We start from the raw sequence: 46,995 nt of genomic DNA, 5'->3' as shown, positions 1-46,995 counted from the left end.
GATGCTGCTTGGCCTTGTTATGAGCTGACCGCTACTTTGATTTGAATTCAAAATGTTTACCACCTAACCAGCAATGTACCCACTCAGGGTCAATTCGATACTCGAAACCCGCTGGTCTAAGTGAATCGTGTATTACCCACTCTGGACCAGGTGCCGAAATTACTTCGACTGACTGGAAGGTGCCACCCCTTACTCGGATTTGACTCGCTTTATTGCAAGATGGGCAAATAAAACCAAGAGCCTCCATTTGCGGATAAGAGTACTGGCAGCCCGATAGTATTTGCTCTGCCGTAAACTCACTATCACAATGATGGCACTTTAATTTTCCATCCATACTTCATTCTCTATTTGGCTCATAACGCCCGCATTTGGGGCCGAAGTGCAGCGTAGCGAAGGTCCCAGCCCCAACGGGGCGAACAACATGCGTTTGTTAGGCCCACCAGAGTTTTACTACGGCACATAAATTAAACCGACGGTAAACATTGCCTTACCGTTAATATTGACAACCTTGCCAGTTAGTACCAAATCGCTAATGCCATCTGTTGCGGTACACAAATCAATAATGATATCCCAATGCGTACCCATCCATTGAGCGCAGGAGCTGTTCCAGACTTCATTGCTCAAGCTTGCAAGCGGCTGCCCATAGCTAGTTACGTAATCTTTGTTATGCCTTGCTACGTCAGTTTCTACAGGCAATACGCCTGACACAGGGTTAGATAAATTGAAATCACCTTTTACAAAGCGCTCCACAACCTCTGCCAACATTGGACGCCAATCGGTCGCAATTGGATGTGAGGCATGTTCATCTTCCACTGCAACTATATTCTGGCTCATAGTCCGATCGCCTAACAGCTTTATAGTTTGGAACGTACACGCTTTCACGCTGTGTAAATTCCATTCTATCTTTTGTAAATGAATTCACACTAGCCAATAACATTAGGTAAATCAACAGATTTTTATTGAGCAGGATGTTTTTGCCTGGTGAAAGCATAGTTTAAGTTTGCGATATACTTAACAACAGTAAATTCACCTGCAACTGCTTATTTATCCATGCAATTTATTCAACTTACACGCTATACAACGCTTGCTGCAAAGCGTGAAACTCGTCTTTAAATGCCTGTTCTGCTTTGGCTGGAAAGGGGTAGCCGGCTGGGCCGACAAAAACGAAATCGGTTTGGGCGGTCAGGTTATTGTCATTGCGAATGCGGTTATAGGCTTCTATCCAGGCGTCGTAGTGTTCTATCAGGCTAACGGCGTGCAGCATAAGATGCGCTGGGATCAGGTGGCCTTTGGCCAGTAACAGATCACGAATGGCGATATTGCCCTTTTGAATAACCTCGGCTTCTAAATGCAGGTTTTTATTATCCCAACGCTGAAAGGCGCGTTTGGTGCGCTCTAGCTGCATTTGCATCGGGCCAAACAGCTCGGCCAGTGCTTGCTCTTTCCAGTTGCGGGTAGATTCAAACACCTTTAAACCCTGGCTAAACTGGGCTTCTATCTGGGTTTCAATAGTTTTATTGCGCCGTAAAAACAGCAAGCCCAGTAATGCAGTTACCACGCTGCTGCCAAGAAAACTGCCGATAATCACGTCCAGAAACTGTGCCATTTGCCAGCCTCCTGCTAGTTGTGGGTTTTAGCAGTAAAGATAGCAGGCCGCTGTACGCTGCAGCGCAAATTTTAAGCTTTATCTTTTTACGCTACACACTTATGACCACAAAATACTTAAGATAATTAAGCCGACAATCGCCGACATAAACAATATGTTATACAACGAGCTGGTAAGCCAGAACTTCAGCAGGGTTTTACCCCAGCTTTGCTGGTAGTAAAACTTTTGGCATAACAATAAGTAAGTTGGGATCCAAATCAGGGTGGCCGTGGCCAGCCATTCAATGGGCGGCACCAGCCAGGGCCAGCTAACGGCAGCAAGTGCCTGCAATGCCAGGTACAACACTGAGAACTGCAGAATAAAACTGTGGCTGTGCAGTGCCACAATTAAGTGCTCGGTATAATACCGCTCTGAGCGGATATACAGCAGCTTAAGCAGTAGCGCAAATAACGGCAGCAGCCCAAACATCATTTGCGGCGCCAGGCTGAAGAATTTATTTATCGCCAGTTTCGGGTTGGCAGTGATGGCATCCAGTTTGGTGTAAAAGATGTCTTTGTCGTCATCTGATAAAAACATCAGATCGTTATCAGTCGGCCCCTGCTTTTTTACGCCTTCATTAATACCGCTGAGCAGGCCGCTAATGCTTTCGGCCTGCTCTGCTGTGATGCCATCAGCAGCCAACTGAGCGTTATCTTTGGGTATATTTACAGTGCCCACTGATTCAGGCATTAATTGAGCAAACAGTAAAAAAGCAATAATTGAGGTAAATAAATACAGCCGCAATGGCGGCACATAAGGTACGCGGTGGCCCTGTACATAACGGCGGCTTAAAAAGCCGGGCCGGAACCATAGCGGTACCAGTGTGCGCCAGACGCGGGTGTCCCAGTTACTAAACTCACCGAAAAACTCTGTTACCACACCACTGACATTACGAATGTAACTTTTCTTCTCCTGGCCACACTGATGACAAAAATCACCTTGTAAGCTGGTGTGGCAGTTATCACACTGCCGGGCTGATAAATCCATTTTAGTCTCATGTTTTATTATTATCTGCAGCACCGATTCTACGTTAAGCAATTGTTTTGGCAACTGTTGTCCGCAACTTTGCCGCGGACACCACAACTGTCCGCGGACGGTGCTGAACACCACAACAAATGAAATAAATCATTATTATTCAACATGTTAAACTTTGGCACTAAAGCTGCTATATCACTACATTGCTAACGGATAAGAGCACAGTAACGATGATCCAGGGTACACAACAACAAGACAATATTATTCAGCGCCCGGCTAAAAACGCGCTGCGCCGGTTTCTCCCAGCCGTTGCCATCACCGGTACCACTTTGGTACTGGCGGTGGCGTTTTTTCAATCGGTTGGCGAAAGTGCCAGTTTAGTTTTACCACGCAGCCAAATGCAGTTTGCCAGTGTGCAGCGCGGTGATTTGGTACGCGATATTGCCGTGCAGGGCCGTATTGTGGCCGCCAATGCCCCTACCCTGTACAGCCAGGAAACCGGCCAGGTGCAGTTATTTAAACAGCCGGGCGAAGCGGTAACGCTGGGCGATTTACTGGCTACCATTACCAGCCCGGCACTGCAAAACGATTTACAGCAACAACAAGCCGTATTAGCCAGCATGCAAAGCGAGGCTGAACGCGCAGAGTTAGACGCGCGTGAGCAGCAGCTTGATATGGAGCAGGTAATGAATGCGGCTCAGGTAAATTTGCTGGCGGCCCGCCGCGAACTGCAAAGGGCCACCCAATCGATTGAGCTTGGTGTGATCCGCAAACTGGATTTTGATATCGCCACCGATAATCTCACTAAAGCGGAATTAGAGTTTGATCACGCCAAACGCAAAGTTGAGCTGGCAAAAGACAAACTCAGCTTTGAGCTCAGCTCACGGGCGCAGGATATTCACCGTCAGCAACTGGTGGTAAACGAGCTGGAGCGCAAAGTTACCGCATTAAATATTACTGCTCCGGTTACCGGCCAGCTGGGTAACTGGCTGGTTGAGCAACAAAGCCATGTGCTGCCAGGCCAGGCACTGCTAACCGTTATTGATTTAAGCCAGTACGAAGCCGAACTTGCCGTACCGGAAAGCTACGCCCGCGATTTACTACCCGGCCAGCAGGTAGAAGTCGATTTAGGCAACCAACAGTTAAGCGGTGCCATTAGCTATATTGCGCCAGAAGTACGCAGTAACCAGGTGAGTGCCCGGGTGCGCTTTAGCCAGGCCGACAGCCGGCAATTGCGGCAAAGCCAGCGCTTAACGGCACGGGTAATACTGGAGCACAAAGAAAATGTGCTGAAAATTGCCCGTGGTGACTTTATCAGCTCAGGTGGCGGCCGCCAGGCCTATCAGGTGCTGAATAACCAGGCCATACGCAAGCCGGTTGAATTAGGCGCCTTATCGGTACAGTGGGTAGAAATACTCAGCGGTGCCACTGAGGGCGAGCAATGGGTCATTTCCAATTTAGCCGACTTTAAAGACTTGAACCGGGTAAACCTGAATTAACCACGCAACGAATCAAATATAGGAATAACAAATGATAACGCTAACCAACTTAGGCAAAGTTTTTCGCACCGAATTAATTGAAACCCATGCCCTGCGCGACGTTAACCTGCAGGTAAATGAAGGCGAGTTTGCCGCCCTTACCGGCCCGTCGGGTTCGGGTAAATCTACGCTGCTAAATATTCTTGGCACGCTGGAAAGCTTCGATAGCGGTGACTACCAGCTTGATGGCAAATCCGTAAAAGGGCTGTCAGATGCGGCGCTGTCCAAACTGCGCAATGAAAAGATAGGCTTTATCTTTCAAAGCTTTAATTTAATTAAAGACTTCAGTATTTACGACAATATCGAATTACCCCTGCGCTACCGCGGTTTAAATGCGACAGTGCGCAAGCAGCGTATAGAGCGGGCACTGGAGCTGGTTGGCCTGCATGCGCGGCGCGATTACCTGCCTGGCCAGCTGTCCGGTGGCCAGCAGCAGCGGGTGGCCATCGCCCGCGCTATTGCCGGTGAACCGCGTATTTTACTGGCCGACGAACCCACCGGTAACCTCGACTCGTTAATGGCGCGCCAGGTAATGGAACTGCTGGAGCAAATTAACAGGCAAGGCTGCACCATTTTAATGGTAACGCATGACCCGGATCAGGCGCGGCGCGCCGGGCGCAATATCCAGATCATCGACGGCCAGTTACACGACTCTACTATGTACGACCCACTGGCGCAGCACACTGCTTAAGGACATTTTATGGAACAGCTATTTTACTACCTCAAAGTCAGCTGGTTTAGCATTAAACGCGCGCCACTGCCTTATATGTTGACAGTATTGATCTTAAGCCTGGGGCTGGGTGTGTTTTTCAGCAACGCCACCTTTTATTACCGGATGAACAGTGACCCGTTACCAGATAAAAGTGACAAGTTATTTTTTCCAATGATGATGTTGGTGCCTTATCAGTGCAGTGATTGCAAAGCGCCGCCAGTGCTAAGTTACAGTAATGTTGCCAAGCTGGCTGCCAGCGATATTCCGTCAGCCAGAGCTGCGATGTACAGCGCCGATGGGTATCTGCGTCAGCATGCAGCACAGCCACCAACGCCGGTAACTGTTCGCATTACTCAGCGTGACTTTTTCAGTATGTTTGATGTACCGCTGCTGCATGGCACTATCTGGCCAGACAATCAGGCACGCGACGAACTGCTGCTAAGTAAAGCTACGGCAGAAAAAATACTTGGCCGAACCGACGTAGTTGGGCAGCAGTTACTGCTGGACGACAGGCTGTTTACCATTATAGGCGTACTCGATGACTGGCAAATGCTGCCTAAACTATACGACGCTTATAATCGTCAATACCTGAACCCGGCCGAAGATATTTATCTGCCACTGGAAAGTGGCTACGACTACAACTATTTATCAAATAATAACTCATCTACTTATGACGATGCCGATTACCGCAAACTGGCCACAGATGGCCGTACCAAAGCCATACACCAATTGCAATACTGGGTTCAATTAGACACTCCCGCACAGCAGCAGGCATACCGCCAGTTTATGGCTAATTTGGTTACCGATGAAAAAGCCGCAGGCCGCCACCCGAGCCCGGAAGCTAATCAGTTAGTGATGTTGCGGGATATCGTGCGCTACTTTGGCGGTGAGTCTGCGGATATTAAAGCCTTTGCTATCGTTACGCTGCTGTTTTTACTGGTAAGTGTATTTAATGCCAGCCATTTATCGTTAAACCGTTATCTGAGTAACCAGTACGAATTTAGCCTGCGCCGTGCGCTTGGCGCCAACCGCAGCCAGTTACAAATGCAGTTGCTGGTGGATATGGGGCTGATGAGTACCTTTACCCTGGCTGGCGCCGCAGTTATTGCGTACGGCTGCACAAAACTGATGAACAGCCTGTGGCCTGCTAACCGGTTATTTGCCAGTTGGGACGTACAATTAATGCTGGCACTGGCCGTACTTACCTTATTTTGTAGCTACCTGGTAACGCTATATCCGTCATTACGCGCCTCTTTTGGCTCACTGAACAAGCAACTTAAGGAATAACGCTGATGCCACTACATTTACTGTTTAAATCTCTGCAACGGCGCAAAGTGGTCACCACCCTGCTACTGGTCCAGCTGGCTATGACGTTTGCTTTACTGCTTAACAGCATATTGCTGGCGCAACAAACGCGGCAACAACTGCAGCAACCTACCGGGCTGCCGTTGCAACAAACGCTGCAGGTACAGCTTAAACCGACGACAGTAGCCTTACGCCAATACCCGGCCCTTGGCGATTTACTTACGCGGCAATTAGAGGCTATTCGCACTGTGCCTGGCGTGGTTGCTGTGGCTTACAGTAATCAGGGTCCGCTGTTATATGGCGGCAATAATGGCAACGTGCATGACCCCGATCGCGAAGAGCTTAGTAAAGCCAATGGCGTGCCGTTATACACCGTATCAGCCGATTTTTTTAACGTGTTGCAACTACCACCCCTGGCCGGAGAATTACCACAAAATGAAATCGCAGTAGACGGCTTAGCAAAGTCGCCGGTGGTCATTACTCAAAGCCTGGCCAATAAGGTGTTTGACGATAAACCAGCAGTAGGCAGGCAGGTAAACCGTGGCCCGGTGGCTGCCGTAGTGGCAGACTTTTACGGCCAGCGCAGTGCCGGTACCGTCAACTATAACGCCATTCAAGTAGCACCGCTATACGGTGTAGACTGGGGTTACAGCATCCTGCTGCGCACAGAACATGGCAGTACTGATAAAGTCCGGCAGGCATTACCGCAGGTGCTGCAACAGGTAGATAGCAACATTGAGATCTTTTACATCCGCACACTGGCCGAGCAGCAACAACGCCTGTACAGCAATGAATTTGGCTTGGCCAGCCTGCTTAGCTTACTCAGCGCCTTGATGCTATTGGTAAGCATGATTTCCAGCTATAGTAATGCCTATTTTCATACGTTAAAGCACCAGCAGGAAATCGGTATTAAACGTGCGCTGGGAGCCAGCAAAAGCCGTATTTTTACTGAGCTGCTAAGCGAAAATTGGCTAACCACAGTACTCGGGGCTACTGCCGGCGTTGGTTGTGCGCTGGTGCTTAATCAGGTGTTAGCGCAAGTAATCAGTATTCCCTCTCTAAGCTGGTGGTTGCCGCTGCTAACCTACACCGTCTTACTACTTTGTGTCACTGTAGCCACATGGTATCCTGCAACTATTGCCACCCGGATATCACCGGCCACTGCCACTAAAGCCTTATAAACTATGCTGAAATTATTGGTTATTGATGACAATCAGCCAATCTGTCAGGCCCTGCAAACGCTGTTTGCGTTGCAGGGTTATCAGGTGTTTTGTGCCCATACCCCGGAGCAGGCCTGGCAATTGCTTAGCCAGCATAGTTTTGGCCAGCACAGTATCGATTTAATATTGCAGGATATGAACTTTAGCGCCGGTGAAATGCAGGGCGCTCAGGGCAAAGCCTTGTTTTATCAATTGCGACAGCAATACCCTGCAGTTCCTATTGTACTGATGACCGCCTGGACCCAGCTAGAAATGGTGGTAGAGCTGGTAAAAGCCGGTGCCACCGACTATATCGCCAAGCCGTGGGACGATCAGCGCTTGCTGCTTACCGTGGCAAATGCCCTCAAATTAAAGCAACTGACCGAGCAACAGCAGCGTGCTGAACGCGAACGTAATGCTGCCTTTGCCGGCAAAGACCTGTGCGGCCTGGTGTTTGCCAGCAGCCAAATGCAGCAACTGCTGCAAATGACACTGCAACTGGCACCTGCCAGTGCAGCTGTGCTGATCACCGGGCCTAATGGCGCCGGTAAAGAAGGCATAGCCAATGTACTGCATGCCAATTCTGCCCGTAAAGATAAGCCTTTTATTAAGGTGAATATGGGCGCCCTGCCCGCCGATTTAATGGAAGCTGAACTGTTTGGCGCTGAAGCCGGTGCCTATAGCGGCGCCAGTAAAACCCGTATTGGCCGGTTTGAAGCGGCTGATGGCGGCAGTTTGTTTCTGGATGAAATAGGCAACTTGTCGCTGGCCGGCCAGGCCAAGCTGCTGCGGGTGCTGCAAACCGGCGAGTTTGAACGCTTAGGCTCCAGCCAAACGCGTAAAGTAGATGTGCGGCTAATCAGCGCCACCAACAGCGATTTAACCGCCGCTATTGCTCAGGCCCAGTTCCGTCAGGATTTATATTACCGTGTTAATGTGGTGCAACTGGCGCTGCCAGCGTTAAATGAACGTCCAGACGATATACTGCCACTGGCGCGTTATTTTCTCGCCGGTAAAAAAACCTTAAGCGCTGCTGCCGAACAATTACTGCAGCATTACCCCTGGCCCGGCAATGTGCGCGAGCTGCAAAATGTTTGTCAGCGTGCCCTGCTGCTAAGCAGCACTAATGACATTCAAAGCAGCGATCTGGGTTTGCCGCAGCTTGCCCAGGCGGGCAAAAGAGCGCTGGATGATATCGATCAGGCGCAACTGCAACAGGCACTGCTGCAAGCCGGTGGCGTAGTGTCGCGCGCCGCTAAACAGCTTGGCATCAGCCGCCAGGCGTTGTACCGGCGGATGGAGTACTACGGTATTGATGCCCCCTAAGCCGCGTTTTTATCTGCCGCGTTTAACAAAGTTAAGTACCCATAGCCGGCTTAATGCGCTATGCGCGCTAATTGCCCTGCTATTGCTGGCGGTTCAGTATGCTTTTTTTGCTGCCAACCCCGCCGTTACGCTGGTTATATGCGTTGGCGTTGTGGCTTTGGCGCTGTTACTACGCCGGGCGTTAAAACCGCTAATGCTGGAAATTCAGGCGCTCAACCTGCATGCGCAAAACCTGCAGGATGGCAGTTTTAACACCAGCGCTAACCAGTTAAAAATTTATGAACTCAGCAGCCTGGCTAACAGCTTAAATACAATGTCGGCCCAGCTGCGTGCCGAACGCGCCACGTTATATCAGCGCGAGTTATTGCTTGATACCGTATTGCAAAGCAGCCCGACGGCACTATTGCTAACTGATGCCAGCGATACCGTATTAATGAGTAACCCGGCAGCACGGCTACTGCTTAACGGCGGTAAAGCCTTTGACGGCAGCAAGCTGTTTGCCGTTACCGGTATGCAGCCTGAGCTGGCTGTGGCGCTACAGAACCGCCAGCAAGGCCTGATCCGGCTGGAAAACACCGAGCAAACCGTATGGCATTTATCTGTCAGCCAGTTTCAGCTTAATCAAAAGCAGCACTGGCTGTATTTGCTCAAGCCGCTTACCCGTGAAATTCAACGCGAAGAGCTAAACGCCTGGAAAAAATTATTACGGGTAATCGGCCATGAATTAAATAACACCCTGGCGCCGCTCTCGTCGCTGGCGTTTTCCGGCGGCCAGCTGGCTCAGCAGCAACATAATGCTGCGCTGGGGCAATTGTTTGACACCATCAGTGAACGCTGCCAGCAGCTGAACCACTTTGTGCAGGCCTATATTCAGTTTGCCAAATTGCCGCCGCCGCAGTGCAGTAGCATTAACTGGCCCCGGCTGATAAACCAGCTACAGGATCAGTACGAATTTGAACTGCAAGGCGAGCTGCCAGACTCCAGCTGGCAGGCCGACCCGCAGCAGCTAACCCAGTTAATGCTGAACTTACTGAAAAATGCCCATGAAAGTGGCAGCAACCCGGAGCATATTTCCCTGCGGATAAAACAAACGCCAGACAAGTTACTGCTGATATTGCAGGATGGCGGTGGCGGTATGACAGAGGAAGTATTGCAACATGCGCTGGTACCGTTTTATACCAGCAAACCCCAGGGCTCTGGTATTGGCCTGACATTATGCCGTGATATTGCCGAGGCACATGGCGGCAGCATCAGTTTGCGTAATCAGCCACCGGGGCTTGAAGTAACAGTGCAATTGCCCAGGCAAACACCCATGGCGCTATAAGCTTTTTATTCCCACTGCACCGGGCACTGCTTTTTCTGGGCTTTTTGCAACATTTCCACTAACGGCAGCGCCCTTACATTCAGGCTGACATAAGCTTTGCCTGCCCCGCTTTGCCCATTGCCTGCCGCGTCTTCAGTTTGTGCCACTTTTTCCCGCTCTGTTTCAGCCATCGCAGCTAGGCCCTGCTGCAGTTGGGCTAATGCTGTTGCGACATCTTCGGTAAATAATGCCGATGGAATTTTTTCGTCACGCCCCATTAGTTTTAATAATTTAAGCGCCACCTCTTTAAAATAAATCAGATCGCCACTGGCTTTGGATTTAAAGGTTACTATCATGTTCACTTTACCCCTTTATAATAAGTCACCAGGCTAAGATAATTGCCCGGTTGAATAGTTGCAGCATAACGCTAAAACCGCTGCCTATGTTGAAATAGTTTTTTACTCTGACATAACACGCTAAATCAACTTATCAGGAGTAGTACTACATTGTTGCAAACCGCTATAACTGGTTTATTTAAAAAATAATTTTAATTAAGCAAAATTAAGCTTGCATAAAAAACGAGCGCTAATTAAAATGCGCTCGCTCGAAAGGCAAGTCTTCCGAAAGGAAGTACACGCAAAGCTTCAGGTCTAAGGGTTGTCAAGTAATGACATCTACGATAGCTGGGCTGCCGTCGCAAATGCGATGTTTATTCTGCTCTGTCAGAGTTACTCGACATGCTGCATGTCCTTTCGCGATAAGCACTTCAAATGACTGAAGCTGCTTAATTAAAGATTGTGAAATAACTCATTTTGGAGCACGACTATGAAAGCAAAATTAATTACCTTAGCTACTGTTATCGCCGCCACTTCATTTATCAGCACTCCAGTTGCAGCTAACGACCAGCTGGCACAATCAATCTGCTCTTACGTTGCAGCAGATAACAAAAACAACCTGCGTAAAACCTTAGCCGACAACCGTTTACGTTTACGTGCCGTATACGATGGTATCGTATGTGACGGTTTACCACTGGTTCGTCACGCTATCAAGCACAATGCTGCTGATACTGCAGGCTTTATTCTTAGCCAGTTACCAGGCAGCCTGGTTGCCGCATCAGGTGATGCTGAGTGGGCAGCAAGCAATGGTTTCGCTGCTTCACCAATTATCGCTACTATCAAAGAACGTAGCGCCAGCTAATAAGCTAATTCTTCTAACAAAGGCGCGTGTTTGGCGCCTTTGTTTTTGCTACAACACTTGGCTTACCCCCAAGCTTTGCTATAATCCGCTTTCCATTTAGCCTGACGGGACGACCCGCCAGCGCATCTGTAACGGGGACGACCCCACCTGTTTTTGGTATTACCACTATGTCATGGTTTTTACTTTCTCTGGCTGGCCTGTTTGAAATTGGCTGGGCGCTTGGGCTTAAATACAGTATGGGCTTTACTAAACTGTGGCCATCGGTGTTTACATTAATAGCTATGCTGATCAGTATCAGTTTATTAGGCCTGGCTATGCGCCAGCTACCGGTGGGCACAGCCTATGCTGTATGGACCGGCATCGGTGCTGTTGGTACTGTTATTGCCGGTATTATCTTATTTAATGATCCGGTTAACCTGCCGCGGGTATTGAGTATTATGCTGATTCTGGCCGGATTAATTGGCTTAAAGCTCAGCAGTTAAATCTGCTGATACTGCCAGGGACGGCAGCTTAATGCGGATCATCAATATCCTGCCGCCGTGCAGACTGCACATCATCTTTACGCCGGCTAAATAAGCTGCCATTGGTGCGGGTAAGCCATTCATTGTAAGTGCGGTGGACACCGCGGCGCATAGCAGAAGACGAGTTTTCCAGAATATCTATCCCTACCAGCACCATTACCACCAGCACCGATAACTTAATCGCCACCAAATCCTGGCCGATACCAATACAAACACCAATGGCCGCTAACACCCAGATAGTGGCAGCAGATGTAACGCCCAGTACCATACCGTCGCGGGCCAGCATCACACCGGCACCTAAAAAGCCTACCCCGGTAATAACCTGACCGATAATGCGCGAAGGGTCAGTCATGCTACTGTTAACCGACATTGAAGCGGCAATAAACACATAAGTGCCCATTACAATTAAGATAGAGGTACGAATACCGGCCGGTTTACCACGCAGTTGCCGCTCCAGGCCGATAATAAAGCCACACAGTAACGCCGTACCTAATTCGGTCCAGGCAAAGGGCCTGATATCAAAAATTAATTGCCAGTCCAGCATACTCCATCCTTAAGCTGTGCGCGCTTGCTGCTTTGCAGCCTGCCACTCGGCCTGCGTTATTGCTGTGGTTTCGCCCTCCGGTAGAGGGTGTAGCGCAGCATCCCGTTTTCGTATTGCAACCTTTTGTAATATAGCGGCATTTTGCTCGTTTGTACGCTTGTTCCAGTCAACTATTTCAGTTATATGACGGTAACAGCCCACACAGACCTTGTCGGTATTTAAACGGCATGCGGCCACACAGGGTGATTCAACCATGCAATACTCTGCAGTTAACTATGATTAGGCATAACATTAAACGGCAGGTGCCTGAATTACCGGCGCAGCAACAGCCTGATGCAGTAACACTGTCGTTACCCGCTCACCGACCATTTCAGCCACCTCAAACCGGTATTGGCCAAACATAAATTGCTGCCGTTCCGCTAAGTTGTCTGCCAACTGATTTTTACACAGTTGTTCAAGCGAAATATCACTGTGTAACGCCGTCAGGTTAAGGGCAAAGCACCAGTCAATGTCGCTTAATGTGCTGGTGCCTTTTAACCGCAACTCCGCTGCGGCTTTGGCAGGTTCAAAACCCTTGTCAGCAAACACCTGTTCAACGATAGTTTTGTAATCATTTTTCATGACAACAAATAAATGATCCTGAGCTTGCAATACCGTGGAGCCGCGCGGCGGGATCACTTTCTCACCACGGGTAATCATCGCCACCACTGCGCCTTCCGGCAATGCCATCCGTGCTAAACGACGACTTACCGCACGCGAATTGTCCGATAAGGTGTATTCGACAATTTCAGCGTCCACTTCACCAAGAGAAGTGATTTCCAGCGTTGCCGGCGCTTTCGGGGGCAGTTTCGCTATCAAATCAAGCTTACGTGCCACCCAGGCCAGAGTTGAGCCTTGCAGCGTAGCGGAGATCAGTACCACGAAGAACACCACATTAAAAATCAGTTCAGCGCTGGCCAGGCCAAACATCAGCGGGAATATCGCCAGAATAATAGGCACCGAGCCGCGTAGGCCCACCCAGGATACCAGTGCCATTTCACGGCTGTTAAAGCCAAAACATTTGAGTACCGGCAACACAGCCACCGGCCGAGCAACAAACACCAACACGGCTGCAATTAACAGGCCCTGCCACCATACTTCCAGTAATGAACTGGGCGTGATCAGCAATCCCAACATTACAAACATCGTAATTTGACTGAGCCAGGCCAGGCCGTCATGAAACAAAAAGGTCGTACGCTGAAACACAAAGCGGGCATTGCCCACCATAACACCGCAAATAAACACCGCTAAAAAGCCACTACCGCCAAGGTTAGCTGCTACGCCAAAGGCTAATAAACCTGAAGCCGTTACCATAACCGGATAAAGGCCATTGGCCTGCAAATGGATGCGGTTGATAATATTAACAATGCCATAACCAACAGCCAGGCCAACAACGGCCCCCAGGCCCATCTGCAGCACGAACAACTGCAACAAACCAATGCCGGGTTTTAAGCCATTCAGCAGAATTTCCAACAGACCTACGGTAAGAAAAATAGCCATAGGGTCGTTCGAGGCGCTTTCTATCTCCAGCGTCGATTTAAGCCGACTGTTCAGGTTAATACCGGCATTTCGTAGCAAAGAGAATACTGCCGCAGCGTCAGTGGAGCCGACAATGGCGCCCAGTAACAAGCCTTCCAGCAAAGAAATTTGCAAAATATAGCTGGCAGCAACGCCGGTAACTAACGCAGTAGTTAACACGCCAAGCGTAGCAAGCAAGGAAGCGGGTTTCCAGACCTGTTTAATAGACTGTACCGGGGTTTGTAAGCCGCCATCAAACAAGATCAATGCCAGTGCCAGGGTACCCAGCGCATGCGCCGCCTGCGGACTGTCAAAAGCGATACGGCCCAGGCCATCTTCACCGGCTAACATACCTACCAGTAAAAACAGCACCAGCATAGGCAAACCAAGCCGGGCCGACAGCTTACTGGATAAGATCCCCAGTAAAATCAATATCGCGGCCAGCATAATTAATTGATCAACAACAAACATGGGGGTATTTGCTCAAATAAATAGGTAAAGGTGCCGGTCAGCAACCGGATATAACCAGCCACTGGTGTGTTATTTCAATAACTCAGTATGCAATAATATCAACAGCAACAAGCCACTTACCAGATTAAACTGCACAAATACTGTAACTCAATGCCAAGGTTGGCTAACGCCTAGGCTTGCTCCGGGGGAATATCTTTAGCCAACTTGCGGATATGCTCGGTCAGACCCATGGCTTTTTCCACATCCAGCATAATGGCAATACCGGTATCCAACTTCTCATCCAGACCACCTGCCTGCACTAACGTTTCCAGCACATGGTCAGCACGACGCTGTTCTACCAGAACCAGTATAACGTCTCTCGGATTTAATAATTCCAGGCCGAAAATTCCTATTGCTTTGTTTAAGCCCTGCCCTCTGGCACTGGAAATGATAGTGGCTCCGGTAGCGCCAGCCTGCCTGGCGGCATCAAGCAGCTTATCGGTTTTATCAATATCAGTAAAAACCATAATAAGTTTAAAGTTCATACACAGCTCCGTGGTGGCTTAGTTGCAATCAATGTGAACTATTGTCCTCTATTTTACCAGCCCAATGGCTCAACAACATGATCTGGCACAGTTAGCTCGCCAGTACCATAGCACTAAATTGTTGCGGCATATAAATCAGCACATTTTGTCTCTGTAATGCCGGCTTTTAGCGCAGTGCTGGCAACGGGAACTTAACTCGGGCGTCAGTTTATGTCACTCTGTAGATGCAGCATACAAACGACAATAACAATAGCAAAAACAACTGACAGGAACCTGTATATGAGAACTTTTACCCCTACCTTACTGGCGTTGGCTGTCAGCAGTTTTTTTCTGCAGGCTGAGACTGACAAAGCACCCGCCTGGGACGTTAATGCGCCGCAAGGTCAGTTTGAAACCGTGGATATTAACGTGTCGCAAGGCAGTTGGATGAATGTAACAGTAAGCCCGGATGGTAAAACCCTCGCTTTTGACCTGCTGGGTGATATTTACACTATGCCAATAACTGGTGGCAACGCCACGCAGCTAACCAAAGACATTGGCTGGCAAATGCAGCCCACTTTTAGCCCGGATGGCAAACATATTGCCTACACCAGTGATGAAGGCGGTGGCGATAATATCTGGATCATGAATGCCGATGGCAGCGAGCCACGGGCAGTAACCAACGAAACATTCCGGCTGTTAAACAGCCCGGCCTGGAGCCCGGATGGCGAATTTATTGTAGCGCGTAAGCACTTTACCGCCAGCCGTTCATTAGGCGCCGGTGAAATCTGGCAATATCACAAAACCGGCGGCAACGGTATTATGCTGACCGAAAGAGCTAATGATCAGAAAGACTTAGGCGAGCCGGCATTTTCACCAGATGGTAAATACATCTACTTCTCGCAGGATGACACACCAGGCAAAACTTTTCACTACAGCAAAGATTCTGAAAGCGGCATTTATGTGATCAAACGTTTTGAACGCGAAACCGGCAAGTGGGAAGTAGTGCTGGACGGCGCCGGTGGTGCTATCCGCCCTACACCATCGCCGGATGGCAAATATCTGGCCTATATCCGCCGGGTAGATTTTCAAAGCACGCTGTTTTTATATGATTTAACCAGCGGCGAGCATATAAAGCTGTATGACGGCCTGGACCGTGATATGCAGGAAACCTGGGCCATACACGGTGTGTACCCTACGCTTAGCTGGACACCCGATAATAAAGCACTGGTATTCTGGGCCGGTGGCGAAATTAAAAAATTAACCATCGCAGATAAGCAAGCAGTGCCTATTGCCTTTAATGTGCAAACCAGCAAACAAATACAAACTGCGGTGCGGGTAACACAGGATCTGGATAAAGATCAGTTCGACACCAAAATGCTGCGCTTTATTCAGGTATCACCAGACGGCAAACAGGCAGTATTTACCGCACTGGGGCATTTGTATATTACCGACGTAGACACCCCTAAACCCCGGCGCCTGACTAAACAACGCACCGACTTTGAATATTACCCGCAGTTTTCCCGTGATGGTAAAGAACTGGTGTACGTGAGCTGGAACGACAACGGTCAGGGCGCGGTAAATATTGTTAACCTGCGTAATGGCCGCATCAGTAAACTTACCGGCGAACCGGGCAAGTATGTAGAGCCGGTATTTAGCCCGGATGGTAAAACCGTTATATACCGTAAAACCGGCGCCGGCAGCTTGCTGCCACGCCAATGGTCGCTAAACACCGGTTTATATAAAATCAGCAGCAAAGGCGGCACACCTGAGCTTATCAGCCGCAATGGCCGCGCACCTATGTTTGGCGCCGACAACAACGTCGTTTATGCCGCCGACTACGACAGCGCGCCCAGCCTTATTCGCATTGATTTAACCAAACACACCCAGCAAACGCTGTACACAGCCAAGTTTGGCACTGAATTTAAACTGTCGCCGGATGGTAAATACCTGGCTTTTGCTGATCGCTTTAAAGTCTTTGTTACGCCTTTTACCGAGCGCGGCAAAGCTATTGATATCAGTGGTACAGATAAGCAATTTCCGGTAAAGCAGCTGTCAGTGCGTGCCGGTGAATATATCAGCTGGAGTGGTAACAGCCGGCATATTTACTGGAGCCTGGGGCCAGAGTTGTATCATGCCAGCATTGAAGGGCTGTTTGATTTTAATGATAAAACCGACTTTGCGGCTAAAAATGGCGTTAACCTCGGTTTTACTGCCCCCGCTGATATACCACGCGGCAGTGTGGCTTTTGTTGGTGGCCAGGTGATCACCATGAGCGGTGATGAAGTGATCCAGGATGGTGTGGTACTGGTAGAAAATAACAAGATAAAAGCCGTTGGCAAGCGCGGTGAGGTTGCCGTACCCACCAATGCAAAAGTATTTGATATCAGCGGTAAAACCATTATGCCAGGCCTGTTTGATGCCCATGCCCATAGCTCACAAGGCAGCAACCAGATTATTCCGCAGCAAAACTGGCAGAACTATGCCTCGCTTGCTTTTGGTGTTACCGCTATTCATGACCCGTCTAACGATACCCGCGAAGTTTTTGCTGCCAGCGAAATGCAGCAGGCAGGTATTATCGCCGGGCCACGGATTTTTTCTACCGGTACTATTTTGTACGGCGCTGAAGGTGCCGGTTACACCTCGCATATCGACAGCCTGGATGACGCTAAATTTCATTTAGAGCGCCTGCAAAAAGCCGGAGCTTTCAGCGTAAAAAGCTACAACCAGCCTCGGCGTAACCAACGCCAGCAGGTTATACAGGCTGCCCGCGAGCTAAATATGATGGTGGTGCCCGAAGGCGGCTCGTTAATGCAGCATAACCTGACCATGATAGTCGATGGCCACACCACTGTTGAGCATGCGCTGCCGGCAGCAAAAGTGTATGACGACATTAAGCAATTATGGCAGGCCAGCAAAACCGCTTACACCCCTACGCTGGTAGTGGCCTATGGCGGTATTTGGGGTGAAAACTACTGGTACGACAAAACCGAAGTATGGAAGCACCCGAAAATGCGCAGCTACGTACCGATGGATCAGCTGGCGCCCCGCAGTATGCGCCGCCCTACTGCACCGGATAACCACTACAACCATTTTAATGTGGTAAAAACCGCCAAAGAACTAAGCGACATTGGTGTGGTAGCCAATATCGGTGCCCATGGCCAGCGTGAAGGTTTGGGCGCGCACTGGGAAATATGGATGTTTGCCCAGGGCGGCATGAGCCCGCTGGAAGCATTAAAAACCGCTACCATTAACCCGGCAAAAACCTTTGGTATGGACCATCAGCTGGGCTCGCTGGAAGCCGGTAAACTGGCCGACTTAATTGTAATAGACGGCAACCCGCTGGACGATATCCGTGTTAGCGACCGCGTTAGCCACACTATGGTAAATGGCCGCTTATTTGATGCCAACAGCATGAACGAAATTGGCCTGCGCGAGCGTAAACGCCAGCTATTTGAGTTTGAGCCGCGTTAAACTGTGAAATGAGAGGCAGTGGCAACTGCCTCTCATTTATTTGTTTTGTCTGTTTATTTGTTCTTAATCAATCATTTCTGCCCAATTTTGCCTATACTGAAACCCAGTTTTAGCAGCTGTTCATCCTTCTGGAGCTAGAGTGCCGTTATTGCAGCAATTTCTGCATCAGTTTATTCATGCCTTAAAAAACCTACTGCCGATAGTGGCGGTAGTACTGTTTTTTCAGCTGGCCATTTTCCAGACTCTGCCACCAGAACCCTTTACTATTGTTATTGGCTTGCTGATTGTTGCCATTGGTATAGCCCTGTTTCTGCTTGGGCTGGAGTTGAGCATTTTTCCGGTAGGGAAAAACCTGGCCAATCAATTTGCCCGCAAAGGCTCACTGCCTTTGTTATTGCTGTTTGGTTTTGCTATTGGCTTTGCCGCAGTAATCGCGGAGCCAGCGCTGATTGCCGTAGCGCAGCAGGCGCAATTAATAAGTGAAGGCCGGGTAGATGCACTAACCCTGCGCTTAATCGTGGCCTGCTCAGTTGGTGCAGTCATGTCGGTGGGCGTATTACGGATCATTCTTGGCTGGCCTATCCACTGGCTGATGATTGGCGGTTATATTCTGGTGCTTGGTGTAACCTTTTTTGCCCCCGCTGAAATTGTTGGCCTGGCATATGACTCTGGTGGAGTCACTACCAATATCGTCACCGTGCCACTGATTGCCGCACTGGGGCTCGGGCTTGCCAGCTCAATTAAGGGCCGCAATGCCCTGACCGATGGCTTTGGTTTAGTGGCACTGGCGGTAATGGTGCCGATGATCAGTGTGCAGCTGTATGGCATTTGGGTATACAACGTCAGCGAAGCTACCGCTGTTGTCAGCACTGCCGGCTTGGCAACGCCGGTGTTTTGGTTACTTAAAGCCGTTATCGATTTAGCCACTATGGTAAAAGATATTCTGCCCATGATTTTGGTTGTGCTGGTGTTTCAGTATCTGGTGTTACGCCGGCCACTGGCGAACCCGATAAAAGTCGTTGTTGGTTTTAGCATGGTACTGCTTGGGCTTTATGCGTTTGTGCTGGGTTTAAAACTGGGCTTATTTCCGGTAGGTTCGCTAATGGCAGAACAACTGATCAGCAAAAACTACAACAGCCTGATTTTACTGTTTGCCTTTATGATTGGCTTTGCCACCACTATGGCCGAACCGGCACTTATTGCCATTGGCGAACAAGCTGAGCAGGCGTCCCCCGGTAAACTCAAAGGCTCGGTGATCCGGCTGATTGTGGCACTTGGCGTTGCGGTGGGTATTACTGTTGGCGTATATCGTATTATCAGTGGCGATTCGATCCACTATTACATTATGGCCGGTTACGCCTTCGTGGTATTGCTAACGGCCTTCTCGCCGCGTTATATCATTGCACTGGCATTTGACCTTGGCGGTGTTACCACCTCAGAAGTAACAGTGCCGCTGGTTACTGCTTTAGGTATTGGGCTGGCCACCTCTATTGAGGGTCGTAATGTATTAATTGACGGTTTTGGCCTGATCGCCTTTGCGTCAATTTTTCCTATTATTACTGTTATGTTGTACGCCATCGTGGTGGAGCAACTAAATAATCGCAGGAGTGCACAAGTATGAAATTCTCCGCCATTGTTGTTATAGCGCCGGAAGAGCTGGAGCAAACTGCAATAGAGCAGGCACAAGCCGCTGGTGCTACCGGCATTACTATTCTGACCGGTAAAGGTATTGGCGGCGAGAGTAAAAAAACTTTCTTCGGCATGACATTTGAAGGAAGCCAGTCTGTATTGCTGATGGTGGTGGCTAAGCATATGTCGTTACCTATTCTGAAAAAAATGCAGGCAATACTGCTGCAAGACGGTAAATCACGCGGTATCGCTTTTACAGTGCCAATTGATCACCTGACGGGTATCGATATGGGCCAGATTATGAAATTTGAACAACATTTGCGCGAATAACGCTATTAGGAGCCAAATAATGGCAATTAAACTGGTAAAAGAGTTAATGGTTAGCCCGGTGATTTGTATTTCACCTTTTAGTACTTTACGCGAAGCCATGAGCCTGATGAAAAAGCACCATGTAAAAAGCCTGGTGGTTGACCGGCAAAATGAGCACGATGCCTATGGCCTGATCACGTACACCAATATTTTGAAAACCATCATTGCAGAAGAAGGTGATATCGACCTGATAAATGTATATGACGTTTGCGTAAAGCCTGCCATTGCCGTCAGTGAGCAGCTGGCACTGAAACACGCCGCCAGCCTGATGACCCAGCATAAATTAAAACGCGTACTGGTAATGCAGGATAATCAGTTGACGGGTTTACTCACCATGGACGATATGATTAACGACGTAATGGCTTTAGTGGAATAAGCCGCATTTAGCGGCTTAACAGCAAATGCAGCTGATTACGTAAGCCTTCTTTATCCTGGGTATCAAAGGGTAATACCAGATCGTCTTTGCCATTGCCGGTCAGGTCCATTACCCGCACCTTACTGGCATCGCGCGGTAAATCCAGTTTCAATTTATCACTGCGCCGGCTAAACAGCCGTTTATCATCATGCTGGTATAGCCGCAATTGCTCGCGGCCATCGCCCACCAACAATGACTTAAAACCGTCGCCGTTCAGGTTAGCCACCTGAAACAGCGGCATATCGTAGCGGAAGTTGCCAATGCTAACGTCGATAGTGGCTTGCTGGCGAAAATCGGCTTTAGCACTGTACTGGCGTTGCTCATTTAACAAATAAAAATCAATATCCAGATTAGCACTGCCGCGCAGCAACACCCGAACCAGAGTGCCTACGCCAAAATGGGTGCTGGGAATATAAAAATCCTTGCGGCCATCACCGTTAAAATCATTAATCACCACGTCTATTGGCGAGGTATCGGTGGTAATACGGGTATCCGGCTCAGCATTGAAACTTAACCCTTGCTCAGTTGCGCTACCAAAATGAACACGAAAGCTGTTATTGCGTTCCAGCGCATCGGCCAGTTGCTCGCGGTTAATGATCAGATCGGGTATGCCATCACCGTCAATGTCGGTGATATCACGCAGTGTGTCGATATTCTGGCCACTGTAACTACGCCCGGCATCGTTGCGCTGATCAGCCTCCTGCTCGGTAGATAACCCTACCGGCCAGTTCATTGCCACAGGTTCAGTGGCAAAACTGCCATCAGGCTGCTGCAAAAAAGCCTGAAATTTGCCCTGCCAGACAAAGACTAAATCAGTTTTACCGTCCTGGTTTATATCTGCCTGATAAGGTTTACGTGGGCTGTAATCCGGGCTGGCACGCCAGCTTTGTACAGCAGCCGGAATTTGCAACGGGTAGTGGGTAAAACTACCATCAGCCTGCTGGCGGTATAAGTGTGTGTGCTGAAAATCAGCGATGATAAAATCACTTAAGCCCGAACCGAGGTCAACGACAAAATTAGCCTCACGCAGCCGGTTTTGATCCAACACCCGGTACAAGGAGGTACTGGCAACAAGCCGCTCAGCCGCTGTATTATCCGCATTTAACCGGCTAATGCCCCCCAACCCGAGAAATACTAACTGCGGTTTGCTGTCGCCTGCCAGTATGGCTTTGTTAAAAAACTGCGCATCAGAGGGTATAGGTAGCAACTGCACTTTATAATCGGTTAAATCAATTACCGACAACCAGCGGGCAAACTGGCTAAAACCTGATACCAGCAATTGCTGCCGCTCGGGCAAGTGGACAATGTTACCATTAGCAGGATGTTGCAGCGCAACTGTCACTTTATCTAACTGTGCTGCTAATGCATCTCCACAGACAAAGCCCAAAGCAAACAGCAGCGCACTGACTTTTTTCATTATTTTTATCCCGGTTAAGACGTTAGGTGAATAAATAGTATTACGTAACGTGTTCTTATCCGGATGATAACGCAAAAAGCCGGTAAATACCGGCTGCAATTGTGTAACAAAACTTACTAACGGGCGTTAGTGCTCTCGAAAATTTTATCTGCTGATGCCGCAACAAAGCCGGTATAGAGTAAACCGTTTGTCATGGGATAACGGCGGGCAAACTCATAAAAACAGCTTGGAATGGTAGCAACCACATCGCTGAACTGCACCGGATGTAAATCGGCCAGCGTGGATGACTGCTCTAAATACACTTCTGGCGTACCTTTAATTTCGCCGCCTGAGGTATTTAATAAAAAGCCTGCGTCTTTTAATGTCTCGTTTACCTGCTCTAAGGTACTAAAGCTATGCAAGTCATTCACACTAACGGTGAAATGGTTAGCCCGGTAGCCCCAGGCCGCAACCCAGGCGGCGTATTCGCTTTCTGCCAGCAGTTTTTCGTACGTGGCCTGGCTTACCTGCCAGTGCGTACCACTGTATAAAAAGTTATCAGCTGTTACCGCCTCAGCCGGAATTTGTTCAACCAGCGCGGTAATGGTATCACGCAGGTAAGCCGAGCACTTATCCAGCAGCAGTTCTGAAATAAACACTTTGGGTAAGCTGCGGTCTGCATGCTCATAGTGCTTGGCATACAGCTTTTTCGCTTCAAAATGATACTCGCCACACTCTTCATAGCCCAGGGCTTTAAAGTGTGCCGCCAGTTTTTCCAGCCCGACCTTTTCCAGATTAAAAGTACGCAGCGCAATATGATCGTTAATTACATCATCCTGCTGCGAGCTACCCAGCAACTGGTGTACTTTCTTGGCAGAAGGAGTCACGGCTACATAGTCTTGCCACAGGTTGGCAAACAACGCTTTTACATCAGTATGCATATTTATTCCGCCTTAACATTTACCAGTTATTACTTGTCTGGCCCTCAGGCCTTATCTAACACTATAAATCTTGCCATATCGCCATCGTGCAGCTGCAGTGTATCGGCAAATTCTGCGCTTAGCAGTAGCAGCTGCTGATCTGCATCAAACTTTGCGTTCTTACCAAAGCTGGCCCTGAACTGCTGCAAGCGGGTATTTGCTACCGCAAGCGTTTGGCCACCCTGCACTTCAGTAATTTTCACCCTGACTTTCTGGCTGGCTGCTACCGATTTAATCTGGCTTAACCGCGCTTCTACCGTTGGGCCGGCGTCGAATAAGTCAATATAACCGCGATGAGCAAAGCCTTCATTTTCCAGCATGTTAAGCGCTGGTTTGGTGTTTTGATGCACCTGGCCGATAACATCCTGGGCGGCCTGCGGCAATAAACCAACATAAATCGGATGGCGCGGCATCAACTCAGCAATAAAAGCTTTTTTACCCACGCCAATCAGATGATCTGCGGTAGGAAAATCAATGGTTAAAAACAGTTTTTGCAGCCAGTGCCAAAAGGGTGGCTGGCCATCACTGTCAGCAGCACCGCGCATTTCAGCAATCACGCGATCGCTAAAGCGCTGCGGATACTCGGCCATAAACAAAAACCGCACTTTGGATAAAAAGCGCCCGGCATGGTTGCGCCGGTAACTTTCACGCAAAAACAGTGTGCAAATTTCTGAGGCGCCAGTGTAATCGTTACACAGTGTCAGGGTTTTTAGCTGGTTAAATACATTAAGCTCAGCGCTGTGGTGAATAACGGTGTTCTGCTGAAAGTGATACAGCGGCGTGCTTAAGCCCACCGCAGCCTCTATACCGGTAGTACCGACAATCTCACCGCTTTGGGTATCTTCCAGCACAAACAGATAACCCTGATCGCCCGGTGTATTCACCTCAGCCGCAAAGCTATGCTCGGCATGCGCAATTTTCTGCTTTAGCCGCGCATCGTTTACCGGCAACGAGGTAAAACCAGCACCGGATTCTATAGCGATGTTTTTCAGCGCTGCAAAATCAGCTGCCGTTATCGGCCGGATCACTAACATGGTTTTACCCCTTCACTACGTGAGCTACAGCCTGCTCAAAGCGGGCCAAGCCTTCGGTAATGTCAGCATCAGGAATGATCAGCGACGGCGCAAAACGTACCACGCTGGTGCCGGCAACCAGCGCCATTAAGCCCTGATCCGCCGCTGCCAACATAAAATCACGCGCTTTACCGGCATAATCGCTGTTTAGCACCGCACCAATTAATAAACCTGCACTGCGTACTTCACTAAATACATGGTATTTGTCGTTAATTTTTTTCAGACCATCCTGAAACAGCTGGGCTTTGGCTTTAACACCCGATAATACGGCCGGTGTATTTACTGTATTAACTGCAGCCAGCGCAACGGCACAGGCCAGCGGGTTACCGCCGTAAGTCGAGCCGTGTGTACCAACCACTAAGTGCTTGGCAATGTCGGTAGTGGTTAACATGGCGCCAATAGGGAAACCGCCACCCAGCGCTTTGGCTGTCGTCAGAATATCCGGCGTTACACCATAACCCATATAGGCATACAGCTCGCCGGTACGGCCAACGCCGGTTTGCACTTCATCAAAAATCAGCAGCGCATTATTGGCATCGCACAACTCGCGCACGCCTTTAATAAATTCAGCCGTGGCTGGCATCACACCACCCTCGCCCTGCACCGGCTCTACCATTACTGCGCAGGTGTCGGCGTTAATCAGCGCTTTTACGCTATCAAGATTATTAAATTCACCGTGTACTATGGCTGCTGGCTTAGGGCCAAAACCATCTGAATAAGCACTTTGGCCACCCACAGTAACGGTAAAGAAAGTACGGCCATGAAAGCCCTGTTTAAAGGCAATAATCTGGTTTTTCTGCTCACCGTATTTGTCTTTGGCATAGCGGCGCGCTAATTTCAGTGCAGCTTCGTTGGCTTCGGCACCTGAGTTGGCAAAATACACTTTTTCCGCAAAGGTAGCGTCAACCAGTGCTTTAGCCAGCAACAGTGCAGGCTCGTTAGTCATTACGTTAGATAAATGCCACAGTTTATCAGCCTGTGTTTTTAACGCCGTGACTAACGCCGGATGACAATGGCCAAGGCAGTTAACGGCAATACCACCGGCAAAGTCGATAAATTCGGTACCGTTTTGATCCCACACCCGTGAGCCTTCGCCTTTTACCGGGATAATTTTTGACGGCGCATAGTTTGGTACCATTACATCATCGAATACGCTTCTTGAAACCTGCATAACTACCTCACTGTGTCTGTGGAATGGCCTGTTTTTTTTAAAATAAATGCTGCCAGGCACGAATAAATTTAACTCTATTATATTGCTCACCACTGCCACATTGCAGTACCATTATCGACAATTTAACAAGCTTAAATTGCAATTCAACGGATAAGGTTGTCAAAATGATAAGCAAGGAAGATGAAAAACTACTAGCTGTGCTAAAGCACAATGCCCGCGCCAGTATCTCCGACTTAGCCCGGATGCTGGATTTATCCCGCTCTACCGTGCAAACCCGCATCGCTAAATTAGAGCAAAGCGGTGTAATTAAAGGTTACTCGGTAGATTACGGTGAAGACTATCTGGCGTCGCTGGTGTCAGCACATGTCAGTATTAAAGTACGGCAAAAGCTTACCGCCAAAACCAATGTTGAGCTAAAACAAATTGCCCAGGTTTCAGCACTGTACGCCATCAGCGGTGAGTATGATCTTATCGCCATAGTGCAGGCACAAAGCACCGAGCAACTAAGCCATATTCTGGATGATATCGGTAATTTAGACGGTGTAGAGCGTACTAACTCGTCGGTTATTTTAGAGACCAAGTTTAAACGCTGAAACCGGGGCAGCAGAGCTGCCCTGTATCAAGTTTATCGCTGCAAGGTTACTGTTGGCTCGCGCTTTTGCTGCCATAGCTGCGGGTCGGCTTTCAGATAATCTATAAACGCCTGTGCTGCGACTTTGCAATCTACCCCTTCGGTTTTACATGGTAGCCCATCACTATTGCGATAGCGGGCGCTAAACGACTGCGCCCCGCTGCTATCTTGTATTGCCTCCACCCTTGCCACCGGATACAACTGAGGTTGCTGGTGGCGCAGTATTATATCCTGCCGGTCGCTCTGTTCTGCCTGCAATTGTTGCAACAGTTGCCAACCATCGTTGCCATCGGCCAGATAGCTGGTGGTTACCAGGTTATAGTGCTGCCGGGCGCTGACAGCTTGCCAGCCATTTTCCAGCTTTATATCCAGTGTGATTAGCTCTACGGTATCAGGCCCGGCTTGTTTTGCCACATAGCGAATACCGGCAACATAAGGAAACTTACCGGTGTGGGCACCTGCGACCACAGACTGACTAATAATATCAGTTAATAGCGCACGTAGCTCGGCACCGCTAATGCTCAGCACACTGAGCGGCGTATCAAATGGCAATACTTCCAGGCGGATATTACCTTCGCGCACTTCACCTGCGGCCAACGGCGCGCGAATATTACCGGCTGCAACTAATGACAGCTGCACCGGTCGTTTCACCAGGTTTTGCACTGCACTTTGGTTGACATATTTAAGCATGGCATCGGCGATATACCCTGCCAGAGGCGAGCCATGTTTATCGCTGCCGCCGCTACCGGGCAGGCGTACATGCGGCACTTCGGTTTCGGTGCTGCTGATCACCGCACCATAAGCTTGCTGTACCGCCGGTAAGTAAGTGTTATCAAGCACAGAGCGCAGCGCGGCATCTTCGGCCACAATAGCGGTACGCGGCAGGCTGGCAATATAGCGCTCTGTCTGTGCTTGTTTATCTGTGCTGATACGGCTTGATTTATCACGCACTGCCGAGCTGAAATAATCGGTGCTTGCCAGTAAAGTATTCTGCCCGGCGCAACTTATTAACTGGCCTGCCGGGTTAAACTTCAGCCTGGCCTGACCTACGGCCTGCGCAAACTGGCCGGCCTGTACCACACAGGTTTGGCCTTTGCCATCAGGGTTACTCACTATCTCGGCGTATGGCCGCTGTGCTCCCAAATACCAGTGCCGAAAATCGCCCAGCAAACTGTGCGAATGGCCACCAACGATGGCATCTATACCATTAACGGCACTGGCCAGGGCTAAATCACGCTGGTGGCCTAAATGCGTCAGCGCAATAATATGTTGCACGCCCTGGGCACTTAAGGCATCTACGGTGCGCTGTGCGCTTTGTATTTCATTGTTAAACACCACGGCGCCGGTATCGGGTGCTATAGCGCGCATATCCTCCAGCGCCAGACCAAATACCGCCACCACTGCCCGCCCTGCCGCTGCGTCAACACTGGCCACGGGCTTTAGTTGGTTGTTATCAAGCACAAATAAACTGTAGGGTTTCAGGTTCTGGCTGTTAGCCAGTAGAGGTTCAGCAGCGGTATCAATATTGGCCGCCAAAATAGGGAAATTAACCTTATCAACAAAGTCGGCCAGCTTGGTTAAACCTATATCAAACTCATGGTTACCCAGTGCCATGGCGTCGATGTTCATCCGGTTTAGTACATCAATGTTAATGCGTTGCTCAAACAACTCAAAATATGCGCTACCTTTGAAGGCATCGCCGCCGTGCAAAAACAGCGCCGGTATCCCCTCTTGTGCTGCTTGCGCGCGTAGCTGCTGCGCCTTGGTTAACAAGCGCGGATGCCCACCAATATAGGTGTAAAGCGGTTCGCCGCTGGCGTCTTTCACACTGGCCGGGCTGCCATCAAATTGCGAATGGGTGTCGTTAATATGAATAAGGCTTAAGGTTAACCCAGACTCTGGTGCTGAGCCGCAACCGGCCAGTAGCATTGCAGAAAAAAGCAGTGAAGAGGTAAATCGCATAAACAGCAAACCTTGTTGCGGTGCATAGGGTAAAGATATTGGCCGCTACCTTAAGCACAAACCGGCTTGATCTCAAGCGGAAATCTGCAGTTGCCGCTTGTTTTAGCCAGAACTGACAGGCAGGATCGTCACCTTACAGCAACCAATAGCAACGAGATTTAAGCATGGCAACAATTGCAAATGTAGCCTTACTGGTAACAGACTACGATGAGGCGATTGCCTTTTACACCCAGAAACTTGGGTTTGATTTACTGGAAGATACCAGCCTTGGTGCTGGCAAACGCTGGGTGCAGGTTGCGCCGAAAAACAACAGCGGCACCGCCTTGCTGCTGGCCAAAGCCAGTAACGAAAAACAACAGTCAGCCGTTGGCGATCAGGCTGGTGGCCGGGTCTGGCTATTTTTGCAAACCGATGATTTCTGGCGTGATTATAATGCTATGCAGGCTGCTGGCGTGATATTCCACGAAACACCACGGCAAGAGCCTTATGCTACCGTCGTGGTGTTTGAAGACTTATATGGCAATAAGTGGGATTTATTGCAACGGCGCAGTTAATTAAGCCTGCCCATCACTTTAAAGTACTGCGCTGATTTTCTCTGCCAGTGCTTTTATTTTTTCCATATCACCCATTGCCGCACCATGGCCGGATAATTTGCTTAAATGCTCCGGAATTAAGTGAAAATGCAGGTGCGGCACAGTTTGCCCAGCAGCGGTACCATTTAACTGCAGCAGTACGACACCTTCTACTCCAAGCGTAGATTTAAGCGCTGACATCACTTTTTGTACTGTGGTCATGGTGTGAGTTAGCTCGTCTGCCGGAATATCCAGCAGGGTTTCAGCAGCAAACTTGGGGATCACCAGCGTATGGCCGTCGGCCTGCGGCATAATATCCATAAAAGCCAGGGTGTAGTCATCTTCATACACTTTAAAGCTGGGGATTTCATCGCGCAGAATTTTGGCAAAAATATTGTCGTTATCGTAGCTCATGCAGCTCTCCTATATGCGGGCATATACAGCAAACTTAGCCGATTATGCCAGTACTTGACGATATTAAACCAGCTTTTGACGGAACAGATTAGTACGCAAACGCGGGCTTTATCGCTCGGCGCCATACATTTTTACCGGAACACGCCGTAAACCCATCCGTGGGGGCTCGATTCGCGCCGTCCGGGCGCTCAACGGTTCCGGCTAAAAAGTATTATGCCGGGCTCAATCAGGCATTGCGGCAAATTTTATCAACCCATCAGATACTTTGCATGAAACCGCAAATGCTGCTCAATAAAGCTGGCGATAAAGTAGTAGCTATGGTCATAGCCTGCCTGTATACGAATATCGGCTTTGGCACCACTTTGCTTAGCTGCAGCAATTAAACTTTCAGTGCGCAATTGCTCAGGGTAAAAGTTATCGGCTATACCCTGATCAACCAATAGTGGTAGCGGGTCTTGCGCTGCAGCTAACAATACAGATGCATCATATTGTTGCCATTGGCTTTTATCATCGCCCAAATAGCCACTAAAAGCTTTAATACCCCAGGGGCAATTTACCGGGTTACAAATGGGGGAAAATGCCGACATACTGCTATAACGCTCTGAATTGCGCAGGCCTATCACTAAAGCGCCGTGGCCGCCCATAGAGTGGCCGCTGATGGCACGTTTGGCCGATAACGGCAGTTCAGCTTCCAGCAACTGCGGCAGCTCGCTAACGATGTAATCGTACATGCGATAGTGTTTGGCGAATGGCTCCCGGGTGGCGTTAACATAGAAGCCCGCTCCCAGGCCAAAATCGTAGGCGCCATCTGCATCGTCCGGCACGCCGTCGCCGCGCGGGCTGGTATCGGGCATAATCAGTGCTATACCCAGCTCAGCCGCAACGCGTTGTGCACCGGCTTTGGCAGAAAAGTTTTCATCAGTACAGGTTAAACCCGACAGCCAATACAGCGCAGGCACAGCCTGTGTTTCTGCCTGCGGCGGTAAAAACACTGAGAATTGCATATCGCAGTTCAGTACAGTGGATGTATGAGTAAAACGGATTTGTTTGCCACCAAAGCAAAGCTGTTCGCTGACTTTGGTTAATGCTGAAGTTGTCATAGTCTGTCCATAGTGTTAAGTAAGGACAGATTACAACACCCGCCTTGGCTCGCCACAGCAACTATGTCGGGCTATCCTGCCCGACACCAGAGGCCAGCTGAAGCTGTTCAAATTCGTTCCAGACGAATTTGTCGCCAGCCTGCGGCAGGGCTCAGACACTCTGTGGCGACCAAAACGGGGTTGTAATCCGTCCATCAATTACATTTGCTTGATATTAAAAATGAATTACTGTGCGGATAGATTTACCCTCATGCATCAAATCAAACGCTTCATTAATTTGCTCCAACGGCATAGTGTGGGTAATAAAAGTATCCAGCTCAAACTCACCGTTTAAATAGCGCTCGACATAATCTGGCAGCTCAGTGCGGCCTTTTACGCCACCAAAGGCAGTACCGCGCCAAACACGGCCGGTAACCAACTGAAACGGACGGGTAGAAATTTCCTGGCCGGCACCGGCAACACCGATAATGACCGATTCACCCCAGCCTTTATGGCAGCATTCAAGCGCCGAGCGCATCACATTCACATTGCCGATGCACTCAAACGAGAAATCTACCCCGCCATCGGTCATCTCAACAATGACATCCTGAATTGGCTTATCAAACTTTTTCGGGTTTACCACATCAGTTGCGCCAAGCTTTTTCGCAATATCAAACTTACTTTCATTAATATCAATGGCAATAATGCGGCTGGCTTTGGCCATAACAGCACCAATAATGGCAGATAAACCAATACCACCCAAGCCAAATACCGCAACCGTATCGCCCTCTTTTACTTTGGCCGTGTTCATTACAGCGCCCATACCGGTAGTTACGCCACAACCCAGCAAACACACTTTTTCCAGCGGTGCGGCTTTGTTAATTTTAGCCAGCGAAATTTCCGGCAGTACCGTGTACTCAGAAAACGTGGAAGTGCCCATATAGTGATAAATTGGCTTGCCGTCTTTAGAAAAACGTGTGGTGCCATCCGGCATTAAACCTTTGCCCTGGGTAGCGCGAATAGCCTGACACAGGTTGGTTTTGCCGGATAAACAAAACTTACATTTACCGCATTCTGGTGTGTAAAGCGGGATAACATGGTCGCCCACCGCAACCGAGGTTACGCCCTCGCCCACGGCTTCTACTATACCGCCGCCTTCGTGGCCTAAAATGGCCGGGAAAATACCTTCAGGATCTTCACCCGATAAGGTAAACGCATCAGTGTGGCACACGCCGGTGGCAACAATTTTAACCAACACTTCGCCTTTTTGCGGTGGCATTAAATCCACTTCTTCAATCGATAATGGCTGGCCCGGGCCCCAGGCTACCGCGGCGCGTGTTTTAATCATCTTCATTTAGTTGTCCTTTTACGTAAGTTGCACTGGCAATACTAGCATTGGCTACAAGTGTAACCTGATTTTTATTTTTGCCATATCAGTATGAATAGCACTAAAATGCAAATCAGTTTTTCATAAATGGAAAAGCGGAGTCGGCAGCTTGCGTTACAACACCCGCCCAGGCTTGCCACAGCAACTCACTCACGCTGGCGCGTTCGCTCAGACACTCTGTGGCAACCTGAACGGGGTTCTAACCGCTGCCTTCGTATCCGGCAAACAATCTGGTCAGAAAAATAAGGTTCTATAGTGAAACATTGGATTGGCATCAGCGAATTTGTAGCGGTAGCAGAGCTGCAAAGCTTTACCAAAGCCGCAAAGCAACTGGGTATTTCAGTAGCCCAGGTAAGCCGCAATATTGCCGAACTGGAAGCCACACTGGCGATAAAACTGCTGTATCGCAGTACGCGTAGCGTTAGCTTAACCGAAGAAGGCTTATTGTATTTGCAGCACTGCCGGCATTTGGTAGCCAGTTTAGAGGAAGCCAACCGCACTTTAGCTAACTTAAAAGCCACCCCGCGCGGCCAGATTAAACTGACCGCGCCGGTATTTTATGGCGAAACCCGTATAGCGCCGCTACTGCATGACTTTATGCAGCAATACCCCGACACTGAACTGGATTTACAACTAACCAACAACAAGCTGGATTTAGTTCAGGGTGGCTTTGATTTAGCTATCAGGTTAGGCACATTGGAAAGCTCCAGCCTTATCGCCCGTAAACTGGCAAGCCGTACACAGTATGTCGTGGCTTCCCCGGTCTATTTAGCTCAGAACGGTACGCCACAAAACCTGGCTGATCTTACGCAGCACCAGTGTTTAACCGGCACAGTGGCGCAGTGGCGTTTTATGCAACAGGGAAAATTAGTGCAGTTTAAACCGCAGGGCCGTATTGTTTGTAACAGTGGCGTAGCATTAATGGACGCCGCACTTAAAGGCCTTGGGCTGGTGCAGTTACCGGATTATTATGTCGGCAGTAAATTACAAAGCGGTGAGCTGGTGGCTGTGCTAAACCCGCTACGCCAGCCAGATGATGGTATCTGGGCGATATATCCGCAAAACCGGCATTTATCTGCCAAGGTACGGGTGTTGGTAGATTATCTTGCTACTAAGCTTAATTAACTGCGCATTTGTAGCAGTCCAGCTTGGCTGTCAGCCTGTGCTGTGGTAGCGTTTTAGTATTATTTACTGTTTTGGATACGTAATGAAACAACTCCTTTTTGCTTTTACCCTGCTACTGGGCGCCAGTTTTGTAAATGCCAGCGACAAATTTAACGAAGGTGAGCACTATCAGGTGCTTAATACAACACAGAGTGCCAATACCAAGGTAGTAGAGTTTTTTTCTTACTACTGCCCGTTTTGTTATAACTTTGAACCCATAGTTGCAGAGCTAAAACAGGCTTTACCTGCTGGTATCAGTGTACAAAAAATACCGGTATCTTTTCATGGCGGTAAAATGGCACCCACTGTACAACGCGCCCATGCCATGGCGGTAACGCTTAATGTTGAAGAGCAGTTTACCCCATTGCTGTTTACACAAATTCACCAGCAACGCCAACCACCCGCAGACAGAGCAGCGCTTCAAGCCCTGTTCAGCAAAGCCGGAGTAACCGCCAGACAGTTTGACGCTAACTTCGATAGTATGCCGGTTACTGCTATGGTGGCCGATTTTGATCAGGCCATTGAGCAAGCCGCAGTGCGCTCAGTGCCCAGTTTTATTATTAACGACAAATACATGGTAAATATCAGCGCGGTGTCATCACAGCAGCAGTTTAATGCGCTGGTGAACTATTTACTGACTTTAACGCCCGAGGTTGGAACCGAATGACCACACTGAAAATTGATTTGGTATCAGATATCGCCTGCCCCTGGTGTGCTATCGGCTACGCCCGGTTGCAGCAAGCCGTGGCAACTCTGCCACAGCTGCAGATTGAGCTCGAGTGGCATGCGTTTGAACTAAACCCGGATAAAAATGCGCCGCAAGAACCTATTTTGCCGGCGCTTAGCCGCAAATATGGCCGCAGCGAAGATGAAATGCGCGCTAGCCAGGCCAATATGATGAAAATAGCTGCAGATTTAGGACTTAACTTCAGCAAAATGCAGCAGCGTTATACCTGTAATACTTTCGATGGCCACCGGCTGGTGAAATGGGCGGCTACAGAGAATAAAGCAACCGCGATGAAACTGGCACTGTTTGATGCCTATTTTGGTGAAGCTAAAGATGTATCTGACGCAACGGTATTGGCTAACTGCGCCGAACAGGCCGGGCTGGACAAAGCACAGGCGGAGCGCATTTTGTCTGGAGATGACTACGCCGATAGCGTAACTGAAGATATAGCGAATTATCAGCAAGCCGGCATTTCATCGGTACCGGCGTTTATTATCAATAACCGCTACTTGATTTCCGGTGCGCAGGAACCCGCCCAACTGGCTGCCAGCCTGCAGCAAATCGCCGCTGAAATGGCTTAACCGGCTACTGAGAACCTGTACCAGGCGTAAAGCGGTAATGGCCGGTAATGTTGTAATCAAACAGCATATCTGCCAGTACCGGCCCGGCACCAATATTATGCACAATTAACGGCCGCTGGCCGTCGGCAGAGGTTTTATTAACCACTATGCCTATGTGCGGCAAATTACCCGGCAACATCCAGGTAACCAAATCTCCCGGCTGATAATTATTGCCCTGCTGACTAACCGCTAAGCTTTTGCCATGGCGACTAAAAAATGTTTGCAAATTAGGCACGCGGCGATGATCAATATTACTGTCTGGCCTGGTTAAACCCCAAATCCGTTTCGATGGATATAATGCAAAATTATCGCGCATATCCTCGTGCACCAATTGCTGTAAATCTATACCCAAGGCGCGGTAACTGCGGATCACTACATCTGTACAAACACCGATATCAGCCGGTACGTCACCATTAGGGTAAGCAATACGCATATAACGGCCGTCGTACCGCACCTGTTGCTCGGTGCGTTTTAGTGCAGCCTCGACCAGTTTATCGCTAAACACTTCTGCAATACTGTGCTGCGGCAATAACCACAGCACCAATAGTAAGGTTAATTTTAAGTGATGGGGTAACACAAAAAAAACTGGCATTCAGCACTCCGGGCAACACATTCAGACTCTGCCGTAAGGCTCAGCGCTATAACTAAAGTTCAGGAATTGCCTCACTAAATTCAGGTTGAGCTTAACACCGGCCTTTTGACTTTCGGCAGGCTTTTTACAATCAACTGATATGAGTTTTCAATCTGTCGTTTTATTTCGTTATCCGGCACGCTGCCATCAAGCAACACAGTATTCCAGTGCTGTTTGTTCATATGGTAACCAGGCGTAACGGCAGGAAAAATATCGCGCAACATTAGTGCTTCGGCGGGGTCACATTTTAAATTTACCCGGGCTACACCTTGCTCTTCCCCTAAAATCGCGAAAATTTTACCCGCCACTTTATAAACATAAGTATCGGGGCCAAACGGAAAGTCTTCAATGCTTTGCAGTTGCATCAGGCAATGATCACGGCATTGTTGAAAATTCATAACTGTCCTTGCTATCTGCTGTCAGTAGATTTATTACAGGGGCTTTGTACAACAGCATAATAAGCAAGGCTTAACGTGGAAGGGAAGTAAAATAGCGAAAAACGCCTGAGAAGCAAGCCCTCTCAGGCGTGTTATGATGTTATTTCGCAACGATGCCAGCACTCTGGACTTTTTTCCATTCATCTTTGTCCAGCACCATATCACGGTTAGTATCAAATTTCTCAAACAAACCGTTGTACAACTCGGCCTGAGTTAAGCGGCTGTCGCCATCACGATCAAAATCCGCTAATTTGCCACCAAAACGGGTACCACTGAACTCGCTTTCATCAATCATACCGTCGCTGTTGCGGTCCATCTTACCGAAAAAACGATCACCGATATGCCGTTCAAACTCTGTTTTAGAAATTGAACCATTATTGTCCTGATCAATTTCATTAAACTTGCTGTTGGCAGCCAATGCCGAAGCAGACACCAGTGATAAGGCTAATACCAGTGCAGAATTGATATGTCTTTTCATGTCAAATCTCCTTCAGTTATTAAATAAAACTGTGCTGCAAAAGCGCAGCTGGTATTAACTACGCAACTGTTGTACCAACACATTTTCGCCGTGGTAAATAAGCACTTATATTGCTGATAATAAGCAATATATTACTATGTCTTACCACGGCTAACCTGCTCGACATGACTATACAGCGCGGGTAATATTTGCATACCGCCGGTAAATACTACTGTCACAACAGCTGAATGAATCAGCCTTTTGTATATTTATCCAGCCACTGAAATACTTCGTTATACCAGCGCACACGGTTATCTTTATTTAAGATCCAGTGATTTTCATCCGGAAAGATCACCAACCGGGAATCTATCCCCTTGCGTTGCAAATTAGTAAAGGCGCCCAAGCCCTGAGCATAAGGTACGCGGTAATCTTTTAAGCCGTGAATAACCAGCATGGGCGTTTGCCACTTATCGGCCAGAGCAGCCGGGTTAAATTTCTGATAATCCGACTCAGCCTGCCAAACCGGCCCGCCTAAATCAAACTCCGGGAACCACAACTCTTCAGTGCTGCCGTAAAAGCTTGGCATATCATATAAACCTGCATGGTTTACCAGGCATTTAAAACCGGTTGGCCAGTTGCCGGCAATCCAGTTCATCATATAGCCACCGTAAGATGCGCCAAGTGCACAAGCGCGGTTAGCATCTATCCACGGCTGCGCCTGTACTATATAGTCAAAACCTTTTTTCAGATCTTCCAGCGGCTTACCTCCCCAGTCACGGCTGATTGAGTCGGTAAAAGCCTGGCCATAACCGGTAGAGCCATGAAAATCGACCATTACTACCGCATAGCCTTTGGCTGCATACATTTGCGCGTTCCAGCGCTCGTTAAACATATTGCCAAAACTGCCCTGCGGCCCGCCGTGTACTAAAAACGCCATCGGGTATTTTTTCTTTGCATCAAAATCCCAGGGTTTTACCAGATAGCCGTATACCGTAGCGTCGTTAGCACCTTTAAAGCTAAATTGCTCATAGTCGCCAAATTGTACTGCTTTGCGCCAATTGGCATTGATATCGGTCAGCTGTGTTAAGCTGCCACCATCTGTGCTTAACTGAAATACCTCAGGTGGCATATCCAGTTTGTGGTTAGTAAACACAATTTTGTCACTGGCTACGTTCAATGCTCCGGCAGTACCATCGCCATGCACTTTGCGCACATCACCAAAACTGGTGTTAATAGCATAAATGCTGTACTGGCCTACATCCTGAGTGGTGACATAAATAGTGCGGTTATCCGGACCAAATTTGTAATCACTGATTGAGCGGTCAAACTCCGGCGCCAGTTCGTTGCGCTGCCCTGTTACCATATCCAGCAGTATCAAACTGAATTTATCCGCTTCAGCCTGTGGTTTACTCATGGCTTTGTAGGCCATAAAACGGCCGTCAGCAGAGAACGATGGCTGCGCATCCCAGGCCGGGTTTGCCTCTGTCATATTTTGCTTTTCACCGCCACTTACCGGCACTTTAAAAATGTCGTAATTGGTATGCCAGGCCTGATCTTCAGCCGGGATTTTGGCACTGAATACCAGGCTTTCGTTATCCGGCGTAAAAGCCACTTCGTTAATACCTGCAATATCGGTATTCCACTCACTCATCAGGTTAACAGCATTCTTTACTGTGCCCTTGCCAAGCTCTGCAATATGTAAATGGCTGCGATAAGGTGTTAACCAGCTGTCCCAGTGGCGCACCATTAACTGATCGTACGCCATAGCCGTATCTTTTTTCGCCGCATCAGCCGCTTTAGCATCCAGCGTACATTGCAGGTTCTGGCAACCTGGCTTTACCGACAATGCCAGCGCCAGTTGCTTGTTATTTGCAGAGACTTTAAACCCCTCTACCGGCAGCGGCAAATCGGTAATTTGCAACGCCTCACCACCATATAACGGCAACTGCCATACCTGATTGGTGCCACTGCGGTTGGCAATAAAATAAATACTTTGGCCATCATTGGCCCACTGCAGCTGGCTTTCACGGCCGGCACTCTGGGTTATGCGGGTGACTTTGTTCAGGTTGGATAAATCCATCAGATATAAGTCGCTGGACGTATCTGCCGGGCTAAAACCGCCGTTGGTTTGGCCGTAAACTAAAAAGCGGCCATCGGGCGACAACACCACATCATGCAGCTTATTAAACTGATTTAAATGTTCTACCGTCAGTGGCGCTTTGGCCATCACGGCCCCGCTTAATAATACTGACAGCGCAACTAAAGTTTGTTTCATTATGGGTCCCCTGATTATTTTTGTTATTGCAAATCCAGTTATCGCAAATGTAGTTATCGACAGCCTTGTTATTATCACCATGTTAGCGGCAAAAAAAAGGCCACAGTTATTGCTGCGGCCTTTTATCGGATCAGGCCTTAAGCGCTGTATCCATATTTTCAATATTCACTTTCCAGATGGCCGGGCCTTGCTGATGCACGTTGTTGCCATTGGAGTCTACCGCTACCGTTACCGGCATATCCTGCACATCAAACTCGTAAATGGCTTCCATGCCTAAATCGGCAAAGGCCACCACGCGGGATTTTTTAATCGCTTTAGACACCAGATAAGCCGCGCCGCCTACCGCCATTAAATACACCGCTTTGTGCTGCTTAATGCTGGCCACGGTTTTATCACCGCGCTCTGACTTACCAATCATGCCAAGCAAACCGGTTTGCGACAGCATCATATCGGTAAATTTGTCCATCCGCGTGGCAGTAGTCGGGCCGGCCGGGCCTACTACTTCATCACCCACCGCATCTACCGGGCCAACGTAGTAAATAAAGCGGTTTTTAAAGTCGACGCCATCGGGCAGTGCTTCGCCACGATTTAGCATATCGGCAATGCGTTTATGTGCAGCATCACGGCCGGTCAGCATTTTGCCGCTTAGTAGCACCGTTTCGCCGGCTTTCCACTCTAATACATCTTGCGGCGTTACCGTATCCAGGTTTACCCGGCGCACATTGGCACCCAGCTCCCAGGTGACCTGTGGCCAGTCTTCCAGTTTTGGCGGCTGAATATCAGCAGGGCCTGTGCCATCTAAATGAAAATGCAGATGGCGCGTAGCGGCGCAGTTAGGGATCATCACTACCGGCAAGCTGGCAGCATGGGTTGGCACACTGTTAATTTTCACATCTACTACCGTGGTTAAACCACCAAGGCCCTGAGCACCAATACCCAGTTTGTTTACTTTTTCGTACAGCTCTAAGCGCAGCTTTTCATCGGCGGTTTCTGCACCTTTAGCAATTAAGTCCTGAATATCTACCGGCTCCATTAAGGCTTCTTTGGCCAGTACGGCCGCTTTTTCGGCTGTACCGCCTATACCTATGCCCAGCATGCCAGGCGGACACCAGCCGGCGCCCATTTTCGGCAGCGTTTCCAGCACCCAATCGACAATGGAATCAGACGGGTTTAACATCGCCATCTTGGTTTTATTTTCCGAGCCACCGCCTTTGGCAGCAATCATCACTTCAACATGGTGGCCAGCCACTAAATCGATATGCACTACAGAGGGCGTATTATCTTTGGTATTTTTACGGCCACCGGCAGGATCTGCCACTATGGAAGCGCGCAGCGGATTATCCGGGTTTAAGTAAGCACGGCGGGTACCTTCGTCCACCATCTGCTGCACTGTCATATCGGTTTTATCCCATTTGACATCCATACCAATTTTAACAAAGCAGGTCACAATGCCGGTGTCCTGACAAATTGGCCGGTGGCCTTCTGCCGACATACGGGAGTTAATTAAAATTTGTGCTATGGCATCTTTTGCCGCCTGGTTTTGCTCTTTGTGGTAGGCCACTTCCAGCGCTTTGATAAAATCCAGCGGATGATAATAAGAGATGTACTGCAGCGCATCTTCGATGCTGTCGATAAAGTCTTGCTGGCGAATAACCGTCATGTTGTTTTACCTGTCCTCTGGCGCCTCTGGCAGCGCCATGTTTAACTATTAGTGTCGGTGCTGGTATGATAACGCGCATCAGAAACAGCGGCTAGCCCCATTCATGCAGCAGTACCTTATTCCGCCTCAAATTTACGGTGATACGCCGGACAACTTGCTTAGTTTCTTCTGCCACTTTGCGCAGCAGCCCTGGGCTATGCTGCTAGATTCGGCTGCGCCAGAGCATGTTAACAGCCGGTATGACATTTTAGTGGCAGAGCCGCTTGCGACCTTAGAAGCGCAAAACGGCGCCAGTATTTTAACCGATGAACGCGGCGCACATAGTTATCACGAAGACCCCTTTCTCGTGCTTAACTGCGCACTAAAACGTTATTTCCCACAACCGGTTAACAGCGCCCTGCCCTTTATTGGCGGCGCTCTGGGCTACTTTGGCTACGATTTAGGCCGCTATATTGAAAAGCTGCCCGCAACAGCAGAAGCTGACATCAGCCTGCCGGATATGGCAGTAGGTTTTTATCGCTGGGCACTGGTGCTGGATAAACAACTTCAGCAGTTATGGTATGTCGATTATCAGGGCGACGCGCAAGCGGGCTGGCAAAAATTACACACCAGGCTGCAGCAAAAATCAGCACCGGCAGCGCCCTTTAGTTTAAGCAGTAGCTGGCAAGCTAATATGGATAAAGCCGGTTACGTGGCCCGCTTTAACCAGGTACAGCAATATCTGCTAAGTGGTGATTGTTACCAGATTAATCTGACACAGCGCTTTAGCGCAGGTTATAGCGGCGATGAATGGCAGGCCTATTTACAACTGCGCGATAAAAACGCGGCGCCCTTTTCTGCCTTTATCCGTTTGCCGCAAGGTGCTGTACTGAGTATCTCGCCAGAGCGTTTTTTACAGCTACACAGTAATAAGGTAGAAACCAAACCGATAAAAGGCACCCGGCCGCGTGGTATTTGCCCGCTGACAGACGAAGTAGAAGCCGATAACCTGCGCCATTCTGCCAAAGATCGCGCCGAAAATGTGATGATTGTGGATTTACTGCGTAACGATTTAGGTAAAGTGTGTGTGCCAGGCTCAGTCGCGGTGCCGCAACTGTTTGCTATTGAAAGCTTTCCGGCGGTGCATCATTTAGTCAGCACGGTAACCGGCACTCTGGCGCCAGAATATAGCGCCTGTGATTTACTGCGCGGCGCCTTCCCGGGCGGCTCTATCACCGGTGCACCTAAGGTGCGGGCAATGCAAATTATTGAGCAGCTGGAGCCACAGCGGCGTTCAGTGTACTGCGGCGCCATTGGTTACATTAACAGCAGCGGCGATATGGATACTAATATCGCTATCCGCACGTTAATTTGCAGCGAAGGGCAAATTCACTGCCAGGCCGGTGGCGGCATAGTAGCCGACTCGGAAGTTAACAGCGAATATCAGGAAACCTTAGATAAAGTGAACAAAATCCTGCCGGTGCTGGCCGCTAAGGAGCAATAAAGGTGCTTGCTGCAGAATTTCGCCAGCGTTTTTTACTGCAAACTGCTGCCAAAGCCGGGGCGATACTGCACAGCGATCAGCATCAGGCGGCGGTGCTGATCCCCATTATCGATTACGGTGATAAGCTGCATGTACTCTTTACCCAGCGCGCCTTGCACTTGCGCCATCATCCCGGCCAAATCAGTTTTCCGGGCGGTCGGATTGAAGCCGGTGAAAGCAGTTGCACAGCAGCCCTGCGTGAAGCCCACGAAGAAATCGGTTTAGCCCCAAATGCAGTGGAGCTACTTGGCCGGCTGCCACTGCAAAGCACCAGCACCGGTTTTACCATAGCGCCCTGGATTGGCTTGCTGCAGCCACAGCGTAGCTGGCTATTACAGGCCGATGAAGTGGCCGGCATTTTTGAAGTGCCGTTAACGCATTTTTTGCAGCAGGAGAATCGTCACCAATTCAGCCTAAGGCTACGCGGTAAAGTGCAACAGCTGCATGCCATGCCGTATCAGGATAAATTTATCTGGGGCGCCACTGCGGCAATTTTGCATAGATTGTGTTTACAAATTGCATAAGCAACTCTCATTAGTTTTTCTCATCTGTAATAAGCACCGACCAGTTACCAACCGACTTACAGAATAGCGCGGCTTGGGCTACAATGGTGCAACTTTGATAACGACCAAACAGAATTAATTATGATTATCAGCGCTTTTGATATGTTCAGCATCGGCATAGGCCCGTCCAGCTCGCATACAGTTGGCCCAATGCGGGCAGCGAAGAAATTTACCGACGATTTGACTGACAAAAACCTGCTCGACAGCGTTACCAGCGTAAAAGTAGAGCTTTTTGGCTCACTGGGCCAAACCGGCATTGGCCACGGCACCGGTAAAGCGGTTATTTTAGGCCTGGCCGGCTACCTGCCGGAAACAGTTGACCCGGACGCTGTACCCGGCTTGTTAAAGCAAGTTAACGACGAGCAGCAAATTCGCCTGGCCAAGGTAAAGCCAGTCAGCTTTCCGCGTGAAGGCGCCATAGTGTTTCACCGGCGTAAAACCTTAAAAGAGCACTCCAACGGCATGGAGCTGATTGCTTATGATAAAGATAAGAACATTGTGCTAAGCGATGTGTACTTCTCTATCGGCGGCGGTTTTATAGTGAAAGCCGAAGATTTTGCCAAAGAAAAAGAAGCCGCCAGCCAGTTTGCCACCGATAACCCGCCGCCGTTTCCGTTTGAGTCAGGCGCTGAGCTGCTGGCACTGTGTAAAGAACATGGCCTGTCGATCGCCGGCTTAATGCTGGAGAACGAAAAAGTACTGCGCAGTCCGGCGCAGATCACTGACGAGCTGAACAATATCTGGTTAACCATGCGTGCCTGTATTGAGCGCGGCATTAAAACCGAAGGCATACTGCCTGGCGGGTTAAAAGTAAAACGCCGCGCTCCGGCGCTGTATAAAAAACTGATGGCGGAAAAAAGTAACGATCCGCTGCAGGTGATGGACTGGGTAAACCTGTTTGCGCTGGCGGTAAACGAAGAAAATGCTGCCGGTGGCCGTGTAGTTACCGCCCCCACTAACGGCGCCGCAGGGATTATCCCCGCGGTATTAATGTACTACGACAAATTTATTCAACCGGTTACCCCGGATATCGCCGTGCAATATCTGTTAACCGCGGCTGCTATCGGTATTTTGTATAAGAAAAACGCCTCTATCTCCGGGGCCGAGGTTGGCTGCCAGGGCGAAGTGGGCGTAGCCTGCTCTATGGCGGCTGCCGCACTAACAGAAATTCAGGGCGGCACACCCTCGCATGTCGAAAACGCCGCGGAAATCGGTATGGAACACAACCTGGGACTAACCTGCGATCCGGTTGGCGGTTTGGTACAGGTGCCATGCATAGAGCGCAATGCCATGGGCTCGATTAAAGCTATCAATGCCTCGCGCCTCGCGCTGCGTGGTAGCGGCGATCAGAAAGTCTCGCTGGACAAGGTTATTAAGACCATGTGGGATACCGGTAAAGATATGCAAACCAAATACAAAGAAACCTCTCGCGGTGGTTTGGCCGTCAATATTATTGAGTGTTAAGCCTTTTATGCAGCCAGGCCACAGTAGCCTGGCTGTTCACACAGCTACAAAATCGCCGCGCTGCAGCACTAGGTGAAGCAGCGCTGTTCTGCTATCATTACCGGCTGTTTGTTAACCCGCCTTATCACCGTTAACAGGCAACCTATACTGATACCGCTTTGCTTGTGCAGGAACTCTTATGATTAACCACTTTCGCGTACTTGGCGTAAAAACCAATGCCAGCGATGACGATATTAAAAAAGCCTATAAGCGCTTCGCCAATAAGTATCACCCGGACAAACTGCATGGCCTGACTGACGATGAAAAAGATCAGGCAGCAACACAGTTACAACGGGTAAAGGCCGCTTATGAGGTGTTATCTGATCCAAAACAAAAAGCTGCTTTTATCAAAGATTTTAACAATGTTATTGTTACCGACCCCGCCTCTGCCATGCAGGAGCTGTGGGATCAGTACTATTCATAAAACATCATGGTCGTGAACAGGTTATGGCAAACAAACTGAATATGGCGCGCATTCGCGCCCTGCAAACTGATGCGCTGGAAAATATTGAATCCTATATGGATCCAGACACGCCCAAAGCGCTGGAGCAATTTACCGCCAAGATGAAAGCCATTTTACTGGCTGATCCACAAATGCTCGAATCCGTACCCGAGTATTTGCCAATGGCATTATACGGCCGCGTCAAGTTTCCGCCGGCGGCCAAAACGCAGTGGCAGCAGTGGTTAAATAGCAGTACAGCACCGAGCTGGGACGAGTTTAAAACCTCAGTAGCCTTTAATAACGCCGATGTTGAGCTGGTAAAGGCTATTCGTGCTTACTCTGAAGCGCAGTTAATCGAAGCCTGTGCAGTGTTGTTTTTACTGGAAGGTGGCAAAATTACCGCCAAGCGCCGTAACGGTAGCGAAACCTATAACGAAGACCCCAGCTACGACACTGATGACGATGAAGAGACCGACAGCTACCACAGCGACTACGACAGCGACGATTACGGTAATGATGACGACAGCGACGAAGAAGGTTACGACGATCAGTACGACGACATTCGCTTTAACGGAGAAAAACCTTAATGACGACTAATTTAATTGAGATTGCCGTAGCAGAAATTAAACAGCTGGCCGTAGTAGAGCCCAAACAAGCCAGCAAGAAATTTGAACTGATTGCCAATACTATGAGCGATGATCAGCTGGTAGAAGTGATTGAAAATATAGATATTGTTACGCTTACCCAAATTAACAGCGAGCATGATCTCTCCTTTCCTTCTATTATCTCTGAGCTGATGACGCCCGAGCGTATCCGCGATATCGTCTGCCAGCAGCCGTTGTACTGGGAAGAGAAAATCAAAAATAATGCTGAAGAACTCAAACAGCACACCTTTGATTTTTTAACTTATTTAATCCGCACTCAGGATAACGAAGACAAACAAGCTGCCATTTTAGAATGCATAGCAGAAGACCCTGCCGGGCTGTTTTATTTATCTATTCCGTTTATTGAAATTTACCGCGGCGAACAGATTGCCGATGAAGATTTTTATGCCGACACCCTGCACGAAGAAGAAGAAGATTTAGAAGAAGCCCTCAGCTATACCGAACGGCAAATAAGCGAAGACGCCCACGGCCTGGGCTTTGACGATCCGCGAAGTTTACTGGCCTTGATCCGCCAGTTAGCACCGCAGGTAGAACAAGCGATTAAAGCGTTGATCCGCAACGAAAACTCCGGCTGGGAAGGTATTATCAGTAAATTTGCTACCGAGCTGGTAATGCAGGCAAAAGAGAAAAACCAGGCTACAGACGAATACGCCGAAGTAGACGACATGTTCAGCTTTCTCGACTAAGGAATAACGTCATGCAGTTAATGCTACGCGATGGCAGTTTTGGTCCGTTTTTAACTCAGGTTATTAGCAAAGCACAAGCCGACGACAAGCTCAGCAGTAATGATTTGCAGCAAATTAAAAGCAAAGCCGTGCTGATGAGCTTAAAATTTGCCGATAAATTCTACAATAAATACAAAATGCACCTGCTAGAGCAAGCAGCGCACGACATTATCGGCGTGGTAAGCTTAGGGTTGCAGGAGCTTAGCGACAATGACCCGGAGCGGGCGTTAACTCTGCTGCTGGCGCCGGAGGGCGTGGTAAAGCCGTTTCAAAAAGGCTGGAATATGCTAAGCACCGTCAGCAAAAAAACCGGTAAAAACTCGCTGTACGGCGATGTGGAAGAACAACTGCAGCAAAGCATTGCCACGCCGCCTGACGCTGAAGAATGGAACGGCTGGACACAGTACCAGCAGGCACTGAAAGATCACCGCCGCACTCAGTCAATGCAGTTGCTGCAGCAGCAGTTTTACGCCCGCAGCCACTTTGACGAGTTTGAGCATTTCAGCTTAGAAGAAGTGCTGGCCGAAGTGGTATTTTACCGCGCGCTTACCGGCGGCGATAAAGTACGCCAGGATTTAAAAAAGCGCATCCGTAATATTGAGCTACAACCGCACTGGTTTAACGACACCTTTTTCCAGCTACAAACCGAAGCCACTTTGGCAGAGCTGCCCGCCGCAAATGCCGACGCGATACGAGCTGACTTAGGCCAGCATTTTATTCCGGCACTGCTGCGAACCTTAACATTTGCCAAAGACTATAAAACTATGGCACACACCGATGCCTCGCCGGAAAAACTCGACGCTTTTGAAGGCAAGCAAGGCTTAAGTAACCCACTACTTGGCTGGCCACAGTATTTAGAGCTTTAATGCGACCGCGGCGGCGTGTATTAGTGCATGCCGCCTACATGTCTTAAGCTTAACCTGCGATAAGTTAACCCCCTACTGTCAAAATTTACACTGTTAGCTGTGTGCGCTGGCGCACAGCCAGTAAGCTGCCAACCCGCTACTATGGCGCAGAACACATCGGCTAAATATTGTTGCCGGTGCCACGTTTTTAAGCGCCATAAGGAGCAACGCTATGCACTTTATCAGCAGCAAAGATAACACCAAACTTTATGTCAAAGACTGGGGCGAAGGCCAACCGGTTATATTGATACATGGCTGGCCACTATCTGCCGACTCCTGGGACGAGCAAGCCATGGCAATTGCCGCTGCTGGTTACCGTGCCATTAGCTACGACAGGCGCGGTTTTGGCCGATCGTCACAGCCGTGGAATGGTTATGATTACGACACCTTAAGTGACGATCTGGCCGCTGTTATTGCCTATGCAGATGCCCCAAATGCCATCATTATTGGCTTTTCCATGGGCGGAGGTGAAGTCGCCCGTTATATGTCGCGCCACAACGCTAAATCGGTAGTAAAAGCAGCGCTGATTTCATCTGTGGTGCCGTTTAGGCTGAAAACCGAAGATAACCCCAGCGGCACCGAGCAGGAAGCTTTCGACAAAACTGCCCGCGCGATTAATAAAGACCGCGCGGCATTTTTTACCGACTTCTTTAAAACCTTTTTTGGCGTAGATACACCGGATAATAACGTCAGTGATGAAGTGCTCAGGCATATGGCTGCCGTTGCCATGCAAGGCAGTATCCGGGCAACACTGGAATGCCTGAAGGCATTTTCCAGCACCGACTTTCGCCCGGATTTGGAACATTTCAAAGTACCCACGCTGATTATTCATGGCACGGAGGATAAAACCGTGCCGATTGACGCCTCGGCCAGGCTGGCGGCAGCAGGCATCAGCCAGGCAACCCTTATTGAATACGAGAATGCGCCACACGGTTTATTTGTCACCGACAAAGACAAGCTAACCAAAGATATTCTGGCGTTTATCCGCCAGTAATGTCTAAACAGGCTTAACGCTGCACCTGCAGTTGGTAAATATGGTCAGGTAGTGTTCAAAATTCTGTGTCATTTCATTAAACTAAGCGAAAACGAGATGACACATGACCAACCCAACTTTCGATATACAAGCAGCCATTCAGGCATTACGTGATGGCAAAGGTTTGTCTGGTAAAGACGGTATCTTAACGCCGTTAATTAAACAACTGACCGAAGCAGCGATGCAGGCCGAGTTAGAGCAGCACCTTGAGCAAGATGAAGCCCCTAATCGCAAGAACGGCAGCTCTGCCAAAACCATGAAAAGCACCGCCGGCAGCTTTGAATTGAATACACCACGTGACCGTGCCGGTAGCTTTGA

At 49.1% G+C, this 46,995-nt stretch carries 47 protein-coding genes and 1 riboswitch; of the genes, 26 read left to right on the top strand and 21 right to left on the bottom strand.

The window, feature by feature from the left end; genetic code table 11:
- Positions 1–450 precede the first annotated feature (450 nt).
- The 3 genes from BLW68_RS19315 to BLW68_RS19305 form a co-directional block, all read right to left on the bottom strand.
- Positions 451–834, bottom strand: a complete 384-nt coding sequence (locus tag BLW68_RS19315; RefSeq protein ID WP_092796771.1) for a DUF7668 domain-containing protein — start codon at positions 832–834, stop codon at positions 451–453.
- A gap of 232 nt (positions 835–1,066) precedes the next feature.
- Complete coding sequence (locus tag BLW68_RS19310; protein WP_092796769.1) at positions 1,067–1,606, bottom strand: hypothetical protein; 540 nt, start codon at positions 1,604–1,606, stop codon at positions 1,067–1,069.
- A gap of 99 nt (positions 1,607–1,705) precedes the next feature.
- The gene (locus tag BLW68_RS19305) at positions 1,706–2,632 is read right to left on the bottom strand and encodes a DUF3667 domain-containing protein (RefSeq protein ID WP_092796767.1); all 927 of its coding nucleotides are present in this window, start codon (positions 2,630–2,632) and stop codon (positions 1,706–1,708) included.
- A 218-nt stretch (positions 2,633–2,850) separates the two neighbouring features.
- On the opposite strand from BLW68_RS19305, the gene BLW68_RS19300 reads away from it, so the two are divergent.
- From BLW68_RS19300 to BLW68_RS19275, 6 genes are read left to right on the top strand one after another with little or no spacing between them, the layout of a single operon-like run.
- On the top strand, positions 2,851–4,119 hold the full coding sequence (locus BLW68_RS19300; protein ID WP_092796765.1) for an efflux RND transporter periplasmic adaptor subunit: 1,269 nt from the start codon (positions 2,851–2,853) through the stop codon (positions 4,117–4,119).
- A gap of 31 nt (positions 4,120–4,150) precedes the next feature.
- Entirely contained in the window at positions 4,151–4,849 is a 699-nt protein-coding gene (locus BLW68_RS19295; RefSeq protein WP_092796763.1) for an ABC transporter ATP-binding protein, read from the top strand.
- Positions 4,850–4,858: 9 nt separating this feature from the next.
- The gene (locus BLW68_RS19290) at positions 4,859–6,157 is read left to right on the top strand and encodes an ABC transporter permease (protein WP_092796761.1); all 1,299 of its coding nucleotides are present in this window, start codon (positions 4,859–4,861) and stop codon (positions 6,155–6,157) included.
- A gap of 5 nt (positions 6,158–6,162) precedes the next feature.
- On the top strand, positions 6,163–7,356 hold the full coding sequence (locus tag BLW68_RS19285; protein WP_092796759.1) for an ABC transporter permease: 1,194 nt from the start codon (positions 6,163–6,165) through the stop codon (positions 7,354–7,356).
- Positions 7,357–7,359: 3 nt separating this feature from the next.
- Entirely contained in the window at positions 7,360–8,700 is a 1,341-nt protein-coding gene (locus BLW68_RS19280) for a sigma-54-dependent transcriptional regulator (RefSeq protein WP_092796758.1), read from the top strand.
- Positions 8,690–10,024, top strand: coding sequence for a sensor histidine kinase (locus BLW68_RS19275; RefSeq protein WP_218141410.1), 1,335 nt, complete (start codon positions 8,690–8,692; stop codon positions 10,022–10,024). The genes BLW68_RS19280 and BLW68_RS19275 overlap by 11 nt, the downstream gene beginning before the upstream one ends.
- Before the next feature lie 5 nt (positions 10,025–10,029).
- On the opposite strand, the gene BLW68_RS19270 is transcribed toward BLW68_RS19275, so the two are convergent.
- Positions 10,030–10,359, bottom strand: a complete 330-nt coding sequence (locus BLW68_RS19270) for a DUF1840 domain-containing protein (RefSeq protein ID WP_092796756.1) — start codon at positions 10,357–10,359, stop codon at positions 10,030–10,032.
- Between the two features lie 244 nt (positions 10,360–10,603).
- Positions 10,604–10,699: riboswitch (cyclic di-GMP riboswitch) on the top strand.
- 129 nt (positions 10,700–10,828) lie between these two features.
- Here BLW68_RS19270 and BLW68_RS19265 point away from each other — a divergent pair.
- Positions 10,829–11,200 (top strand): DUF3718 domain-containing protein, encoded by a 372-nt coding sequence (locus tag BLW68_RS19265; RefSeq protein WP_092796754.1) that lies wholly within the window; start codon positions 10,829–10,831, stop codon positions 11,198–11,200.
- A gap of 167 nt (positions 11,201–11,367) precedes the next feature.
- Positions 11,368–11,682 (top strand): quaternary ammonium compound efflux SMR transporter SugE, encoded by a 315-nt coding sequence (gene sugE / locus BLW68_RS19260; protein WP_092796752.1) that lies wholly within the window; start codon positions 11,368–11,370, stop codon positions 11,680–11,682.
- Positions 11,683–11,710: 28 nt separating this feature from the next.
- Here the strand turns inward: sugE and BLW68_RS19255 are convergent, their stop codons facing one another.
- From BLW68_RS19255 to BLW68_RS19240, 4 genes are all read right to left on the bottom strand, one after another.
- Entirely contained in the window at positions 11,711–12,265 is a 555-nt protein-coding gene (locus BLW68_RS19255; protein ID WP_092796750.1) for an MgtC/SapB family protein, read from the bottom strand.
- A 9-nt stretch (positions 12,266–12,274) separates the two neighbouring features.
- Positions 12,275–12,520: a DUF1289 domain-containing protein gene (locus tag BLW68_RS19250; protein WP_092796748.1), complete on the bottom strand. Its 246-nt coding sequence runs from the start codon at positions 12,518–12,520 to the stop codon at positions 12,275–12,277.
- Positions 12,521–12,556: 36 nt separating this feature from the next.
- Positions 12,557–14,293: a potassium/proton antiporter gene (locus BLW68_RS19245; protein WP_092796746.1), complete on the bottom strand. Its 1,737-nt coding sequence runs from the start codon at positions 14,291–14,293 to the stop codon at positions 12,557–12,559.
- A 170-nt stretch (positions 14,294–14,463) separates the two neighbouring features.
- Positions 14,464–14,817, bottom strand: a complete 354-nt coding sequence (locus tag BLW68_RS19240) for a P-II family nitrogen regulator (protein WP_092796744.1) — start codon at positions 14,815–14,817, stop codon at positions 14,464–14,466.
- Between the two features lie 279 nt (positions 14,818–15,096).
- On the opposite strand from BLW68_RS19240, the gene BLW68_RS19235 reads away from it, so the two are divergent.
- From BLW68_RS19235 to BLW68_RS19220, 4 genes are all read left to right on the top strand, one after another.
- Complete coding sequence (locus BLW68_RS19235) at positions 15,097–18,270, top strand: amidohydrolase family protein (protein WP_092796742.1); 3,174 nt, start codon at positions 15,097–15,099, stop codon at positions 18,268–18,270.
- Between the two features lie 139 nt (positions 18,271–18,409).
- Positions 18,410–19,891 carry a DUF1538 domain-containing protein gene (locus BLW68_RS19230; RefSeq protein WP_092796740.1) on the top strand — a complete coding sequence of 494 codons (1,482 nt, stop codon included), beginning with the start codon at positions 18,410–18,412 and terminating at the stop codon, positions 19,889–19,891.
- Positions 19,888–20,229: a P-II family nitrogen regulator gene (locus BLW68_RS19225; RefSeq protein ID WP_092796738.1), complete on the top strand. Its 342-nt coding sequence runs from the start codon at positions 19,888–19,890 to the stop codon at positions 20,227–20,229. Before BLW68_RS19230 ends, BLW68_RS19225 begins: the two co-directional genes overlap by 4 nt.
- Positions 20,230–20,248: 19 nt before the next feature.
- The gene (locus BLW68_RS19220) at positions 20,249–20,644 is read left to right on the top strand and encodes a CBS domain-containing protein (protein WP_177172296.1); all 396 of its coding nucleotides are present in this window, start codon (positions 20,249–20,251) and stop codon (positions 20,642–20,644) included.
- 7 nt (positions 20,645–20,651) lie between these two features.
- Here BLW68_RS19220 and BLW68_RS19215 read toward each other — a convergent pair whose 3' ends face one another.
- The 4 genes from BLW68_RS19215 to BLW68_RS19200 all read right to left on the bottom strand — a co-directional run bounded on the left by BLW68_RS19215 (position 20,652) and on the right by BLW68_RS19200 (position 25,303).
- Positions 20,652–22,100, bottom strand: a complete 1,449-nt coding sequence (locus BLW68_RS19215; protein ID WP_092796736.1) for an FG-GAP repeat domain-containing protein — start codon at positions 22,098–22,100, stop codon at positions 20,652–20,654.
- Between the two features lie 116 nt (positions 22,101–22,216).
- Positions 22,217–23,020, bottom strand: coding sequence for a DUF1338 domain-containing protein (locus BLW68_RS19210; RefSeq protein ID WP_092796735.1), 804 nt, complete (start codon positions 23,018–23,020; stop codon positions 22,217–22,219).
- Between the two features lie 44 nt (positions 23,021–23,064).
- Complete coding sequence (gene astA, locus BLW68_RS19205) at positions 23,065–24,093, bottom strand: arginine N-succinyltransferase (RefSeq protein ID WP_092796733.1); 1,029 nt, start codon at positions 24,091–24,093, stop codon at positions 23,065–23,067.
- 4 nt (positions 24,094–24,097) lie between these two features.
- Entirely contained in the window at positions 24,098–25,303 is a 1,206-nt protein-coding gene (locus BLW68_RS19200; RefSeq protein WP_092796775.1) for an aspartate aminotransferase family protein, read from the bottom strand.
- Positions 25,304–25,365: 62 nt separating this feature from the next.
- Here BLW68_RS19200 and BLW68_RS19195 point away from each other — a divergent pair, with 62 nt between their 5' ends.
- Entirely contained in the window at positions 25,366–25,896 is a 531-nt protein-coding gene (locus BLW68_RS19195) for an Lrp/AsnC family transcriptional regulator (RefSeq protein ID WP_473091900.1), read from the top strand.
- Between the two features lie 32 nt (positions 25,897–25,928).
- Here BLW68_RS19195 and BLW68_RS19190 read toward each other — a convergent pair whose 3' ends face one another.
- Complete coding sequence (locus tag BLW68_RS19190; RefSeq protein ID WP_092796773.1) at positions 25,929–27,896, bottom strand: bifunctional metallophosphatase/5'-nucleotidase; 1,968 nt, start codon at positions 27,894–27,896, stop codon at positions 25,929–25,931.
- A 164-nt stretch (positions 27,897–28,060) separates the two neighbouring features.
- On the opposite strand from BLW68_RS19190, the gene BLW68_RS19185 reads away from it, so the two are divergent.
- Complete coding sequence (locus BLW68_RS19185; RefSeq protein WP_092796731.1) at positions 28,061–28,450, top strand: VOC family protein; 390 nt, start codon at positions 28,061–28,063, stop codon at positions 28,448–28,450.
- Positions 28,451–28,468: 18 nt separating this feature from the next.
- On the opposite strand, the gene BLW68_RS19180 is transcribed toward BLW68_RS19185, so the two are convergent.
- The 3 genes from BLW68_RS19180 to BLW68_RS19170 all read right to left on the bottom strand — a co-directional run bounded on the left by BLW68_RS19180 (position 28,469) and on the right by BLW68_RS19170 (position 31,306).
- On the bottom strand, positions 28,469–28,882 hold the full coding sequence (locus tag BLW68_RS19180; RefSeq protein ID WP_092796729.1) for an HIT family protein: 414 nt from the start codon (positions 28,880–28,882) through the stop codon (positions 28,469–28,471).
- 248 nt (positions 28,883–29,130) lie between these two features.
- Positions 29,131–29,982, bottom strand: a complete 852-nt coding sequence (gene fghA / locus BLW68_RS19175) for an S-formylglutathione hydrolase (RefSeq protein ID WP_092796727.1) — start codon at positions 29,980–29,982, stop codon at positions 29,131–29,133.
- A gap of 214 nt (positions 29,983–30,196) precedes the next feature.
- Entirely contained in the window at positions 30,197–31,306 is a 1,110-nt protein-coding gene (locus tag BLW68_RS19170; RefSeq protein WP_177172298.1) for an S-(hydroxymethyl)glutathione dehydrogenase/class III alcohol dehydrogenase, read from the bottom strand.
- Positions 31,307–31,603: 297 nt separating this feature from the next.
- Here BLW68_RS19170 and BLW68_RS19165 point away from each other — a divergent pair, with 297 nt between their 5' ends.
- The 3 genes from BLW68_RS19165 to BLW68_RS19155 all read left to right on the top strand — a co-directional run bounded on the left by BLW68_RS19165 (position 31,604) and on the right by BLW68_RS19155 (position 33,820).
- Entirely contained in the window at positions 31,604–32,473 is an 870-nt protein-coding gene (locus BLW68_RS19165) for a LysR family transcriptional regulator (protein ID WP_092796723.1), read from the top strand.
- Positions 32,474–32,555: 82 nt separating this feature from the next.
- On the top strand, positions 32,556–33,179 hold the full coding sequence (locus BLW68_RS19160; RefSeq protein WP_092796721.1) for a thiol:disulfide interchange protein DsbA/DsbL: 624 nt from the start codon (positions 32,556–32,558) through the stop codon (positions 33,177–33,179).
- On the top strand, positions 33,176–33,820 hold the full coding sequence (locus tag BLW68_RS19155) for a DsbA family oxidoreductase (RefSeq protein ID WP_092796719.1): 645 nt from the start codon (positions 33,176–33,178) through the stop codon (positions 33,818–33,820). Before BLW68_RS19160 ends, BLW68_RS19155 begins: the two co-directional genes overlap by 4 nt.
- 4 nt (positions 33,821–33,824) lie before the next feature.
- On the opposite strand, the gene BLW68_RS19150 is transcribed toward BLW68_RS19155, so the two are convergent.
- The 5 genes from BLW68_RS19150 to BLW68_RS19130 all read right to left on the bottom strand — a co-directional run bounded on the left by BLW68_RS19150 (position 33,825) and on the right by BLW68_RS19130 (position 39,319).
- Entirely contained in the window at positions 33,825–34,451 is a 627-nt protein-coding gene (locus BLW68_RS19150; protein ID WP_092796717.1) for a DUF1287 domain-containing protein, read from the bottom strand.
- A gap of 80 nt (positions 34,452–34,531) precedes the next feature.
- A complete protein-coding gene (locus BLW68_RS19145; protein WP_092796715.1) occupies positions 34,532–34,888 on the bottom strand; it encodes an MmcQ/YjbR family DNA-binding protein in 357 nt (118 codons plus the stop codon).
- 139 nt (positions 34,889–35,027) lie between these two features.
- Positions 35,028–35,405: an EF-hand domain-containing protein gene (locus BLW68_RS19140; RefSeq protein WP_092796713.1), complete on the bottom strand. Its 378-nt coding sequence runs from the start codon at positions 35,403–35,405 to the stop codon at positions 35,028–35,030.
- A 232-nt stretch (positions 35,406–35,637) separates the two neighbouring features.
- Positions 35,638–37,659, bottom strand: a complete 2,022-nt coding sequence (locus BLW68_RS19135; RefSeq protein WP_092796711.1) for a S9 family peptidase — start codon at positions 37,657–37,659, stop codon at positions 35,638–35,640.
- 130 nt (positions 37,660–37,789) lie between these two features.
- Positions 37,790–39,319, bottom strand: a complete 1,530-nt coding sequence (locus BLW68_RS19130) for a fumarate hydratase (protein ID WP_092796709.1) — start codon at positions 39,317–39,319, stop codon at positions 37,790–37,792.
- A gap of 103 nt (positions 39,320–39,422) precedes the next feature.
- Between BLW68_RS19130 and pabB the strand changes: the two genes are divergently transcribed.
- The 9 genes from pabB to BLW68_RS19085 all read left to right on the top strand — a co-directional run.
- Complete coding sequence (gene pabB / locus BLW68_RS19125) at positions 39,423–40,802, top strand: aminodeoxychorismate synthase component I (protein WP_092796707.1); 1,380 nt, start codon at positions 39,423–39,425, stop codon at positions 40,800–40,802.
- Positions 40,803–40,804: 2 nt separating this feature from the next.
- The gene (locus BLW68_RS19120) at positions 40,805–41,365 is read left to right on the top strand and encodes a CoA pyrophosphatase (protein ID WP_092796705.1); all 561 of its coding nucleotides are present in this window, start codon (positions 40,805–40,807) and stop codon (positions 41,363–41,365) included.
- Positions 41,366–41,485: 120 nt separating this feature from the next.
- The gene (locus BLW68_RS19115) at positions 41,486–42,868 is read left to right on the top strand and encodes an L-serine ammonia-lyase (protein WP_092796703.1); all 1,383 of its coding nucleotides are present in this window, start codon (positions 41,486–41,488) and stop codon (positions 42,866–42,868) included.
- Between the two features lie 178 nt (positions 42,869–43,046).
- Complete coding sequence (gene atcJ / locus BLW68_RS19110; protein ID WP_092796701.1) at positions 43,047–43,331, top strand: cold adaptation protein ActJcold adaptation protein ActJ; 285 nt, start codon at positions 43,047–43,049, stop codon at positions 43,329–43,331.
- Between the two features lie 23 nt (positions 43,332–43,354).
- Complete coding sequence (gene atcA, locus BLW68_RS19105) at positions 43,355–43,936, top strand: cold adaptation protein AtcA (RefSeq protein WP_092796699.1); 582 nt, start codon at positions 43,355–43,357, stop codon at positions 43,934–43,936.
- The gene (gene atcB, locus BLW68_RS19100; RefSeq protein ID WP_092796697.1) at positions 43,936–44,700 is read left to right on the top strand and encodes a cold adaptation protein AtcB; all 765 of its coding nucleotides are present in this window, start codon (positions 43,936–43,938) and stop codon (positions 44,698–44,700) included. The genes atcA and atcB overlap by 1 nt, the downstream gene beginning before the upstream one ends.
- Positions 44,701–44,711: 11 nt before the next feature.
- Positions 44,712–45,605: a cold adaptation protein AtcC gene (gene atcC, locus BLW68_RS19095; protein WP_092796695.1), complete on the top strand. Its 894-nt coding sequence runs from the start codon at positions 44,712–44,714 to the stop codon at positions 45,603–45,605.
- Positions 45,606–45,816: 211 nt separating this feature from the next.
- A complete protein-coding gene (locus tag BLW68_RS19090; RefSeq protein ID WP_092796693.1) occupies positions 45,817–46,638 on the top strand; it encodes an alpha/beta fold hydrolase in 822 nt (273 codons plus the stop codon).
- A gap of 103 nt (positions 46,639–46,741) precedes the next feature.
- Positions 46,742–46,995 (top strand): transposase (locus BLW68_RS19085; RefSeq protein WP_177172295.1); only part of this gene is annotated, 254 nt, incomplete at its 3' end.

The organism is Rheinheimera pacifica, from assembly GCF_900108485.1.
In the GTDB taxonomy this organism is placed as follows: Bacteria; Pseudomonadota; Gammaproteobacteria; order Enterobacterales; family Alteromonadaceae; genus Alishewanella; species Alishewanella pacifica.
The sequence above is the reverse complement of the archived record's forward strand: the minus strand, read 5'-3'. Positions and strand labels throughout refer to the sequence as shown.

Bases quoted from the DNA above. Each gene is read 5' to 3' on its own strand.
- atcB (WP_092796697.1), top strand. From the start codon at position 43,936: ATGACGACTAATTTAATTGAGATTGCCGTAGCAGAAATTAAACAGCTG.
- BLW68_RS19215 (WP_092796736.1), bottom strand. From the start codon at position 22,100: ATGAAAAAAGTCAGTGCGCTGCTGTTTGCTTTGGGCTTTGTCTGTGGA.
- BLW68_RS19315 (WP_092796771.1), bottom strand. From the start codon at position 834: ATGAGCCAGAATATAGTTGCAGTGGAAGATGAACATGCCTCACATCCA.
- BLW68_RS19285 (WP_092796759.1), top strand. From the start codon at position 6,163: ATGCCACTACATTTACTGTTTAAATCTCTGCAACGGCGCAAAGTGGTC.
- sugE (WP_092796752.1), top strand. From the start codon at position 11,368: ATGTCATGGTTTTTACTTTCTCTGGCTGGCCTGTTTGAAATTGGCTGG.
- astA (WP_092796733.1), bottom strand. From the start codon at position 24,093: ATGTTAGTGATCCGGCCGATAACGGCAGCTGATTTTGCAGCGCTGAAA.
- BLW68_RS19240 (WP_092796744.1), bottom strand. From the start codon at position 14,817: ATGAACTTTAAACTTATTATGGTTTTTACTGATATTGATAAAACCGAT.
- BLW68_RS19235 (WP_092796742.1), top strand. From the start codon at position 15,097: ATGAGAACTTTTACCCCTACCTTACTGGCGTTGGCTGTCAGCAGTTTT.
- BLW68_RS19250 (WP_092796748.1), bottom strand. From the start codon at position 12,520: ATGGTTGAATCACCCTGTGTGGCCGCATGCCGTTTAAATACCGACAAG.
- BLW68_RS19275 (WP_218141410.1), top strand. From the start codon at position 8,690: ATGCCCCCTAAGCCGCGTTTTTATCTGCCGCGTTTAACAAAGTTAAGT.
- BLW68_RS19160 (WP_092796721.1), top strand. From the start codon at position 32,556: ATGAAACAACTCCTTTTTGCTTTTACCCTGCTACTGGGCGCCAGTTTT.
- BLW68_RS19295 (WP_092796763.1), top strand. From the start codon at position 4,151: ATGATAACGCTAACCAACTTAGGCAAAGTTTTTCGCACCGAATTAATT.
- BLW68_RS19180 (WP_092796729.1), bottom strand. From the start codon at position 28,882: ATGAGCTACGATAACGACAATATTTTTGCCAAAATTCTGCGCGATGAA.
- BLW68_RS19130 (WP_092796709.1), bottom strand. From the start codon at position 39,319: ATGACGGTTATTCGCCAGCAAGACTTTATCGACAGCATCGAAGATGCG.
- BLW68_RS19185 (WP_092796731.1), top strand. From the start codon at position 28,061: ATGGCAACAATTGCAAATGTAGCCTTACTGGTAACAGACTACGATGAG.
- BLW68_RS19225 (WP_092796738.1), top strand. From the start codon at position 19,888: ATGAAATTCTCCGCCATTGTTGTTATAGCGCCGGAAGAGCTGGAGCAA.
- BLW68_RS19155 (WP_092796719.1), top strand. From the start codon at position 33,176: ATGACCACACTGAAAATTGATTTGGTATCAGATATCGCCTGCCCCTGG.
- BLW68_RS19265 (WP_092796754.1), top strand. From the start codon at position 10,829: ATGAAAGCAAAATTAATTACCTTAGCTACTGTTATCGCCGCCACTTCA.
- BLW68_RS19135 (WP_092796711.1), bottom strand. From the start codon at position 37,659: ATGAAACAAACTTTAGTTGCGCTGTCAGTATTATTAAGCGGGGCCGTG.
- BLW68_RS19200 (WP_092796775.1), bottom strand. From the start codon at position 25,303: ATGCAGGTTTCAAGAAGCGTATTCGATGATGTAATGGTACCAAACTAT.
- BLW68_RS19255 (WP_092796750.1), bottom strand. From the start codon at position 12,265: ATGCTGGACTGGCAATTAATTTTTGATATCAGGCCCTTTGCCTGGACC.
- BLW68_RS19305 (WP_092796767.1), bottom strand. From the start codon at position 2,632: ATGGATTTATCAGCCCGGCAGTGTGATAACTGCCACACCAGCTTACAA.
- BLW68_RS19145 (WP_092796715.1), bottom strand. From the start codon at position 34,888: ATGAATTTTCAACAATGCCGTGATCATTGCCTGATGCAACTGCAAAGC.
- BLW68_RS19115 (WP_092796703.1), top strand. From the start codon at position 41,486: ATGATTATCAGCGCTTTTGATATGTTCAGCATCGGCATAGGCCCGTCC.
- BLW68_RS19290 (WP_092796761.1), top strand. From the start codon at position 4,859: ATGGAACAGCTATTTTACTACCTCAAAGTCAGCTGGTTTAGCATTAAA.
- atcA (WP_092796699.1), top strand. From the start codon at position 43,355: ATGGCAAACAAACTGAATATGGCGCGCATTCGCGCCCTGCAAACTGAT.
- BLW68_RS19190 (WP_092796773.1), bottom strand. From the start codon at position 27,896: ATGCGATTTACCTCTTCACTGCTTTTTTCTGCAATGCTACTGGCCGGT.
- BLW68_RS19245 (WP_092796746.1), bottom strand. From the start codon at position 14,293: ATGTTTGTTGTTGATCAATTAATTATGCTGGCCGCGATATTGATTTTA.
- pabB (WP_092796707.1), top strand. From the start codon at position 39,423: ATGCAGCAGTACCTTATTCCGCCTCAAATTTACGGTGATACGCCGGAC.
- BLW68_RS19210 (WP_092796735.1), bottom strand. From the start codon at position 23,020: ATGCATACTGATGTAAAAGCGTTGTTTGCCAACCTGTGGCAAGACTAT.
- BLW68_RS19140 (WP_092796713.1), bottom strand. From the start codon at position 35,405: ATGAAAAGACATATCAATTCTGCACTGGTATTAGCCTTATCACTGGTG.
- BLW68_RS19090 (WP_092796693.1), top strand. From the start codon at position 45,817: ATGCACTTTATCAGCAGCAAAGATAACACCAAACTTTATGTCAAAGAC.
- BLW68_RS19280 (WP_092796758.1), top strand. From the start codon at position 7,360: ATGCTGAAATTATTGGTTATTGATGACAATCAGCCAATCTGTCAGGCC.
- BLW68_RS19300 (WP_092796765.1), top strand. From the start codon at position 2,851: ATGATCCAGGGTACACAACAACAAGACAATATTATTCAGCGCCCGGCT.
- BLW68_RS19220 (WP_177172296.1), top strand. From the start codon at position 20,249: ATGGCAATTAAACTGGTAAAAGAGTTAATGGTTAGCCCGGTGATTTGT.
- atcC (WP_092796695.1), top strand. From the start codon at position 44,712: ATGCAGTTAATGCTACGCGATGGCAGTTTTGGTCCGTTTTTAACTCAG.
- BLW68_RS19270 (WP_092796756.1), bottom strand. From the start codon at position 10,359: ATGATAGTAACCTTTAAATCCAAAGCCAGTGGCGATCTGATTTATTTT.
- fghA (WP_092796727.1), bottom strand. From the start codon at position 29,982: ATGACAACTTCAGCATTAACCAAAGTCAGCGAACAGCTTTGCTTTGGT.
- atcJ (WP_092796701.1), top strand. From the start codon at position 43,047: ATGATTAACCACTTTCGCGTACTTGGCGTAAAAACCAATGCCAGCGAT.
- BLW68_RS19150 (WP_092796717.1), bottom strand. From the start codon at position 34,451: ATGCCAGTTTTTTTTGTGTTACCCCATCACTTAAAATTAACCTTACTA.
- BLW68_RS19310 (WP_092796769.1), bottom strand. From the start codon at position 1,606: ATGGCACAGTTTCTGGACGTGATTATCGGCAGTTTTCTTGGCAGCAGC.